Source organism: Mesorhizobium sp. WSM4308 (genome assembly GCF_002294905.1).
Taxonomy (GTDB): domain Bacteria; phylum Pseudomonadota; class Alphaproteobacteria; order Rhizobiales; family Rhizobiaceae; genus Mesorhizobium.
Map to the genome: position 1 here is coordinate 172,775 of NZ_NSFW01000004.1, position 57,671 is coordinate 230,445.

The following is a 57,671-nucleotide window of genomic DNA, read 5'->3' on the forward strand; positions in this document are numbered from 1 at the left end:
CCCTTGTGGTCGAGGTCGCCGCCATGGTGCAGCAGCCTTTCCATCAGGTCGTCTTCTTCCGGCACCGGCTCCAGTTCGACCATGGCCATGTTGCAACGCTCGGCGAAATCGCCTGCTTCGTCCAGCACATAGGCGACGCCGCCCGACATGCCGGCGGCGAAGTTGCGGCCGGTCTTGCCGATGACGACGACGACACCGCCGGTCATGTATTCGCAGCCATGGTCGCCGACGCCTTCAACGACGGCGGCGACGCCCGAATTGCGCACCGCGAAACGCTCGCCGGCGACACCGGCGAAATAGGCTTCACCCTCGGTCGCGCCATAAAGCACCGTGTTGCCGACGATGATGGAGTCCGCCGCCACGATCCTGGCCTCTTCCGGCGGCCGGATGACGATGCGCCCGCCCGACAGGCCCTTGCCGACATAGTCGTTGCCGGCGCCGACGAGTTCGAACGAGACGCCGCGCGCCAGGAAGGCGCCGAAGGACTGGCCGGCTGTGCCGGTCAGTCTCACCTGGATCGTGTCCTCGCGCAGCCCCTTGTGCTTGAAGCGCTTGGCGACTTCGCCCGACAGCATTGCGCCGGTGGAACGGTCGACATTGCGGATATCGACCTCGATCTTGACCGGTTGCTTGGCCTCCAGTGCCGGCTTGGCCAGCTCGATCAGCTTGCGGTCGAGGACGTCGTCGATCGGGTGCTTCTGCCGCTCGGTCCAGTGCACCGCTTCGTGCGGCGCATCGGGCTTGTAGAACATCTTCGAGAAATCGAGGCCGCGTGCCTTCCAGTGCTGGATCACGTCGCGCTTTTCCAGAAGATCGCTGTCGCCGATGATCTGGTCGATATGGGTGTAGCCCATCTCGGCCAGCAGCGCCCTCACCTCTTCCGCCACGTAGAAGAAGAAGTTGATGACATGCTCGGGCGTGCCCTTGAAGCGCTTGCGCAGCACCGGGTCCTGGGTGGCGACACCAACCGGACAAGTGTTCAGGTGGCACTTGCGCATCATGATGCAGCCGGCCGCGATCAGCGGCGCGGTCGAGAAGCCGAACTCGTCGGCGCCGAGCAGCGCGCCGATGATGACGTCGCGCCCGGTGCGCAAGCCGCCGTCGACCTGCAGCGCCACTCTGCTGCGCAAGCCGTTCAGCACCAGCGTCTGATGCGTCTCGGCCAGGCCCATCTCCCACGGGCTGCCGGCATGCTTGAGCGAGGTCAGCGGCGAGGCGCCGGTGCCGCCATCATAGCCCGAGATGGTGATGTGGTCGGCGCGCGCCTTGGCGACGCCGGCCGCGACCGTGCCGACACCGACTTCCGACACCAGCTTGACCGACACGTCGGCCGCCGGGTTGACGTTCTTCAGATCGTAGATCAGCTGCGCCAGATCCTCGATCGAATAGATGTCGTGATGCGGCGGCGGCGAGATCAGGCCGACGCCCGGCGTCGAATGCCGGACCTTGGCGATGGTCGCGTCGACCTTGTGGCCGGGCAGCTGGCCGCCCTCGCCGGGCTTGGCGCCCTGCGCCACCTTGATCTGCATGACATCGGAATTGACCAGATATTCGGCCGTCACGCCGAACCGTCCCGAGGCGACCTGCTTGATCGCCGAGCGTTCCGGGTTCTTGCCGCCGCCGGGCAGCGGCAAATAGCGGTCGGCCTCTTCGCCGCCCTCGCCGGTGTTCGACTTGCCGCCGATCTGGTTCATGGCGCGCGCCAAAGTGGTGTGCGCTTCCCTGGAGATCGAACCGAACGACATCGCCCCGGTCGAGAAGCGCTTGACGATCTCGGCCGCCGGCATGACGTCGTCGAGCGCGACCTTCTTGCGGCCGGTCTCTTCAGCCAGCCTGATCTTGAACAGGCCACGTATGGTCTGCGCGCGGGCGGTCTCGCTGTCGATCTGCGCGGAATATTCCTTGAAGGTCTCCCACGAGCCCTGGCGCACGGCGTGCTGCAGGGTGGCGACCGCGTCGGGCGACCACATATGCGCCTCGCCGCGCATGCGGAAGAGATATTCGCCGCCGACCTCGAGGCTGTTGCGCAGCACCGGATCGTTGCCGAAACCGTCCGTGTGGCGGCTGACGGTTTCGCCCGCGACCTCATCCAGCCCGACGCCTTCGATCAGCGTCGCCGTGCCGGTGAAATACTTCTCGACGAAATCGGACTTCAGCCCGATGGCGTCGAAGATCTGCGCGCCGCAATAGGACTGGTAGGTCGAGATGCCCATCTTGGACATCACCTTGAGGATGCCTTTGCCGATCGACTTGATGTAGCGCGACACGACCTCGTAGGCGTCGACCTCTTCCGGCAGCTCGCCGCGCTTGTGCATGTCGAGCAACGTATCGAAGGCGAGATAGGGGTTGATCGCCTCGGCGCCGTAGCCGGCAAGGCAGCAGAAATGGTGCACTTCGCGCGGCTCGCCGGATTCGACGACCAGGCCGACGGAAGTACGTAGCCCCTTGCGGATCAGGTGATGGTGCACCGCCGCCGTCGCCAGCAGCGCCGGGATGGCGATACGGTCCGGGCCGAGCTGACGGTCGGACAGGATGATGATGTTGTACCCGCCGGCGACCGCCGCCTCGGCGCGTTCGCACAGGCGGTCGATGGCGCCCTGCATGCCGGCAGCGCCCTCATTCGAGCCATAGGTGATGTCGATGGTCTTGGTGTCGAAACGGTCCTCGGTGTGGCCGATGGAACGGATCTTCTCCAGATCGCCATTGGTCAGGATGGGCTGGCGCACTTCGAGCCGCTTGCGGCGCGAATTGCCGACCAGGTCGAAGATGTTCGGCCGCGGCCCGATGAAGGACACCAGGCTCATCACCAGCTCCTCGCGGATCGGGTCGATCGGCGGGTTGGTGACCTGGGCGAAGTTCTGCTTGAAATAGGTGTAGAGCAACTTCGACTTGTCCGACATCGCCGAGATCGGCGTGTCGGTGCCCATCGAACCAACGGCCTCCTGGCCGGTGGTCGCCATTGGCGACATCAACAGCTTGGTGTCTTCCTGGGTGTAGCCGAACGCCTGCTGGCGATCGAGCAGGCTGACATCCTTGCGCAGCGCGCGCGGTTCGACCGGCTTCAGGTCTTCCAGGATGAGCTGCGTGTTGGCGAGCCAGGTCTTGTAGGGGTGCCTGGTGGCGATCTCCGACTTGATCTCCTCGTCGGGCACGATGCGTCCCTTGGCAAGGTCGATCAACAGCATGCGGCCGGGCTGCAGCCGCCACTTCTGGACGATCTTCTCCTCCGCTACCGGCAGCACGCCGGCTTCGGAAGCCATGATGACGCGGTCATCGTCGGTGACGATGTAGCGTGCAGGGCGCAGGCCGTTGCGGTCGAGGGTGGCGCCGATCTGGCGGCCATCGGTGAAGGCGACCGCCGCCGGCCCGTCCCACGGCTCCATCAGGGCGGCGTGGTATTCGTAGAAAGCCTTGCGATCGGCATCCATGAGCTTGTTGCCGGCCCAGGCTTCCGGGATCAGCATCATCATGGCGTGGCTGAGGCTGTAGCCGCCCTGGAACAGGAATTCGAGCGCATTGTCGAAGCACGCCGTGTCGGACTGGCCGTCATAGGAGATCGGCCACAGCTTCGAGATGTTGTTGCCGAACAGCTCGGAATCGACCGAGGCCTGGCGCGCCGCCATCCAGTTGTTGTTGCCGCGCACCGTGTTGATCTCGCCATTGTGCGCGACCATGCGGTAGGGATGCGCCAGCTTCCATGACGGGAAGGTGTTGGTCGAGAAACGCTGGTGGACGAGGATCAGCGCGGTCTCGAAGCGCGGGTCCTTGAGATCCTTGTAATAGGCGCCGACCTGATAGGCCAGGAACATGCCCTTGTAGACGATGGTGCGCGCCGACAGCGACACGCAATAGGCGCCGATGTCCTTGTTGTCGTTCTCGGCATAGATGCGGCCCGAAATGACCTTGCGCAGCAGATAAAGCCGGGCCTCGTATTCCTCGTCATCTGGAATATCGGCCGTGCGGCCGATGAAGACCTGGCGATGGAACGGCTCGGACGCGACGATATCGGGCGCCTTCGACAGCGACGAATTGTCGACGGGCACGTCGCGGAAGCCGATGAGCGGCAGTCCTTCGGACTGTGCCGATTCGGCGATGATGTCCTCGATATGGGCGCGCAGCGCCGCGTCCTGCGGCATGAACCAGTGTCCGACGCCATATTGGCCCGAAGGCGGCAGTTCGATGCCCTGGGCCGCCATCTCCTCACGGAAGAACTGGTCGGGAAGCTGCACCAGCACGCCGGCGCCGTCGCCGACCAGCGGGTCGGCGCCGACAGCGCCGCGATGCGTCAGGTTTTCGAGCACGGCAAGCCCGTCCTTGACGATCTGATGCGACTTCACGCCCTTCATGTTGACGATGAAACCGACGCCGCAGGCGTCATGCTCGTTGCGCGGATCGTAGAGGCCCCGAGGGGCAAAACCGGTTCGGCCGATATCGGTTCGGCCAATGTCGGTTCGAGAGGTATTTTTGACGGCAGCCGCTTTCGTCTGCGCGGCCTGGCCGTTCGTCGCAGAGAGCGTCATGTCCGTCATTGTCCTGTCCTCCGTTCCAGCCCTTCAGGCGCTGGTTTGCCTCGGCAAGCGCTTGGCTCACCCTGATCCTTGCGGCACGTCTTGCGAAATCCTTGCCGAACCAGGCGGCTTTCCACATGGTTCGCGTCTGGTATCGTACAGGCCAGAGTCTGGCCGTCCACCTGTCGCTCGCAGCAACAGCCGGAGAGGCCAATATGTTACGCCAATCCAGCCTGTTTTGTGCGACAAAATAAGACAGCACTACTGTCCTAAATTTTTATGGCAGAATTCCCCGACGCACACAAGACCGATTCACAAAAAACTTGAGCCTTCCGCGACATAAAATTACGTGAAGTTGAGAGAAAACGTAAGCTTCAGTCGCCGATCCCTGCCTTGTCGGCATGACTGGCTTTAACGGTTTTCCGGCACTTGGCCCTTGCGGTTGGCGCGTGGAACCGTTCAACTCCGCGCTGATTTTCCCCGATCTTCCCCAGACATAGGCAGATGCATGTTCTTCGCTTCCGACAATTGGGCAGGCGCCCATCCCAATATCGTAGCCGGCCTGTCGGCCGCGGCCGGCGGCTTTGCCACCGCCTATGGCGACGGCGCGCTCGACCGGGCGGTCTACCAGCGCTTCAATGAGATTTTCGAACGCGAGGTCGCGGTGTTCTTCGTGGCGACCGGCACCGCCGCCAACGCGCTGTCGCTGACCACCTTCAACAAGCCCGGCGGCATTTCCTTCGCGCACCGCGAATCGCATGCCATCGAGGACGAATGCGGCGCGCCGGAGCATTTTTCCGGCGGCGCGCGCTTGCACGCCGTCGGCGGCGCACTGGGCAAGATCGACGCGCACAATCTGGAGCGGACCATTGGCCGCTTCGCGCCCGAAATCGTCCACTGGGGCCGGCCGATGGCGGTTTCGATCACCCAGTCGACCGAGGTCGGCACCATCTACGGCCTGAATGAGATCGAGACGATTTCGGCCATCGCAAAACGGCATTCCGTGCCGCTGCACATGGATGGCGCCCGCTTTGCCAATGCGCTGGTCGCGCTCGACACGACGCCGGCCGAAATGACCTGGAAGCGCGGCGTCGACATCCTGTCCTTCGGCGGCACCAAGAATGGTTGCTGGTGCGCCGAGGCGATCGTGCTGTTCGACCTCGACCGCGCCAGGGAATTGGCCTTTCTGCGCAAGCGCGCCGCCCAGCTGTTTTCGAAGTCGCGCTTCGTCGCGGCGCAGTTCGAAGCCTATTTCAAGGACGGCCTGTGGCTCGACACAGCGCGCCACGCCAACGCCATGGCCGCCCGCCTCGCGGCGGCGATCGAGGATTCGGCCCACGCGAAGCTGGCCTGGCTGCCGCAAGCCAACGAGGTGTTCGCCGTGATCAAGACGACCGAGGCCGAGAGACTGCAGGCGGCGGGCGCCGCCTTCTATGATTGGCACAAGCCGCATGGCTTTGACGGCCATATCGGCGAGGAGGAACTGCTCTACCGCTTCGTCACCAGCTTCGCGACGTCAGCCGAGGAAGTCGACCGCTTTGGCCAATTGATCGCCGGATAATCGGCCCCCGAACAACAAAAAAGCGGCGCCTTTCGGCGCCGCTTTCGTCTCGGGAGGAGACGCTTCTATTCCTGGGCTACATTACGCAGCGGTCTTGGCCTCGATCTGCTTGGCCTTGGCCGAAGCCGAGGTGATCGCGATCTTGCGCGGCTTCAGTTCCTCGGGAATGTTGCGCTTGAGGTCGACGAAGAGCAGGCCGTTCTTCAGCGTGGCGCCGACGACTTCAACGTGGTCGGCAAGCTGGAAGCGGCGCTCGAAGGCCCTGGAGGCAATGCCGCGATAGAGCAATTCGGCGCCTTCACCGTCACCTTCGTCCTTGCGCTCACCCTTGACGGTCAGCACGTTGCGGTGAGCTTCGATCGAGATTTCCTCGTCCGAAAAGCCGGCAACCGCCATGGAGATCCGGTAGGAATCCTCACCGGTGCGCTCGATATTGTAGGGCGGATAGGTCTGCGCGCCATCGGGCTGCGCAAGCGAATCCAGCATGGTGAAGAGACGGTCGAAGCCGACGGTCGAACGGTAAAGCGGGGAAAAATCAACGTGACGCATGATGTGTTCTCCTGTTGAGCAACATGGTTTGCGTATGGCCGGTGCGAAACCCGTAAGCGGCGTTTCGGCAGGACCAGCGGCCCCGACATTGGCGACCGCACTCAACATTTGGGGAGCGCTCGAATGCATTTCAAGATTTCCTCCGGCTGCAAAAACTGAATGGCCTGCCCCTTGATGAACGGCAGATGAACCGGCGCTTCGGCGCCTGTTCAGACAGCCGCCGCTAGAGTGAGGTCAAGATCAAGGATTGGCGGCACCGGATATTACAGGGATGCCGCAACGAGGCCGAACCGGGTGTTAACGTCCCTTCCTCCCGGATCGACAGAGGCCGGAAGCACGCCCTCGGGCGGCTTCCGGCCTTCCCATTGCGATCCCGGCACGACCCGGATTTGCTTTGCTTTTAATGCATTGGCGTCTATCACCTTGACGAGGCCAGCCGCGACAGGCTGGCACCTGAAGACGCCGAGCACAAAGCGCCGCATGACGGACCTTCTCCACGACACGCCGCTTTTCCACGAAACCGAGGGCAATCCGCGACCGGAAAACGCCGCCGGTGGCTTTTTCATCACGCGCGACCGCAAGAAGATCCGCTATGGCCTGTTCCCGGCGGCCGCGCGCCCGGTACGGGGCACCGTGGTGCTGCTGTCCGGCCGCAATGAGTGCATCGAGAAATATTTCGAAACCATTCGCGACCTTGCCGCCCGCGGCTTTGGCGTCGCCACCCTCGATTGGCGCGGCCAGGGAGATTCCGACCGGCTGATCCGCGATCGCCAGCGTGGCTATGTCAGGTCCTTCCGCGACTACACGGCCGATCTGGAGCAGTTTTTCGAGGAGATCGTGCTGCCCGATTGCCGCGGGCCGTATTACATCCTTGCCCATTCAGCCGGGGCCGTGATCGCGCTGCTTGCCGCGCCGTCCATGGTGAACCGCGTGCGCCGCATGGTGCTGATCGCACCGTTCCTGACCCTGCCCGACCTGCCGGTCTCGATCCGAACAGTCCGCCGTATCTGTTCGGTTTTCTGCGCTTTGGGGCTGGGCCGGCTCTATGCCGCCTGGGGTCCACGGCCCAGACACACGCTACCTTTCCTAGCCAACAAGGTAACGTCGGATCCGCGACGCTACCGCCGCAACACGCGCATCTACGAAGAATATCCGCGAATGGCGCTTGGCGGTCCGACGATCCGCTGGCTGCAGGCGGCGGCGAAGGCGTCGGAAGCCATCAGCGACCCCGACTTCATGGCCCGGATTCAGGTGCCTCTGCTGATCATCGCCGCCGGCACCGACCAGGTCGTGTCGACCAGGGCGGTGGAAGCCTACGCCAGAAGCCTGAGGCTCGGCTCGCTGCTGATGATCGACGGCTCCAAGCACGAAATCCTGCAGGAGGTCGATCTCTACCGCGAACAATTCCTTGCCGCCTTCGACGCCTTCATCCCCGGCTCGGACGATCCGACGGCCTGACAGGCACCGCGATCCTCTCACAGGCCGGCATAGCTGACACACCGTTGTCAGGATGATCGGCCAGCCGCTTCCCGCGGCGCGCAAACCGCTAAAGATTCTGACAGCCGGCGCTCGCGCCGAAATGCTCATCTCAACGCGTCGAATTGAACGCCATGGAGATGAGATCATGACCGAGAAAACCTGCGCCGCCTGCGATTGCCAGTTGGACGCCGACCCGATCCGCGTCAAGGTCGGCGGCAAGACCGTCGAGGTCTGCTGCGAGGAATGCGCGACGGCGCTGAACGAAGCCGGCGTCTCGGCGGCCGGCGTGAGCGAGGATTGAGCCATGCGCACCGATCACGCGGCGGCACAACGCCTGGCTGGCCAGCCGCCAGCCCATACCGAAACCAGCCTGCAGGCCTTGCACGTCCAATGCATCGCGGCGGCGAGATGGATCAGCCGCCAGATGGAGAAGCGCCGAAGCCGGCTTGCCTTGCTGGAAATGACAGACGAACAGCTCAAGGACATCGGTCTGTCACGCGGCGAAGCCTATTCGGAATTCAGGCGTCGCTCGTGGGACTGAGAAGCGTCCGTCGAGAAGTCTCCTGACAGGATTGGGCAGGCCGTTTGGATAGAGTGCCCATCGCAATGCTGGAATCATTCCGGCGCGAGGGAAAACGCAACGGCCATGTCGCAATTCACGGTTCAGCTCTTTCTGGACACCGGCACCGTCAGGGTGCGGGATGTCGTCTGCAGCGGCGAATGCCGTCACAGGAGCGATGAGGAGTGCACGTCTGCCACGCATCTGGTGTTCCCCTATCGCGGCATCTTCGTGCGCCATGTCGGCCGCAATGATGCGGTCGCGGAAGCCAATCAGCTTCTGTTCTTCAATGAGGCGGAAGCTTACCAGGTCAGCCATCCCATCGAGGGCGGCGACGCCTGCCTCGACCTCGTCATCGAGGAAGGCCAATTGCGGGAACTGGCGCCGAAGGAGCAGTTGCGCGCCAGTGGCGTCCTGGCGTTTCGCCGCCAGCACCGGCGCATCGATCCGCGCGCGCAAGCCTTGGTGGCGCTGCTGCGCCACAGCCTGAGCTGCAATGTCGCCGAAACGCTGGAGGCCGAGACGCTGGCGCTAACGCTGGCGCGGCGCTCGCTCGGCGAGCGCACCTCGCATGTCGCGGGCGCCAGCCCCGGACGGCAAAAACTGGTCGACCGCGCCAAGCTGGTGCTGGCGTCGGATCTGTCGCGGCGCTGGAGGCTGGCCGAGATTGCCGCTGAGGTCGGAGTCTCGCCGGTCTATCTGACGCAAATATTCCAGCAGGTCGAGGCGATGCCGCTCTATCGCTATCATCTGCGCCTGCGGCTGGCGCGCGCGCTCGACCTGCTCGGCCGCTACGACAATCTGACCACGCTCGGCATGGACCTCGGCTTTTCAAGCCACAGCCATTTCAGCGCGTCGTTCAGACAGGTCTACGGACGCACGCCGGCGGAATTCCAGCGCTCGATCAGGTCGCGCTGAAGCGACTGCTTCGAAGAAAGCCCGGAGATATCAGCCGCGCAGGGCAGCCATGGCGGCCGCGTGAAGCTCCGGCGTCGCCGCCGCCAGCACATCGCCGCCCTTTTCCGCCGGTCCGCCATCGAAGGTGGTGACGACGCCGCCGGCCTTCTCGATGATTGGGATCAGCGCCACGATGTCGTAGGGTTTCAGGCCGGGATCGGCGACGATGTCGACGCTCCCCGAGGCGATCATCGCGAAGGCATAGCAATCGACGCCGTAGCGGGCGAGTTGGACCTGTTTCTCGAACGTGTCATAGCGCGTGCGCGCCTCGCCCTGGAACAGCGCCGGCGTGGTGGTGAACAGCGTCGCCTCATCGAGCCTTGTCGTCTTGCGGGTCGCAAGCTTGCGCGGACCGCCCGGCCCCTCATAGTGCGAGCCCGAGGCGTTGGCGTAGAATAGCTCGCCAGTGAAAGGCTGCGCCATCATGCCGGCGACCGCGTCGCCGTCGACCGTCAATCCGACCAGTGTCCCCCACACTGGCAGGCCGGAGATGAAGGCGCGCGTGCCGTCGATCGGGTCGATCACCCAGACATGCCGGCTGGAGGTGTTTTCGCTGCCATGCTCCTCGCCGAGAATGCCGTGGTCGGGATACTGCGCCGATATCAGTGCGCGGATGGCGCGTTCGGTCTCACGGTCGGCTTCCGTGACCGGGTCGAAACTTCCCTTTTCCTTGTTTGCGACGGCACCCTGGGCGCGAAAGCGCGGCAAGGTCTCGGCCGCTGCCGCCTGCGCGATGCGGCGCATGAAATCGATGCTGATGTCCAATTGATTCTCCCGCATTGCCCAGTGCCCAATCGGGCTCTGCCGACACTTTCCCGCCAAAACAAGCCTGTTTATCGATTTATTCGCGGCGACACTTGTTGCCCAAATGTCACATCCGCGTCATCGAAAGGCAATTTCCACATCACTCTGAATTAAAAAAGCCTGAACATCGCTTGACATTTGTGCACCGCACAATACCCTCAGCCTCGGACAGGGTTTCCTGTCCATGCCCTCCTTGGGCGTTTCCTCCCTAGACTTCGACCGTATCGTGCAAACGATGCGGTCTTTTTTTACACCTGCACCTCGGGCCGGCTATTTCACTCCGCGGCCAGCGGCAGGTCGATGAAGTGATGGTCGGGCATCGCCATCAGATCCGCTGAAAATCGCGTCAGATCGTCGGCCAGCGCGTCGAAGCCAGCGACTTTCTCGAACGTCCGCTCATTCATGTAGAGCCCGCGATTGACCTCGATCTGCAGGGCATGCAGATGGCGCGCCGGGCGGCCATAATGTTCCGTGATGAAGCCGCCGGCATACGGCTTGTTGTGGGCGACCGTATAGCCCATCGCGGTCAAGAGGCCGATCGCCGTCTCGGTCAGGGCGGCGGTGGCCGAGATGCCGAAACGATCGCCGATGATGAAGTCCGGCCGCAGGCCGCTGTCGCCGACGCGGATGCTTGCCGGCATCGAATGGCAGTCGATCAGCACTGCAAAGCCGAAGCGGGCATGGGTTCTGGTCAAAAGCCGCTTCAGCGTTTCATGATAGGGCTTGTAGACGGCCTCGATGCGGGCGACGGCTTCGGCGAGCGGCAGGCGACCGGAATAGATGTCGAGCCCTTCACCCACCAGCTTGGGCACGGTGCCAAGTCCACCGGCCACCCGCGGCGAACGGATGTTGCAGAAGGACGGCACCGGCTCGGCGAACATGCGTGGGTCGAGTTCCCACGGCTCGCGGTTGACGTCGAGATAGGCGCGCGGGAAATTCGCCGCCAGCATCGGCGCGCCAAGCGCCACGGCGCCGCCGAACAGTTCATCGACGTAGCAATCTTCCGAACGGCGTATGGCGTTGCGGTCGAGCCTCGCCATGGCGAGGAAGCGTTCCGGATAGTAGCGGCCGCTATGCGGTGAGTTGAACAGGAAGGGGACGCGCTGTTCGACGCCCGATCGGATTTCGAAGGGTTGAACGACCGAAAAATCCTCGGCTGCCGTCTTCAATTTGCACGAACCCGAAAACACCGATGCATCATCGTATGAAAGTGCCACCTTGCCGGCCGCATGTCCAGCATTTCGCCGTCCGCATCGCGCTGCCGAATGCGGATAACGCTTCGCCGTATTCACTTGATGTTTACCGTCACCGCCTCATATACAGGATGGTTAACGGGCTGCCTGGGCGGCAGTCTCGGGCGGGTGATTCGGACGGGATATCATGGCACGCATTCTTCTGGCGGAAGACGACGACGATATGCGCCGTTTCCTCGTCAAGGCGCTGGAACGCGCCGGCTACCAGGTCAGCGATTTCGACAATGGCGCCAGCGCCTATGAGCGGCTGCGCGAGGAGCCGTTCTCGCTGCTGTTGACCGACATCGTCATGCCGGAGATGGACGGTATCGAACTGGCGCGTCGCGCCACCGAGATCGATCCCGACCTCAAGGTCATGTTCATCACCGGTTTCGCCGCCGTTGCGCTGAACCCGGATTCCAAGGCGCCGAAAGACGCCAAGGTGCTGTCGAAGCCCTTCCACCTGCGCGATCTCGTCAACGAGGTCGAGAAGATGCTGCAGGCGGCCTGAGCCGCCTTCAGCTGAGGCATCGGCACCTGTTTGCCGGTGCGGCGAGACGACGCCTTCTTTCCTTTTTCTCGCTATTGACGCGCCGGACCAAAAATGGTGTATGCGCGACGTCGGATGGGCGTGTAGCTCAGCGGGAGAGCACTGCATTGACATTGCAGGGGTCACAGGTTCAATCCCTGTCACGCCCACCATCCTTTCAACTACTTGGCTGACACCCTCCTCCGTTTGGCGCAGAAACGGATGATGTTTGCTTTTTAGGGGAAAAGCAAAATCCGCCGCCCGGGTGGACGATGGATCTTGACCCATAGGCCGATTTGTCGAGCGTCTTGGCCGACATGCCGCGTGAGCTACCGTTTTTATTTGGGGTAGACCGAGGGGCCGCCTAGCCGCACAGCGTCAACTTTCTCTGTCGATAAGAAATTCCTGTTACGCAAGTACCAGAAAATGCGCGTCGCCTCTGAATGGATTCTGTCGGCCATTCGCTTGTTTACATGGGGTCTGGGAGCAAGTTGGATCAAGCTCAAAGGTCCCTCGATGCCAACGACGGCCGCTTGCGCGCAGAGAGCCGGCATCAATTGGTAGACCGTGTTGCGCGCGGCCGTCATCTGATTTGGGCTGAAAAGGGCGACGTCGACTGCTGCCCTAAAGCGTTCCGTATTTCTGAGCAGGCCATAGGCGGCACTTTTGGAAATCACGTAGCCGCACGAACCTAAGTGTTGCCCGAGAAGCCGCCTTGCTGAGTATCCGTTTTTGACGGGGATGTGCCGGCTCCCGAGTCTTACTCGGCTGAGGAATGTTTCCAGCTTGACGATATCGGCATCTGGCGGGACCCAGGAATCATCAGCCAAAACGCCGCCGGCGTCCTGGCTGAAAACTACATCGTCCTCGAATACCGCGCCATACTTGTCGGGACCTTCCGCGATGGTTTTCCAGCAGCGGCGGTGACTGAGAAAGCAACAGACTTCCGTTTCGGTCAGCGGCGGCGCGGTAAACGGAGCCCCGTTCATTGCGTCGATACCGGCGACGCGCTCGAAATCAATCCCAATACGAGAAAACTGAGCTGTAGCCGAGGCCAGCCGATCAACTGATCGGTCAAGATTAATCACCAAACATTTCATTGTCGCCCCCGCAACATACAAATAAACTATCAACTATATTGGTGCCGCTTCAACGTCAATATTGGACATCGAACCAACTCGTCCGCTGGCGAAATGCGTCATCCAGCGATGCCGAAGCCGCGAAAACCTTTGGATCGGTGAAGGATGGCCTGAACCTCGGCACGCCTGATGGCGGTCGCGTCCCGGAGAAATTGGCTCAAAAGAAAATTCGGATCTCTGCGCGAACCATCTTCAGATGCCTGCGACGGCACACAGGTTCTTCATCCGCGATACGGCAAGGTCAGGGTCGGCCAGCAGGCCTGCCTGGTCGGCAAGGCGAAAGATTTCGGCATAATGGCAGATACCGCGCGCCGACTGCATGCCGCCGACCATGGTGAAGTGATCCTGGTGGCCGTTCAGCCAGGCCATGAAGACGATGCCGGCCTTGTAATATTCGGTCGGCGCCTCGAAGATTTTTCGCGACAGCGGCACGGTCGGCGCCATCAGCGCGTCATAGCTGGCGCGGTCGCCCTCGGCGAGCCTTGCCAGCGCGGCATTGGCGACAGGCGCGATGGCGTCGAAAATGCCAAGCAGCGCGTGCGAATGCCTGTTGCCGTCGCCGGCGATCAGTTCGGGGTAGTTGAAGTCGTCGCCGGTGAACATCACGACGGCGTCCGGCAGCCGGTTGCGCAACGCGACCTCCTTGCCGGCATCGAGCAGCGATATCTTTATGCCTTCGACCTTGTCTGCGTGGCGTTCGATGATGGCGACCACCATATCGAGCGCGGTCTCGAAATCGCCGCTGCCCCAGTAGCCCTTCAAGGCCGGGTCGAACATATCCCCCAGCCAGTGCAGGATGACCTTGCCGGAGGCCTGGCTCAAGATGCGGTCATAGACGCGCGCATAATCGTCCGGACCCTTCGCGACGGCCGCCAAGGCACGGCTGGCCATCATGATCGCCTTGCCGCCCTGTCCTTCGATGAAAGCGAATTGCTCGTCATAGGCAGCGATCACCTCGTCGAGCGTCCTGGCAGCGGTCGGCGCCAGCTGGTCGGTTCCGGCACCCGAGGCAAGATCGGCGCCCTCGACAGTGCGCGCCTCGGCGATCGAGCGGCGGATCAATTCCTTCGCATTGGCCCAGTCGAAACCCATGCCGCGCTGCGACGTGTCCATTGCCTCGGCAATGCGGAAGCCGAGCCGCCACAAATGATGGCGGAATGCCATCGTCCTGTCCCAGTCGACCGCCGGCCGCGACCATGGATCGGTCATTTCGAGGGGGTCGGCAACGACATGCGCGGCGGCATAGGCGATGCGCGAGAACCGCGCGCCGACCGCCGGCTGCACCGGCTGTCCGACAAGCGCGTAACGGGCGCCGCAGCCACCTTCGCCAGGCAAGACAATATCCATCGACCTCTCCCTTCGCCGTGCCTATTAAATGGAACGTTCCAATAAATCAAGAACCTTTAAGATTCGGAGCGAATCTGGCGGCAAATGCTGCGTTGCAACACGGAAGGCCTTACCGGCCGTGCTATTTGAGTACGCACAATCAGTTTTTGCGGCTGAGAAAAATTCGCGATTGACTCAAGATTGAACCAGTGATTAGAACGTTCCAATAGATTTGAGTGAGAAAAGCTGGGAGGACGCATCGAGATGGCCAGCCGGGCCAAGGCCACGATATTCGACATTGCCCGCGAGGCGGGCGTGTCCAAATCGACGGTATCGCTCGTGCTCCAGGGCAGCGGGCTGATCCGGCCTGAAACCGCGGTCAAGGTGCGCAAGGCGATCGAGGATGTCGGCTACGTCTACAACCGCGGCGCCGCCAATCTGCGCAAGGCCCATTCCAATGTCATCGGCATGGTCATCAACGACCTCACCAACCCGTTCTTCGCCGAGCTGGCGGTCGGCATGGAACGCGTCTTCCAGTCGGCCGGCATCGTGCCCTTCATCGCCAACACGGCGGAGAATCCGGTGCGCCAGGAAGAGGTGCTGAAGTCGCTGATGGAACAGGGCGTCGCCGGTCTCATCGTGTCACCGGCGCGCGGCACCACGCCAGGCGCTTTCCGGCGGCTGGAATTGGCGGGCGTGCCGGTGGTCTTCGCCATGCGCCGCCTGCCTGAAAGCCGCATCCCTGTTATCGCGCCCGACAATCATCGCGGCGCCTATCTTGCCGCGGCCCATCTGATCGCCAAAGGACATCGCCGGCTCGCCTTCTTCGGCGGCACCTCGGATCTGGTGGTTTATCAGGAACGGCTGGGCGGCTTTCGCGAGGCCTGCGAGACGCTGGGCATCTCCGCCCGCGACGTATTGGTCGTCGAGGGCGAAACAAATCGCCGAGGCGGCCTCGCTTGCCTGGAGACCGCCCTTACAATGGCCGAGCCGCCGACCGCCGCCCTCTGCTTCAACGATGCCGTCGCGTTTGGCGTGATGCTGGCATTGCGCAAGCGCCGGCTTGAGCCGGGACCGGATTTCGCCGTCGTCGGCTTCGACGACGTGGTCGAGGCCGAACATTACATGCCGGCGCTGACCAGCGTCGCGGTGGACACAGCCGGCCTCGGCGAGCGCGCCGCCCACGTCATGCTCAAGCTGATCCAGTCCCGCACCACGCGGGCCGAAGACCATATCGGCGCGGTCAATCTCGTGGTCAGGGAAAGCTGCGGTCCGGATCTCCGCACGCGAAACAGGCCCACGGGAACGGGAGGCGCCGCGTGAGTGTCAAATGGGGGCTGATCGGCGCCAGCACGATCGCCAGGCAATTCATGATCAACGCCATTCGCGCGCAAGAGGGCGGCGAGATCGCGGCGGTGATGAGTTCCAATCCGGAACGCGCGGCGGCCTATGCCAGGGAAAACGGCATTCCAGCCGCGGTGTCTACGCTGGATGCCTTGCTGAAGTCCGACATCGACGCCGTCTACATCTCGACCACCAACGAACTGCATCTCGAACAGGCGCTTGCCGCCATCGCGGCGGGCAAGCATGTGCTGTGCGAGAAGCCACTGGCGCTGACCAGCGCCGACGCGCGCAAAATGGTCGCGGCGGCCAGGGCGGCCGGCATCGTGCTCGGCACCAACCATCATCTGCGCAACGCCGGCGCGCATCGCGCCATGCGTGACGCCATCGCATCGGGGCGCATCGGCAAGCCAATCGCCGCGCGCGTCTTCCATTCCGTCTATCTGCCGGAGAATCTGCAGGGCTGGCGCATCACCAAACCGGAAGCCGGCGGCGGCGTGGTGCTCGACATCACAGTCCACGATGCCGACACGCTGCGCTTCGTGCTCGGCGACGATCCGGTCGAGGTCTCGGCCTTCACGCAATCGGCCGGCATGGCCGCCGGCGGTCTGGAAGACGGTGCCATGTGCATCTGGCGCTTCAAGTCGGGCCTCATCGCCCAGTCGCATGAGGGTTTCACCACCAAATTCGCCGGCACCGGCTTCGAAGTGCATGGTTCGGAAGGCTCGCTGATCGCCAGCGATGTGATGACCCAGAAACCGGACGGCTCTGTGCTGTTGCGCACAGCCAAGGGTGAGGAGCAATTGAGCTTCGACCGCGAGGATCTCTACGTCAGATCGGTGCGTCGGTTCCATGCCGCGATCCTCGGCAAGGGCCAGCCTGCCGCCGCCGGCGAGGACGGCATCTGGTCGCTCGCATCAGCCGAGGCGGCGTTGCAGTCGGCCAGCTCCGGCAAGGCCGTCAAGATCGACCCGAAACTCGGGAGCATGAAGTGAGCAAGGTCGTTTCAGCGGCACAGGCAGCCAGCCTGATCAAGGATGGCATGACGGTATCCGTGTCGTCGTCGAGCGGCCTTGGCTGTCCGGACGCGGTGCTGGCCGCCATCGGCGAGCGCTTCGATGGCGAAGGTCACCCCAAGAACATCACCACGCTGCACCCGATCGCCGCCGGCGACATGTACGGCATCAAGGGAATCGATCATCTGGCCAAGCCGGGCCTCTTGAAGCGCACGCTATGCGGTTCCTATCCTTCCGGCCCCTCCTCGTCCGAGCCGCCGCAGATATGGAAGATGATCGGCGACAATTCGGTCGCCGCCTACAACGTGCCATCCGGCATCCTGTTCGACATGCACCGCGAGGCCGCCGCCAAACGGCCGGGCGTGCTGACAAAGGTCGGTCTCGACACCTTTGCCGACCCGCGCCATCAGGGCTGCGCCATGAACGCCGCGGCCAGCGAGCCGATCGTGTCGGTACAGCAGTTCGACGGCGAGGAATGGCTCTATTTCCGCTCGATCGTGCCCAACATCTCGATCATCCGCGCCACCACGGCGGACGAGCGCGGCAACCTCACCTATGAGCATGAAGGCGCCTATCTCGGCGGCCTCGAACAGGCGCTCGCCGCCCGCAACAATAGCGGCATCGTCATCGCGCAGGTCAAACGCGTCGTCGAGAACGGCACGCTGAAGCCGCATGATGTGCGTGTGCCGGGCGTGCTGGTCGACCATATCGTGGTGGCGCCCGACCAGCTGCAGACGACGCTGACGCCTTACGACCCGGCGATTTCGGGCGAGATCTTCCGGCCGCTGTCGACCTTCCGCAACGCCGAGATGAACGTGCAGAAGGTGATCGCGCGCCGCGTCGCCATGGAATTGCGCGACGGCATGGCCGTCAACATAGGCTTCGGCATCTCGGCCAATGTGCCGCGCATCCTTCTGGAAGAAGGCCAGCACGGCAAGGTCACCTGGGTGATCGAGCAGGGCGCGGTCGGCGGGGTGCCGCTGCTCGACTTCAAGTTCGGCTGCGCCTCCAACGCCGAGGCGATCATGCCCTCGCCGCACCAGTTCATCTATTTCCAGGCCGGCGGTTTCGACGCCTCGCTGCTGTCTTTCCTGCAAATCGACCGCCACGGCTCGGTCAACGTGTCGAAACTGTCGGCGCGGCCGCATGTCACCGCCGGCGCCGGCGGCTTTGTCGACATTATTGCGCGGGCGAAGAAGATCGTCTTCTCCGGCTTCTTCAATGCCGGTGCCAAGCTTTCGCTGGCCGATGGCGGCATCCGCATCGACCAGGAGGGCAAGGTCAAGAAGGTGGTCAACGAGGTCGAGCACATCTCGTTTTCCGGCAAGCGCGCCGTCGCCCAGGGCCAGGACATCACCTATGTCACGGAGCGCTGCGTGATGAAGCTGACGCCCGACGGCCTGATGGTCACCGAGCTGGCACCGGGCATCGACCTCGGGCGCGATGTCCTGGCGCAGGCCGAGATGCCGCTCGGTGTCGCCAACGACCTCAAGGTGACGCCGGCGGCGCTCTACCAGGACGGGCCGATCGGCCTGTCGCTCAATGGCGGCGCCTCGCTCGGAGGCGCGCATGGCTGAGCGCCTCGTTACATTCGAAAAGGACGGCGCCATCGGCATCGTCACGCTGCGCCGCCCTGAAAAGTTCAACGCGCTGGACATTCCGATGCTGCGCGCGCTCGAAGCCGCGCTCGACGAGGCAGAGCTGGCCGAAGGCGTCCGCGTCGTGCTCTTGCGCGGCGAAGGCAAGGGCTTTTGCGCCGGCGGCGATGTCGAGGCCTGGGGCGCGATGAGTGCTGCCGATTTCCAGGTGCAATGGGTGCGCTACGGCCACCGCGTCTTCGACCGGCTGGCGCGGCTGCGGCAACCGACCATCGCCGTGCTGTCCGGCCATGCGCTGGGCGGCGGGCTGGAACTGGCGGTCGCCTGCGATTTCCGGGTCGCCGAGGCGCATGTGAAATTGGGCTTCCCCGAAACCTCGATCGGCGTCGTGCCCGGCTGGTCCGGCACGCAGCGCGCCGTGCGCCGCTTCGGCGCACAGACGGTGCGGCGCATGGCCTTGGGTGGTGATATACTTCTCGCTCCCGAAGCGCAGGCCCTTGGCGTGGTGGACCGGGTGACCGAAACCGGCAAGGCGTTCGACGGTGCCAAGAGCTGGGGGGAAAAGATCGCCGAGCGCGGCCCGTTGGCAACGGAAGCGGCCAAGCTGATGATCGCGGTGGCCGAGGGCGAGGAAAGTGCGGCCGCTGCCGAAGCGCTGGCCAGCGGCTTTATCGCGCTTACCGGCGACCTCAAGGCTGGCGTTGACGCCTTCAAAACCAAGCAGAAGCCAGCATTTTCAAGAAGCTAGAGAAAACCCTCTGATGAACGCACCCCTCAACATCGCCATGCCCGCCGAGGCCTCAGCCGCGCCGAAATCTTACCGGCTGCTGATCGACGGCAAGCACGTCGATGCTCGCGACGGCCGCACGCTGGAACGCAAGAGCCCCGGCCACGGCTTCACCGTTTCGCGCTATGCACAAGCCGGCGAGGCGGAGGTGGAAGCGGCGGTGCAGGCCGCGCACAAGGCGTTCGAGACCGGCCCATGGCCACGCATGAAGGCCGGCGAGCGCGCCGCGATCCTGTTCAGGGCAGCCGACCTGATCGAGACACGGCTGGAAGACATCGCGCGGCTCGACGCGCTGGAATCCGGCAAGCCGATCGCCCAGGCGCGCGGCGAGATCGGCGGCGCCGTCGACATCTGGCGCTATGCCGCCTCGCTCGCCCGCACACTGCATGGCGAGAGCTACGCCAACCTCGGCGATGCCATGCTGGGCGTGGTCGTGCGCGAGCCGATCGGCGTCGTTTCGATCATCACGCCGTGGAATTTCCCGTTCCTCATCGTCAGCCAGAAACTGCCTTTCGCGCTCGCCGCCGGCTGCACGGCAGTGGTCAAGCCGAGCGAAATGACCTCGGCCTCGACCTTCGTGCTGGGCGACATCCTGCTCGAAGCCGGCCTGCCCGCCGGGGTCGTGAACATCCTGGCCGGTCTGGGCGCCGATGTCGGCGCGCCGATGGTCGGCCACCCCCTGGTCGAGATGGTGTCGTTCACCGGCTCGACCCGCGTCGGCAAGATGACCATGGCTTCCGCCGCGCAATCGCTGAAGAAGGTCTCGATGGAACTTGGCGGCAAGAACGGCCAGATCGTCTTTCCCGATGCCGACCTCGAGGCCGCCGCCGACGCGGCGGTGTTCGGTGGCTTCTTCAATGCCGGCGAATGCTGCAATGCCGGCAGCCGGCTGATCGTGCACGAGGCGATCGCCGGAGATTTTCTCAGCGCCGTCAAGGCACTCACCGCCAGGGTGAAGGTCGGCGACCCGCTTGACGAGCAAACCAAGGTCGGCGCGATGATCTCGTCCGACCATCTGGCCAAGGTGACGGATTACGTTGCGGCAGCGGCGGGCGAAGGCAGCAATGTCTTCAGCGGCGGCAAGCAGCTGGCCTCCAATGCCGGCCAATATCTCGACCCGACCATCCTGCGTGGCGTCACCGAGGACATGGCCATTGCGCGTGAGGAAGTGTTCGGACCGGTGCTCTCAGTGCTCACCTTTGAATCGATTGAGAAGGCGTTGCACATCGCCAACAACACGCCCTATGGTCTCTCTGCAGGCGTGTGGAGCGCCAGCATGGACACCTGCATGTCGGTGGCGCGTGGGGTGCGTTCGGGGACGGTTTGGGTGAACACATTCATGGAAGGTTATCCCGAGCTGCCTTTCGGGGGCTACAAGCAGTCCGGTCTCGGACGCGAACTCGGCAAACGCGCCGTCGAGGACTATACCGAGGAAAAGACAATCCAGTTTCATCGCGGCCAGCGCACCGGATGGTGGGTCGGCTGAGTTGGGAAGAACCCGGTGGGCTTCCACCGGTCGTGTAATGCAACAAGGGAGGAAGTACATGTTGCGCAAACTGCTTATCGGAACGGCTCTTGCGACGAGCTTTGCGTTCTCGGCGCACGCCGCGGACGTCAAGGAAGTGCAGATGCTGCATTGGTGGACGTCGGGCGGCGAAGCGGCTGCCCTCAACGTGCTGAAGGGCGACCTGGCCAAGGAAGGCTATGCCTGGAAGGACGTCCCTGTCGCCGGCGGCGGCGGTGATGCTGCCATGACCGCCCTGAAGGCGATGGTCGCGGCCGGCAACTATCCGACCGCCTCGCAGATGCTCGGCTACACCGTGCTCGATTATGCCGCGGCCGGCGTCATGGGCGACCTGACCGAGACGGCGAAGAAGGAAGGCTGGGACAAGTCGGTTCCGGCGGCCCTGCAGAAGTTCTCGGTCTATGAAGGCAAGTGGGTCGCGGCTCCGGTCAACGTCCACTCGGTCAACTGGCTGTGGATCAACAAGGCCGTCATGGACAAGATCGGCGGCACCGAGCCGAAGACCTTCGACGACTTTGTCGCCCTGCTCGACAAGGCCAAGGCCGCGGGTGTGATCCCGCTCGCTCTCGGCGGCCAGAACTGGCAGGAAGCCACCATGTTCGACTCCGTCGTGCTGTCGACCGGCGGACCCGAGTTCTACAAGAAGGCCTTCAACGACCTCGACGATGCTTCGCTCAAGTCCGACACGATGAAGAAGTCGTTCGACAACCTCGCCAAGCTCGTCACCTATGTCGACCCGAACTTCTCGGGCCGCGACTGGAACCTTGCCACCGCCATGGTCATCAAGGGCGATGCCCTGGTGCAGGTCATGGGCGACTGGGCCAAGGGTGAGTTCCACGCCGCCAAGAAGACCCCGGGCACCGACTTCCTGTGCTATCGCTTCCCGGGCACCGACGGCTCGGTGATCTACAACTCCGACATGTTCGGCATGTTCAACGTTCCGGACGACCGCAAGGCCGCCCAGGTCGCGCTGGCCACCGCCACCCTGTCGAAGAGCTTCCAGTCGGCCTTCAACGTCGTCAAGGGTTCGGTTCCGGCCCGCACCGACGTTCCGGACACCGACTTCGACGCTTGCGGCAAGAAGGGCATCGCCGACCTGAAGGCGGCCAACGAAGGCGGCACGCTGTTCGGCTCGCTGGCCCAGGGCTACGGCGCCCCGCCGGCTGTCGCCAATGCCTACAAGGACGTGGTCTCGAAGTTCGTCCATGGTCAGATCAAGACCTCGGACGAGGCCGTGACCGAACTGGTCAAGGCGATCGACGACGCCAAGTAAGCGCAACGCTCGAAATCACCTTCCCCGCTTCGGCGGGGAAGGTTTTATCTCAGGATTGGCCGGCTCGACACCATGCCGACCGAAGACCCGTATGCACGGGGCCGCCTTGCCGCCTGACGGCGGCGCACGGACGACCCGAAACGGGAGGAGCTCATGAGCACAGTAGCAACAAGCCAGATCAAGCTGACGCCGGAGCGGTCGCGCACCTCGGTGCGCTCGCGCCTGCAGGACGCCTTGCCGAAGATCGTTCTGGCGCCGAGCTTCGCCATCACCATCGTCTTCGTCTACGGCTTCATCCTGTGGACGATCTATCTGTCCTTCACCAATTCCAAAACCTTCCCGTCCTACGTCATCACAGGTTCGCGCGCCTATCAGCGGCTGTGGGGCTGGACCTTCGACACCGACCCGCCATCGAGCTGGTACACGTCGATAACCAATATGGGCATTTTCGGCTTTCTCTACATCCTGATCTGCCTGGCGCTTGGCCTGTTCCTGGCCATCCTGCTCGACCAGAAGATCCGCGGCGAAGGCGTGCTGCGGCCGATCTACCTCTATCCGATGGCGCTGTCCTTCATCGTCACCGGCGTCGCCTGGAAATGGTTCCTCGATCCCGGCCTCGGCCTCGAACAGACGCTGCATCAATGGGGCTGGACGAGCTTCCATTTCGACTGGATCAAGAACAAGGATTTCGTCATCTACACCGTGGTCATCGCCGGCGTCTGGCAGGCCTCCGGCTTCATCATGGCGATGTTCCTGGCCGGCCTGCGCGGCATTGACGGCGAGATCATGAAGGCAGCGCAGATCGATGGCGCCACAACCTTCCAGCTCTACCGCCGCATCGTCATCCCGCTGCTGCGGCCAATCTTCCTATCGGCCTTCATCGTGCTCGCCCACCTCGCCATCAAGTCATACGACCTTGTCGTGGCGCTGACGTCCGGCGGCCCCGGCGGCTCGGCCTGGCTGCCTTCGAATTTCATGTACGAATACACTTTCAAGCGCAACGAAATGGCTGTCGGATCGGCCAGTGCGGTGATCATGCTGATGACCATCGTCGCCATCATCGTGCCCTATCTCTATTCGGAACTCAGGGAGAAGCCGCGATGAGCGCCGTCGCCACCCCTGCCCGCCAGGCCTCCGGCGGCATCAACACCAAGCTCGTCAACCGCATCGTCATCTACGGGCTTCTGGCGCTGTTCGCGCTGTTCTACCTGATGCCGCTGTTCGTCATGCTGGTCACCTCGTTCAAGACCATGGACGAGATCCAGAACGGCAACATGCTGGCGCTGCCCAAGGCGCCGACCTTCGACCCGTGGCTGAAGGCCTGGGGCGAGACCTGCGTCGGCCTCACCTGCGCCGGCATCAAGGGCTATTTCTGGAACTCCATCAAGATGGTGGTTCCGGCCGTGCTGATCTCGACCATGCTCGGCGCCCTCAACGGCTACGTGCTGACCAAATGGCGCTTTCGCGGCGCGACGCTGGTGTTCGGGCTGATGCTGTTCGCCTGCTTCATTCCGTTCCAGTCGGTGCTGCTGCCGATGGCGACGATCCTTGGCAGCGTCGGCCGCTTCGGCGTGACCTTGCAGAACTCCGTCGGAACCAGCTTCGGCCTCGGCAATTCGACGGTCAATCTGGTCTTCGTCCACGTCGTCTACGGCATCGGCTTCACCACGCTGTTCTTCCGCAACTATTACGAGGCCTTCCCGACCGAATTGATCAAGGCCGCGCAGGTCGACGGCGCCTCCTTCTTCCAGATCTTCCGCCGCATCATGCTGCCGAACTCGATGCCGATCTTCGTCGTCACCGTCATCTACCAGTTCACCAACATCTGGAACGACTTCCTGTTCGCCTCGGCCTATGCCGGCACCGGCGATGCGATGCCGATGACGGTGGCGCTCAACAATGTCGTCAACACCTCGACCGGCGTCGTCGAATACAACGTCAACATGGCGGCCGCGATGATCGCCGCCCTGCCCACCCTGATCGTCTATGTCGTCGCCGGCCGCTATTTCGTGCGCGGGCTGATGGCCGGCGCGGTCAAAGGCTGACCAATTCAGAAGGAACGACCATGGCTTTTCTGGAAATTGATGGGCTGAAGAAGCGCTTCGGGAATGTCGAGATCCTGAAGGGCATCGATGTAGAGCTCGAAAAGGGCGGCTTCCTGGTGCTGGTCGGTCCATCCGGCTGCGGCAAGTCCACGTTGCTCAACACCATCGCCGGCCTGGAGCAGATCACCGAGGGCGAGATCCGCGTCGACGGCCGCGCCATCAACGATCTGCACCCTTCGAAGCGCGACATCGCCATGGTGTTCCAGAGCTACGCGCTGTACCCGAACATGACGGTGGCCGGGAACATCTCGTTCGGCATGGAGATGCGCGGCGTGCCGGCCGACGAGCGCCAGAAGGCGATCGACAAGGTGGCCAAGGTCCTGCAGATCGGTCATCTCCTGCAGCGCAAGCCGAGCCAGCTTTCGGGCGGCCAGCGCCAGCGCGTCGCCATGGGCCGGGCGCTGGTGCGCGACCCCAAACTCTTCCTGTTCGACGAGCCTTTGTCCAACCTCGACGCCAAGCTGCGCGTCGACATGCGCATCGAGATCAAGCGCCTGCACGCCACGACAGGCACCACCATCGTCTACGTCACCCACGACCAGATCGAGGCGATGACGCTGGCGACAAAGATCGCCGTCATGCGCGACGGCGAGGTGCAGCAGTTCGGCACCCCGGCCGAGATCTACAACAACCCCGCCAATCTCTTCGTCGCCGACTTCATGGGCTCGCCGGCCATGAACCTGATCCCGGCGACCATCACCACATCGGGCAATGCGCTCTCCGTCGTTCTGCAGCGTGAGGCCCGCGAGCCGATCACGCTGCCGATGGCCAATGCGCCAGCAGGTCTCTCGGCATTCCAGGGCAAGCCGATCATCTTCGGCGTACGGCCGGAAGCGCTGACCGATCCGGAGGGCGCCGAGCGCAACGCCTCGAACATCGCCACCGCCGACCTGCATATCGAGGTCGTCGAGCCGGCCGGTTCCGACACGTTCGCCGTCACCAATCTCGGCGGCAAGGGCGTGGTGGCACGGCTGCGCGCCGACGCCAACATCCAGCCTGGCACCAGCACGCCGCTCGCCTTCAACCTGACCAAGGCGGTGTTCTTCGATCCGGCGACCGAGAGCCGCATCCGCTGACGGCCATGGCAAATCCGGACATCGTCATCATCGGCTCCGGCATTGGCGGCGCCACGATCGCCTCCGGCCTGGCCGGCAGCGGCGCCTCGATCCTGATGCTGGAGCGTGGCGAGCCCTTGCCGGCAACCCCGCATGCCCGCGACACCCGCTCGATCTTCGTCGACGGCCACTATCGCCCAAAGGAGATGTGGCGCGAGGCCGGCGGTGCCGCCTTCAACCCCGGCAATTACTACTATGTCGGCGGCAATTCGAAATTCTACGGCGCGGTGCTGATCCGTTACCGCAAGGAAGATTTTTCGGCCATGGAGCATTACGGCGGCGTCTCGCCCGCCTGGCCGTTTTCCTACGACGAGTTCGAGCCCTGGTATTCCAGGGCGGAGCAGCTGTTTCGCGTGCGCGGCACGCTGGGTGAGGATCCGACCGAACCGTTCCACTCGATCCCCTACGCCTTCAAGCCGGTGCCCGACGAAGCACCGATCGCGCGCGCCCGTGCTGAACTGAAGGGCCTCGGCCTGCATCCGGCCTCGCTGCCGCTCGGCGTCGACATCGATACCTGGCTGAAGGAAGGCAGAACCGGCTGGGACGCTTTCCCCAACACCGGCCTGGGAAAGATGGACGCCCAGACAGCGCCACTGGCGGCGGCGCTTGGGGACAGCAACATCCGGCTCGAGACCGGCTGCTACGTCGAGTATCTCGAGGCGGCGCCCGACGGCAAAAGCATCGCCGCGATCCACTACCGGCAGAACGGCGAACTGAAGAAAGTGTCGCCGAAACTGGTCATCCTGTCCGCCGGCGCGGTCAATTCCGCCGTCATCCTGCTGCGCTCGCCCTCACCGGGCAACGGCAAAGGAGGCGGCAAGGGCCTCGCCAACCGCTCCGACCAGGTCGGCCGCAACTTCATGAACCACAATTCCAGTGCCATGCTGGCGATCGATCCGCGCCGCAGGAACGATGCCGTCTACCAGAAGACGCTGATGCTGAACGACTATTATCTGTCGGACGGCAGGGGCGGCAAGCCGCTCGGCAATGTCCAGCTGCTCGGCAAGATCGACGGCAACATGCTCAAGGCCAATGTGAGGACGATGCCGAAATTCGTGCTCGACTTCATGGCCGGCCATGCCGTCGACTGGTATTTGATGTGCGAGGACCTGCCCGATCCCGAAAGCCGCATCATGGTCGACGGCAAGGACATAGTCATGCAGTGGCGGCGCTCCAACATGCAGTCGCTCGACGGACTGACCAAGGTGATGCGCGAAAACTTCCGCGCCTGCGGCTACCCCATCGTGCTGTCGCGCCCCTTCGACAAGCGCACGCCCTCGCACCAGTGCGGCACGGTCAGGATGGGCGACGATCCGGCGACCGCGCCGCTCGACCCGTTCTGCCGGTCGTTCGACCACCGGAACCTGTTCGTCGTCGATGCCAGTTTTTTGCCGAACTCGGCTGCGGTCAACCCGGCGCTGTCGATCGCCGCCCAGGCGTTGCGGGTGGCTGACCATATCCGCAAGGTGGAGCTTGCCGCATGACCCGCCCCGCAGCCATCGTCACCGGCGGCGCGCGCGGGATCGGGCTGGCTTGCGCGGAAGCGCTGGCCGATACAGGCTTTGACATTCTGGTTGCCGACCTCGCCGAACAGGCGCCTGACGGGCTCGACGCAGATATCTCGGCGCGCGGTGCGAAACTCGCCTATGTCAGTTGTGACGTCGCCAATCTCGACGGCCACGCCGTGTTGGTCGATGCCGCGATGCGCGTCTTCGGCCGCATCGACTGTCTCGTCAACAATGCCGGCGTCGGCGCCGTGGTGCGCGGCGACCTGCTGGAGCTGAAGCCCGAAAATTTCGACCGCACGCTTGATATCAACCTGCGCGGCACGGTCTTCCTCAGCCAGGCCGTCGCCAAGGCAATGCTGGCCACACCCGGCGGCCATGCAAGATCGATCATCACCGTCACCTCGGTCAGCGCCGAGATGGCTTCGCCGGAGCGCTCCGAATACTGCATATCGAAGGCGGGGCTTTCCATGTGGGTGAAGAACCTGGCGCTCAGGCTCGCCCCTGAAAATATCGGCGTGTTCGAGTTGCGTCCGGGCATCATCCGCACCGACATGACGGCAGGCGTGACCGCCAAATACGATGCCTTGATCGACAGCGGGCTGGTGCCGGCCAAACGCTGGGGCGAAGCGTCAGACATCGGCGCGGTGGTGGCGACGCTTGCCGCCGGCAGGCTCGGCTTTTCGACCGGCTCGATCATCAATGTCGACGGCGCGCTCTCCGTGCCGCGGCTATAGGTGGAAACGACATGACAGACTACATCATCGTGGGCGCCGGCCCGGCCGGCTGTGTTCTGGCCAACCGGCTGAGCGAGGATCCCTTGAATTCCGTGCTGCTGCTGGAAGCCGGCGGCAAGGACTGGCAACCCTACATCCATATGCCGGCGGGCTTCGCCAAGATGACCAAGGGCATTGCGTCCTGGGGCTGGTCCACCGTGCCGCAGAAAAACATGAAGGACCGCGTCTTCTGGTACACGCAGGCCAAGGTGGTCGGCGGCGGCTCGTCCATCAACGCCCAGATCTACACGCGAGGCAATGCCCGCGACTACGACGCGTGGGAGAAGGAAGAGGGTCTCGCCGGCTGGGGCTATCGCGACGTGCTGCCCTACTTCAAGCGCGCCGAGAACAACCAGCGTTTCGCCAACGATTTTCACGGCGACCAGGGACCGCTCGGCGTGTCGAACCCGATCTCGCCGCTGCCGATCTGCGAAGCCTATTTCCGCGCCGGCCAGGAGATGGGCATTCCCTTCAACCCCGACTTCAACGGCGCTGCCCAGGAAGGCGTCGGCTATTACCAGCTCACCCAGAAGGATGCCCGGCGCTCCTCCGCCTCGGTCGCCTATCTCAAGCCGATCCGCGCCCGCAAGAACCTCACCGTCCGGACCGATGTGCTGGTGACACGCATCGTCGTCGAGAACGGCCGCGCTGTCGGCGTTGAAGTCGTCGACCGGCCAGGTGGCGAGAAGAAGATCCTGCGCGCCGGGCGCGAGGTGATCGTCTCGTCCGGCGCCATCGGCTCGCCGAAGCTTTTGATGCAGTCGGGCATCGGCCCGGCCGACCACCTGAAATCGGTCGGCGTGACGCCGGTGCATGACCTGCCCGGCGTCGGGTCCAACATGCAGGACCATCTCGATCTGTTCGTCATCGCCGAATGCACTGGCGACCACACCTACGACAACTACGCCAAGCTGCACCGCACGGCCTGGGCCGGCTTGCAATATCTGCTTTTGAAGAAGGGGCCGGTGGCCTCCAGCCTGTTCGAGACCGGCGGCTTCTGGTACGCCGACCCGACCGCCGCCTCGCCCGACATCCAGTTCCATCTCGGCCTGGGCTCCGGCATCGAGGCCGGCGTCGAGAAGTTGAACAATCCGGGCGTCACCTTGAACTCGGCCTTCCTGCGGCCGCGCTCGCGCGGCACGGTGCGACTGAAGAGCGCCGACCCGGCCGACCATCCGCTGATCGATCCCAACTACTGGTCCGATCCCTATGACCGCGCCATGTCGATCAAGGGCCTGCGGCTGGCGCGCGAGATCATGCGGCAGAAGGCGCTTCAGCCCTACGTGCTGCGCGAAGTGCTGCCCGGCCCGTCGCTGGCGACCGACGACGAACTGTTCGACTACGCCTGCCGCAGCGCAAAGACCGATCACCATCCTGTCGGCACCTGCCGCATGGGCCATGACGAGATGGCTGTCGTGACGCCGGATTTGCGGCTGCGCGGCATCGAAGGCTTGCGCGTCTGCGACGCCTCGGTGATGCCGCGCGTGCCCTCCTCAAATACCAATGCACCGACCATCATGGTTGGCGAGAAGGGTGCCGACCTGATCCTCGGCCGCGAACCCCTGCCGCCGGCTGTGTTTTCCGGCAACCGGGCTGCTTGAAGGGATGGAGAAATGATCAGGCACTGTGTCTTCGCCCGGTTTCGCGGCGATGTCCCCGAAAGCGAGCGCACGGCGATCCATGCCGACCTCGAGGCGCTTCGAAAGGTTATCGACGGCATGGACACGGTCCACTTCAGTGCCAATGTCAGCCCCGAGCCCTTTGCCCGCGGCTTTGGCCATGGCTTCACCATCGATTTCCGCGATGCCGCCGCCCGCGACGCCTATCTCGTCCATGAAGCCCATCAGCGCGCCGGCGCCCGGCTGGTCGCCGCACTCGAAGGCGGCACGGACGGATTGATGGTCTTCGACCTCGACCTTACGAAAAAGTGACCGCCGGTTCCGGCTGATCGCTGTTCTCTTTTGCGAGCGGGGCGACATATCGTTCCTTTGGGGGCACCAAAGGAGGACGCCTTGAATCTCACTGCCGAGCAGAAGAAAACCGTTCTGGCCTCATTCCTGGGCTGGACGCTCGACGCTTTTGATTTCTTCCTTCTGACATTCCTGCTCACCGATATTGCGAGTGAATTCCACACCGATGTCCCGGCAGTCTCGAAGGCACTGTTCCTGACCTTGGCGACGCGCTTCATCGGCGCGTTTTTCTTTGGCATGCTCGCCGACAAATATGGGCGCAAGCCCATCCTCATGCTCAACATCGTCAGCTATTCGGTGATCGGCGCGCTCGCGGCCTTCTCGCCCAATCTCGGCATTTTCCTCGCCCTGCGCGCTTTGTTCGGCATCGCCATGGGCGGCGAATGGGGGCTTGGCAGTTCGCTCGCCATGGAATCCATCCCTCCCAGCGCGCGCGGCTTCGTATCGGGCATCCTGCAATGCGGCTATCCCGCCGGCTACCTCCTGGCGGCGGTGGTCTACGGCCTGCTCTACCAGCAGACGATCGGCGGCTACACGATCGGCTGGCGTGCCATGTTCCTGCTCTCCTTCTTGCCGGCGCTGATCGTGCTCTTCATCCGCTCGCACGTGCCGGAATCGCCGGCCTTCGCCGAGGCGCGGAAATCGGTCAAGCCGGGGCTCCTGGAAACGCTGCAGAAGCACTGGGGCGTCGCGCTCTATGCCGTCGTGCTGATGATGTTCTTCAATTTCTTCAGCCATGGCACGCAGGACCTCTACCCGACCTTCCTGAAGAAGCAGCATGGCTTCGATCCGCACACGGTGAGCTGGATCACCATCGTCGCCAATATCGGCGCCATCGTCGGCGGCCTGGCCTTCGGCGCGCTGTCGGAGAGGATCGGCCGCGTCAACGCCATCACGCTCGCCTGCCTGATCGCCCTGCCGTCGATCCCGCTATGGGCCTACAGCACCACGCCCTTCATGTTGGCCATCGGCGCATTCGTCATGCAGGTCGCCGTCCAGGGCGCCTGGGGCGTCATCCCGGTTCATCTCAACGAACTGTCGCCGGGGGCGGTCCGCGCGACCTTGCCCGGCTTCATCTATCAGGCCGGCAACCTTGCCGCATCCTATGGCGGTCCGTATCAGGCGGGCATAGCGGAGTCGGCCGGAGGCAGCTACGGCTATGCGCTGGCGCTTTTCGCCGGCGTGGTCGCCGTCTGCATCATCGTCGTCATCCGCTTCAGCCCGGAGCGGCGCGGCCAGGTGATGACAGTCCTGGGTTGAGTGCGGCCTAACCCATCCGGAGCGCGATAACCCCGGCAACAATGCTGAGCGCGGCGGCGCCGCGCCAGCCCGTCATCTTCTCGCCGAGCGCGTAGACCGAGATCAGCATGGCGAACAGGATCGACGTTTCGCGCAGCGATGCCACCGAGGCGATCGGCGCCTTGGTCATCGCCCACATCACGATCCAGTAGGCCGCGCCGCTGAGCACGCCGGTGAACAGCCCGGCCTTCCAGTCGCGCGCCAGCAGGGGCAGTGACTGCGGCCCGCGGAAGATGAGGCACAGCACCAGCGCCCATGTCGCGTCGCAGACGAACAGCCAGGCCGCGTAGCTTTGCGCCGTCGCCGCCAGCCGCGCGCCGCTGCCGTCCGACAATGTATAGCTGGCAATGAAGATCGACGTGCCGAGCGCAAAGCCGACGGCGCGCAGGTTGAGCCTCTCCAGATGCGCGCCGCCGCGAAACGACATCACCAGCGTGCCGGCCGACAAAAGCAGGATGCCGAGAATGGCAAACGGCGCCGGCACCTCCTGCACCACCACGATGCCACCAAGTGCGGCCAGCAGCGGTGCCGTGCCGCGCGCCAGTGGATAGGTCTGGGCGAAATCGCCGGCCTTGTAGGCGCCGATCAGGAAGGTTCGGTAGCCCATGTGGAAGACCACCGAAGCGAGAATGAACGGCCAGACCGCGGCCTTCGGGAACTCGACGAAAGGCAGCACGAACAGCGCGGCAAACCCCATGCCCAATGTCATCAGCGTGATCGACAGGAAGCGGTCGAGATGCACCTTGACCAGCGCGTTCCAGATCGCGTGCATGGCGGCTGCGGCAAGCACCGCGAAGAAGACGAAAAGCGTCATTTCGGGTCTATCGACCTCCCAAGCCGAGTGGCGTTTCGAGATCGATGTCGACCCGGACCGGGAAGTGATCGGACGCCACCTCGCCTGTATCGGATGCGACCGAGCGGACCCGCCCCGCGAACATACCGCCGACGAAGCAGTGGTCGAGCCGGCGCTTTGCCAGCCTGCCGTCGATGATCTTCTCATGCGTGTGGAAGTCATCAGCGGGTTCGATCGCCACAACGGCGGCATCGACGAAGCCGTCGAGATAGGCAGCACCCCGATGATAGGGCGTGCTGCCGACGATGCGGCGGTATTCGGCGCTGCCCGGCTCCATGTTGAAATCGCCCATCCAGATCGCCGCCAGCGGATTTTCCGGCTCGGCTTCGCCGCTGGTCCAGTTGCGCGAAGGCTCGTCATCGATGCCGCTCCACGGCCCGCCTTCGGACGGCGCACGGCGGTGTTCGGCCAGCAGATAGTCGATCTGCTCCAGCCGCTCTTCCGCCGCGATATGGGCGAGATGCAAGGACAGCACACGCACCGGGCCGGCCGGTGTGCCGATCATGCATTCGAGCGCCGCGTTGCGCGTGTTGAGCGGCCTGAGCGTCCGGCGCATCGGCAGCGCATGCAGGCGCGACCAGACGATCGGCAGTTTCGACAGAACCATGGTGCCGAACTGCCGGCGCCGATTGACCAGGCGACCGTCCCGCCGCTCGCTGGCGTCCATGTCGAAGGCCGGGCCGTAGATCCAGTGATAGTCCGGCAGCAGGCGCGACAGCAGCTCCGGCTGGTCGTCGAAATGGCTGCGCTGCCAGTGCCGCTCGACCTCCTGCAGGGCAATGACATCGGCGCCGTCGACGATGCGCGCCGCGCGCGAAAGGTCATAGCGGCCGTCGCTGCCGAACCCGTACTGGATGTTGTAGCTGACCAGCTTCATTGCTTATCCGGCTCACCTTCGGCGATGGCAGTAGCGGCTCAGTGGATTGCTTGCAATGTGCAGGAGAATGCAAGCGGCTTGTGCCAGCAGCCTCCCCTGCCCCGCCGCGCGATCTTCTAATCCGTCGTCAACGGCTGGAACCGGCCCGCTGGCGACGCCGCCAGTTCCGCCCAGTCGATCTCTTCTTCCAGCCGGTGATAGGCCTCGTCGCCGATCGTGCCGTTGCTGCGCAATTCCTCCAGCGTGTCGCGCTGGCGGTTGATGGCGTAGAGGCGCAGCCGGTCGTATTCGGTTGCCGCCTGTGCGTCCTCCGGGTTTTCCGCGATCACGCGCTGAGCCTCGTACTGCTCGCGCACGACAGCCGCCGCGGCCGATGTCTTGCGGCTCAACACGTCAAGTGCGGCCTGCATGACGGCAACGCGCGCCTGCGCAACCTCATTGTCGACGGTTCTGTCGGGATCGAAGTTGAGTATCCGCAGCAGAGGCTTCAGCGTCATCCCCTGCAGCACCAGCGTACCCAGAACCACCGCGAAGGCGGCAAGCACGATCGGATCGCGGCCGGGAAAGCCGGCAGGCAGGGCAATGGCCACCACCAGCGTCACCAGCCCGCGCATACCGCACCAGCCGACCAGCACGGCGCCGCCAAATGTCGGCAAATCCCGCTTTCTGTCTTCGCCGCCGAGACGGGCAAGCCATCGGATGATCGCAACATAACTCGCCACCCAGACGAGGCGCGCAGCGATGACGACAACCAGCACCGTCGCGGCAAACAGAAAGGCCTCGCCCTGCCCTTCGCCGGAAAGCCGGCCGACGATCGACCGTGCCTGCAGGCCCATCAGCACGAAAGCCAGCACGTTGAGAACGAACACCGCCGACTCCCAGACCGAATAGGTGCTGACACGGCGTCTCGCCGACATGCGGCGCGGTGCACTGCGCGCAATCGTGATGGCGTAGACGACGATGGTGATGATGGCGGAAAGACCGAGCTTGTCGGCCAATATCCACACGCCGAATGTCCCGGCGAACTGCACCACGGTGCTGCTCGCCGCATCCTCGATGCGGGTCAGCGTCAAGAGCGAGAGGCGGCCAAGCAGATAACCTCCAATCAGGCTGCCGATCGTTGACAGCAGGATCACCGGAATGGCGTTGCTCAGCATGATCGAGCCGAGTGCTGCCGAAACCGCCAGCCGGTAGATCAAGAGTGCGGTGGCATCGTTGAGCAGGCTTTCGCCCTGCAGGATGGCGGTGATGCGGTGCGGCACCTTGAATTGCCCGAGAACGGCACTCGCCGCCACGGCATCCGGCGGCGCGACGATGGCGCCAAGCGCGATCGCCGCGGCGATCGGCAGGCCGGCCATCTTCCAGCCGACGAAGGCAACCACCACAGTGGTGAAGACGACGGCGCCAAGCGCCAGCAGCAGCAGCGACAGCCGGTAGCGCTTCAGGTCGCGCAGCGACGTGTCATAGGCGGCATCGAGAAGCACCGGCGCTATGAACAGCGCAAGCGCCAGTTCCGGATCGATCTCGATCATCGGTGCGCCAGGCACGAAGGCGATGCCGACCCCGGCCAGCGCCAGCAGCGACGGATAGGGGACCTCCAGCCGCCGCGACAGCGCCGTCAGCGCGACAGCCGTCAAAAGCAGGACAAGGGTGAGTTCAAAAAGGGCCATGGCTCATCGTAGCGGCGAAGAGCGACTGTTGGCAGTACCCCTAGGCAGGATACTGTTGATTGTCGAAGCCTTGGCCTGCCCTGGGATTTAAAAGTGACCTGAGGGGCGGCGCCGACGGTTCGTCACTACAGACATCGAACCCACGGCATCGAGGGTTGCGAGCATCGACGATCAAGACGCGTTGTTCGGCGCATTAGAGACCGCCGCGGAATGACGTTCGCTCCGCTAGTGCAAGACCAGCATGTCGCCCGATGAGAACGAAATCTCGGCCTTCTCACCGACCGCGGGTGGCGGCGTGGCCGAGTTGTTGAAGGTGTCGAGCGACACCGTGTTGCCGCCGATGCCGACGCGGACCCGGATCACCGAGCCGAGGAAGTGCACTTCGGATATCTCTCCGATCAGGCTGGAATCGCGGCCGGGCTGGCGGCCGAGCGAAATCGCCTCGGGCCGCAGCGCCAGCGACAGCGTGTCGCCGGACTTCGAGCCGTTGAGCTTGCCCTTGAGCGAGACTTCCTGCGTGTTGACCTGAACCGTGCCGGCCGCGGCATCGGTGACCTTGCCTTCGAGCACGTTGAGCGTGCCGACGAAATTGGCGACGAATTTGGTCGCCGGCCGGTTGTAGATCTCGAACGGCGTGCCGACCTGCTCGGCCTTGCCGCCATACATGACGGCGATGCGGTCGGAGATCGACAGCGCCTCTTCCTGGTCATGCGTGACGAAGATGGTGGTGATGCCGAGCTTCTTCTGGATCGAGCGGATTTCCTCGCGCAGCGACACGCGCACCTTGGCGTCGAGCGCCGACAGCGGCTCGTCGAGCAAAAGCAGCTTCGGCTTCGGCGCGATCGCGCGCGCCAGCGCGATGCGCTGCTGCTGGCCGCCCGAGAGCTGATAGGGATAACGGTCGGCCATCTGCGGCAGCTTGATGATGCCGAGCATCTCGGCAACGCGGGCGTCGATGTCCGCTTTGGGCATGCCGGCGACTTTCAGGCCGAAGCCGATGTTCTGCGCCACGGTCAGGTTAGGGAACAACGCATAGGCCTGGAACACCATGCCGACATTGCGCTGATTGGGCTTCAGCCGGGTGATGTCCTTGCCGGCGACGACGATCTTGCCGGCGCTCGGCTCTTCGAAGCCGGCGACCATACGCAGCACGGTGGTCTTGCCGCAGCCGGACGGCCCGAGGAAGGAGACGAATTCACCCGGCTCGACGTCGAGATTGAAATCCTCCACGACCGTGGTGGCGCCGAAGGATTTCCGGACGTGCTGGATGGAGAGGAATGGCTCGGCCATGGTGGTGTTCTTTCGATCAGTTCGGGCGGTTCGCCGATTTCGGCGCGAAGCGGGACAGGATCTGGATCAGCGACATGCAACCCCAGGTGATGGCGAAGGCAATGATTGCAAGCGCTGCCGGCTCATAGGCGCGGTTGGCGCCGATGTTCTGCAGATACGGGCCGAAGGCCGGCCGGTTGAGCAGGCTTGCCATGGTGAATTCGCCAATGACAATCGCGAAGGTCAGGAACGCACCCGACAACACCGCGATCAACACGTTGGGCAGGATAACACGGGTGACGATCGTCCCCCAGCCGGCGCCCAGAATCTGCGCCGCTTCCGTCAGAGTGCGCACGTCGATGGTGCGAAGTCCTGTATCCACCGCGCGGTACATATAGGGCAACGACAGTGTGGCATAGCCGATGACCAACAAGGCATTGGTGCCCGTGTCGGTCGCCAGGAACGGCAACGGCGAATTCGAGCCATACATTCTGATGTATCCGAAGACGATGACGATGGCCGGGATGACCAGCGGCAGCAAGGTGATGAACTCTACGATCGGGCGCAGTTGCGGCAGGCGCAGCCGGATCCAGTAGGCGGCGGGCACCACGATCAGTACGCCGAGAATGATGGTGAAAACTGCGGCAAGCACCGAATAGCCGAATGTCGCCTGGAAGCGTGCGTCGCCCAGCACGACCTTGTAGGCATCAAAGGAATAGGCACCGCGCCGCATGCGCATGGAAAACTCCACCGTCGCGATCAACGGGATGAAGAAATAGGCCGCGCCCAGCGCGAAGACGACCCAGGCCCAGAATCTGCCAGCCTTCATTTGAGCCACCTCTCGGAACGGGTGCGGAACCAGATGTAGAAGACATTGGCAAGACCGGTAATCAGGATCATGCCGAAGGCAATGGCATAGCCGAGATGGGCATTGTGCAGCACGTCGCCACGAATCTGGGCATAGAGCAGGATCGGCACGATGTTGAGTGACGAGCCGGTCAACGCATAGGCGGTGGCGATGGCGCCGAAGGCATTGGCGAACAACAGGATCACGGTGCCGAGGAAGCTCGGCCAGATCACCGGAATGACCACCATGCGCCAGTACTGGGACACGGTCGCGCCCAGCGTCGCGGCGGCCTCGCCCCATTCCTTCTTCAGCCCGTCAATGGCCGGCACGATGATGACCACCATCAACGGGATCTGGAAGTAGACATAGGTCAGCGTCAGGCCCCAGAACGACAGGATGTTGAAGCCGTGTGCGTAAATGTTGAGGCCGAACAGGGTGTTCAGTATGACCGTCGCGAGGCCGAGCCGGCCGAGTGTGGCGAGGAATGCGAAGGCCAGCGGCACGCCGGCGAAATTCGAGGCCACGCCGGAAAACGTCAGTGTCGCCGAGCGTATCCAGTCCGGCAGGCCACCGCGCACGATGGCGATCGCAATCGCCAAACCCGCAAAGGCGCCAATCAGCGATGAGGCAAGACTGACCTTGATCGAAATCCAGTAGGCGGCAACGATCGACGACTGCGCCAATGCGACTATGTTTTCGAGTGTGAATTCTCCGGCATCGTTCTGGAATGCGCCCAGCATAAGGTAGAGCGTGGGCAAGATCAGGAACATGATGGCGAAAATGAAGAACGGCGCGACGCCAAGCCATTGCGTCGGCAGCCTCACGCTGCGCGCCTCGGCGGGAGGCGCCGTCTTGCCGGTAACAGCGGGGTCGGACATTGAGATATCGGTCATGCGCCGGCTACCGTCTTCGAGAGAAAGAACCGGGCGACCGTGAAGCCGCCCGGTGGATCTCAACTGTTACTTGACGTTGGCGCCGACAACGGCGTCCCAGTTCTTGGTGATGGCTTCCTTGGCCTTGCCCTGCTCGTCGAGCGTCGGGAACACCGCGGCCGCATAGGACTCGGCCGGCGGCAGCTTGGCCAGCACGTCAGCCGGGATCTTGCCGTTCTTGGCGAGATCGTTGAAGCGGATCGGGTGGCAATAGCCCTTCAGCCAGGCGATCTGGCCTTCGTCGGAATACAGGTATTCCAGCCAGAGCTTTGCTGCGTTCGGGTGCGGTGCGTAGGCGCTGATCGCCTGCACGTAGACACCGGCGACGACACCTGTCTTCGGCACGACGACGTCGACGGGCGGGTTGCCCTTCAGCGTGTCGCGACCGGCGAGCGCGTTGTAGTCCCAGGTGACGAGGATCGGGGTCTGGCCCTGGGCCAGCGTCGCGGCCTTGCCGATGACCGGCACGAAATTGCCGGCGGCGTTGAGCTTCTTGAAGAAGTCGAGGCCAGCGGTGCCAGCAGCTTCACCAGCCGCCGCGCCCGACGAGAGACCAGCGGCATATACCGCCTGGATGGCCTGGTTCGAAGCGCGCGGATCACCGGCAAGAGCGACCGAGTTGGCGAATTCCGGCTTCAGCAGGTCGGCCCAGTCCGTCGGCGATACCTTCACCAGGTCCTTGTTCACCTGGAAGGAAAGCACACCGTAGTAATCGCCCGTCCAGAAGCCGTCGGCATCCTTGGCGCTGTCGGGGATCGAGTCCCAGGTCGACACCTTGTAAGCCTGGATCAGACCGTCCTTCTTGGCGGACGGGCCGAAAGACAGGCCGACGTCGATGACGTCGGGAGCCTGCGGACCCTTGTTGTCCTTGTTCGCCTTGATCGCCTCGACCTCGTCGCCGGAACCGGCATCGGGGTTGAGTTCGTTGATGGTGATTTCCGGATACTTAGCCTTGAAGCCGTCGATGACCGCGCCGTAACCGCACCAGTCATGCGGCAGTGCGATGGTGGTGAGCTGGCCTTCGGCCTTCGCGGCCTTGACGAGATCATCCAGCGAAGCCGCGGACGAAATCACCGACGACACCATCAGGGTCGCGGCCGAAAGGGAAAGCACCTTCCCCGTGAATTTGAACATGTGTTCTCTCCGTTGAACTGACGCCGTTGGACGCCTGCGATGCGGTATCGTTTTCATGTGACAGCCAGATGAAAGCTTTGTGAAACCGGCTGCTCGCAGTGCGAAAAAGTAAACTCTTTTTAACCGGTTGTAGCAATCGCCTCGCGATTCTTTTTCCGGCTAATTAGTTTGTGCCTTGCCCTTCATCTCCTCCCTTGTCTTTCTGCCCCTTTTTCAGATCAATTTTCCATGCGGAAAGCGTCTCAGATCGTGCCGGCGATGGCGTTTTCCAGCAGCGTCAGCGCCGCCTTCTTGGTCAGCTTGACGGGGTTGCCGCCGGCAGTCGGATCGACCACCGCCATGTCGGCGATAAGCGCCTTGCGCTTCTTGTCCATGTCGAGCCCCTTGATCAGGCCCGGCAGCGCGTGCGGCACCTTCAACTCCTTGCGCAGTTTGATGATCGCCCTGGCGAAGCCGTCGAAGCCGCCCTTGATGCCGCAATAGGCGGCGAGCCGGGCGATACGCTCCTCGATGGAGTTACGGTTGAAGGCGAGCACATAGGGCATGAACACCGCATTGGTCATGCCGTGATGGGTGTCGTAGAGCGCGCCGATCGGGTGCGACAGCGAGTGGATGGCACCCAGCCCCTTCTGGAAAGCGGCGGCGCCCATGGCGGCCGCGCTCATCATATGGGCGCGCGCGACAAGGTCCTTGCCGTTGGCATAGGCCTTCGGCAGGTTCTCGAACACCAGCCGGACACCCTCGACGGCAATACCGTCGGCCATCGGGTGATAGCCCGGCGCGCAATAGGCTTCCAGGCAGTGGGCAAGCGCATCCATGCCGGTGCCGGCGGTGATGAAAGCGGGCATGCCGACCGACAGTTCCGGATCGGCGATGACGATCGCCGGCAAGAGCTTCGGATGGAAGATGACCTTCTTGGTGTGCGTCTCCTCATTGGTGATGACGCCCGCGCGGCCGACTTCCGAGCCGGTGCCGGCCGTGGTCGGCACGGCGATGATCGGCGCGATCGCATCCGAATTGGCGCGCGTCCACCAGTCGCCGACGTCCTCGAAATCCCACACCGGCCGCGTCTGGCCGGCCTGGAAAGCGATCAGCTTGCCAAGATCGAGCGCCGAGCCGCCGCCGAAGGCAATGACGCCGTCATGCTTGCCCTTCTTGAACACGGCGATGCCGGCGGTGAGGTTGGAATCGACCGGGTTCGGCTTCACCTCGGAAAACACACCGTAAGGCACCTTGGCGTCGTCGAGGATTTTCAGCGTCGAAGCGACGACCGGCAGTTTCGCCAGGCCCGGATCGGTGACGAAGAGCGGCCGCTTGATACCGGTGGCTGCAAGCACCTCTGGGAGTTCCTTGATGCGCCCGGCGCCGAAACGGACGGTGGTGGGGTAGTTCCATTTGGAGATGAGCTGGGACATTTTTTGTCTTTCGAAAAATCAGATGGCTTCGCGCAGGTGGAAGGATTTCGGCCGGGTCAGATTGTCGTAGCCGATGGCCGACAGTCCCGCGCCCTTGCCGGTGTCCTTGACGCCGGTCCAGACCAGCGCCGGATCGAGGTAGTCGCAGCGGTTCATGAACACCGTGCCGGTCTCGACGCGGTTGCCGATCGCCACCGCGTGTTCGGTATCGCGCGTCCAGATCGAGGCGGTCAGCCCATAGGCGCTGTCGTTCATCAGCGCGATCGCCTCCTCGTCGTTGCGCACCTTCATGATGCCGACGATCGGGCCAAAGCTTTCCTCGCGCATGACGCTCATCTGGTGGTCGACTTCGGTCAGCACTTCCGGCGCCAGATAGGGCGAACCGGCCTTGTCGTCAGCCACCTTCATGTTGATGTGCGCCTTGGCGCCCTTGCGCAGCGCTTCGGCCTTCTGCTCGCGGATCAGGTCGGCGAAACGCGCCTGCGCCATCGGCCCCATCGTCGTCGCCTGCTCCAGCGGATTGCCGACGACATAGTTTTTCGTCTCGGCGATGAAGCCCTCGACGAACTCGTCATAGACCTTCTCGTGCACGTAGACGCGCTCGATGCCGCAGCAGCACTGGCCGGAATTGTAGAAGGCACCGTCGACCAGATTGGCAACCGCATGGTCCATCTTGGCGTCGGGCAGCACATAGGCCGGGTCCTTGCCGCCAAGCTCGAGGCCGAGCGTCATGAAAGTGCCGGCCGCCGCCTTTTCGATGGCGCGGCCGCCGCCGACCGAACCGGTAAAGTTCACATGGTCGATCTTGCCTGAGCCGAGCAGCTTTTCAGTCTGCGCGTGGTTGAGCACGACATTCTGGAACACGCCCTTTGGCAGGCCGGCTTTGTCGAAGGCCTGCTGAAAACGCTCGCCGACGAGCAGCGTCTGTGCGGCATGCTTGAGGATGACGGCATTGCCGGCCATCAGCGCCGGCACGACGGTGTTGACGGCGGTCAGGTAAGGATAGTTCCACGGCGCGATCACCATGACGACGCCGAGCGGATCCTTCTTCACATAGCGGCGAAACCCATCCTTCGGGTTTGAGGCCGGCACGGATTTCAGCGCCAGCTCGGCGATCTCGACCATGTAATTGGTGCGTTCCTTGACACCGCCGAACTCGCCGCCATAGCGCACCGGACGTCCCATCTGCCAGGCGATCTCCGGCACGATCTCGTCGGTCATCGCCACCAGCGCTTCGAGCATCGCGAGAATGTACTTGCCGCGCTCGACGATCGGTACCTGCGCCCACTTCTCCTGCGCCGCCTTGGCGCGCTCGACCGCGGCGTTGACCGCCTGGTCCGTTGCCACGGGCCGCTCGGCGTAGATCGAACCATCGATGGGGGATTTGAGTTTTACGGTTTCCAATTAAACGCTCCTGAACTTCATTCTTCCAACACAACCGACGTGCCGAACCAGACGTCTCCAACGTCTGGTTCGCGCATATTTTTCGACAGCCAAATTTTCACGACAGTCTCGATTATCTCTTCCGGTCTTGACCCATACTTGTGTTCCGCCACCCAGATCTTGTCCCGACCGGTAATCGGGATCGCTCCCTTTGCCAGGAGGCCCTTCAGGGCCGCCTTAGTGAACGTTTCCAAGTCCACACCGTCGAGACCGAATTCGTGCCGCCCGACCGGAATTATCTGCCACAAGCCGACGGCATCAACGTCAAGTTCATTTGGAACGCGCGCAACCCATTCCGCCGCCGACATGTCGTAGCCGCGATGGCGCTTGTTCCAATCCATCTTAGTACCGCTCGAACCCCCTGTGCAGTTCCCAATCCGTAATCCGGCGGTCGTATTCCAACTGCTCCCACTTGGCGGTGTGGACATAATGTTCGAGCACGTCCTCGCCGAGCGCCTGTTTCAGCATCTTCGACTTGGCCAGCGTCTCGGTGGCGTCGCGCAGCGTCTTCGGAATCTCCGGGAGGCGCGAAGCCTGATAGGCATCGCCGACGAAAGGTTTCTGCAGTTCGAGCTTCTCGTCGATGCCGGCAAGGCCGGCGGCGATCAGCGCCGCGAAGGCGAGATAGGGGTTCAGGTCGGCGCCGCCGATGCGGCATTCCATGCGGATGCCCTTGGTGCCCTCGCCGCACAGGCGGAAGCCGGCGGTGCGGTTGTCCTCGCTCCACATGATCTTGGTCGGCGCGAAGGTGCCCGCCTGGAAGCGCTTGTAGGAATTGATGTAGGGCGCCAGGAACCAGGTGAACTCCTTGGCGTATTTCAACTGCCCCGCCGCCCATTGCTGGCCGAGCGTCGACAGCGTCCAGTCAGCCTTCTTGTCGAAGAACAGCGGCGTCTTGCCGTCGGCGCTCCACAGCGAATTGTGGATGTGGCTGGAGTTGCCGGCGAGCCCGTAATTGTACTTGGACATGAAGGAGATCGCCTTGCCCTCGGACTCGGCGATCTCCTTGGCGCCGTTCTTCAGGATGACGTGGCGGTCGGCCATGTCGAGCGCCTCGGCATAGCGCACATTGATCTCTTCCTGGCCGGGACCCCATTCGCCCTTGGAGTTCTCGATCGGAATGCCGGCCGCTTCCATCTCGTTGCGAAGCCGGCGCATGACGCCTTCTTCCTTGGAGGTGATGCCGATCTGGTAGTCGCCTATATAGGGCGAGGCGGTGTCGAGGCCCTGCCAGTGCTTCTTGCGGGCCGAATCGTAGGTCTCGCTGAACAGGTAGAATTCGAGCTCGGAGGCAAAGTAGCCGATATAGCCGCGCTCGGAGAGCCGCTTGACCTGCTTCTTCAGGATGGCGCGGGGCGAATGTGCCAAATCCTCATGGTCGTGGTGATCGAGCACGTCGCAGATCACCAGCGCCGTCTTTTCCAACCATGGAATGCGCCGCAGCGTGGCGAGATCCGGCTTCATGACGAAATCGCCATAGCCCTTCGACCAGCTTGCCGCCTTGTAGCCCGGCACCGGCTCCATATCGATGTCGGCGGCCAGGAGATAGTTGCAGCCATGCGTCTCGTCATGCGCGGAATCGACGAAATACTGCGCCAGGAACCGCTTTCCCGCGAGCCGCCCCTGCATGTCGACGATGCAGGCCAGCACCGTGTCGATCTCACCGCCGGAGACCGCTTTCTTCAACTGATCGAACGAGAAATTTCCGGCCATTCCTGTGGCACTCCAGCGCTGGTCGATTGAGAGGGAGTAACGAAGCCATGGCCGGCACGATGCCGGCCATGGTCATGAAGAAAAGGATCAGTTTCCGGTCTCGCCGACCGCCTGTTCGGCGGCCTTGATCGCCGCCTGACGCGCTGCGATCTGGTCGCCAATCGGCGGCCCCTGGAAGCGGCGGTTCTCGAAGCCGTACCAGAGCACCGCGGTCAGCACGAGGAAGCCGACGGTAATGTAGAGTACCTTGTCGTTCGGCGGCTGGACGGCGATGTAGAAGATAATCGCCATGCCGATGACGGACAGGAGGCAGAATAGTTTGAACAGGCCGCTGCCGAGATTCCACGGTCCGGGATTCGGCCATTTGGCGGTTCCGAAAGTCATCATGCCGAGCACAATCGGAATGGTGAAGGACAGGAACAGGAAGACCAGCGTCGAGTTGACGACGATGGTGTAGATGTTTGTACCGCCGATCGAGATGAACTGGGCCAGGAAAACATAGACGATCTCGAGAATCGCGGCCGTCCAGATCGCGTTGACGGGAGTGCGATATTTCGGCGAGACCTTCGCCAGTCCGGCCGATCCGACGGGCATGCCGCCGTCACGCGAGAATGCAAACAGCATCCGCGAGGCGGAGGTGACGGTCGCAAGGCCGCACAGAAACTGCGAGATCAGGATCGCAAGGTAGAGCAGTTCCTTGAGCCAGACCGGCAGGATTGTGTCCATGGTCGAGAAGAACACGCTCCAGCCCTGCTTGGCACCTGCCGCCAGGTCCGGAATGGCCAGAGTGATCGCGCAAACCATCACCCAGCCGATCAGCGACGACCACAGCACCGACGAGATGATCGCCCGCGGCACGGAGTGCGCCGCCTTCAGGGTTTCTTCCGAAGTGTGCGCCGAAGCATCATAACCGGTGATCGTATAGACCGGCAGCAGCAGGCAGAGCAGGAACAGATAGGTCATGGAATCCGACTGCGGGAAAACGCCGCCGCCGGCATCGCCGGAATAGTTGGTGAAGGTCCACAGCCGCGTGACGTCGATCGCCGGAGCAAACACGAGGCAGGCCACGATCAGCACGGCCGTGGCGCCGAGGATCAGGAAGCCGGAGGCATCCGTCAGCATGGCAGTCAGTCTGATGCCGAAATGATTGCAGAGCGCCTGGATGACCGTGATGATGGCAACAAATCCGACGATCTCGCCCGGCGTGCCGGTGATGCCGAACCAGCTTCCGAACGTACCAACGAAGAAGAATGCGGTGCCGATATTGATGGCACCGAGCACGGTGATCAGCCCGAGCAGATTGAGCCAGGCGGTAAGCCAGCCGGTGAAGCGGTTTCCAAGAATCGACGACCAGTGGTAGAGGCCGCCCGCGGTCGGAAATGCGGATGCGATCTGCGCCATGGCAAGGGCGAAGAATCCGGACACGGCGCAGCCGACGATCCAGCCGATGCCGGCGCCGGCGCCTCCGATCGACGAGATGGCCTGGGCGAAGGAATTGATGCCGCCCGACAGAATGCAAATAATCGAGAACGATATCGCGAAATTCGAGAAGCGGCTCATGCTTCGCGACAATTCCTGGGCATAGCCCATCCCGTGGAGAACCTTTAGGTCCTCGTGCTTGTCGACTTCTGTGTAGTCTTGCGCTGACATTTTAGTCCCCTATTTGGTTTTTAGCTGGCCGATTGAACTGACTTTCCCATGGCGCGTTGTCGGGAGCCCCTGGCCTCCTCGGGCTCCAGATTCGAAAATATGCCGGTGAGCAGATCCGCCCATTTCCGCTGCCCGGTCTCACCGGAGATTTCATCGTTGCGGATTTCGATCATCGCGCAGGGCAACCCGCGCGAGCGTGCATGCCGTTCCAGCGTGAAATAGACGCGGTCGGCCGGCGAATAGGGCTCGTTGACACCGACGGTGATGCCGGCAAGCCGCTTGAGCGCCGATATCAGTGGCGACGCCAGCCGGCGATCCTCGTCATGGATGATGCCGATATGCCAGGGCCGGTCGCGGCCCTTGTAGACCGGTGTGAAGGAATGCACGGACACCAGCCGGGTCTCCTGGCCGCGCGCCAGCCGTTCCTCGACGATGCGTTCGATGGTGCCGTGAAATGGCTGCCATGACAGGGCGATCCGTGCCGCGCGCTGCTTTTCCGACAGGCCGGCATTGCCCGGTATGGATGTCGTCTCGCTGACCGGCGGCACGAGGTCCGGCGCGTCGAGCGGCCGGTTGCAGTCGATGACCAGGCGCGAAATGCGGGTTTCGACCAGCGTCGCATCGAGCGCTTGCGCCATGCGCGTTGCCACCGGCAGCGCGCCTGGATCCCAGGCGATGTGGCGGGACAGGTCTTCGGCGGCAAGGCCGAGCGTGCCGAATTCGGCGGGCAGGAAATTGGAGGCGTGGTCGCAAGTCAGCACGAAAGGGCTCGATCCGCCCGGGTTCGTGACCCTCACGGTATCGGGCGATGCAAGGCTGGCGGGCCGTGCTTTCTCCATAGTCTGTCGTCCCCGGGGAGCGCTGTATCGTATGTTACGTATTTTGCCTCATTGCGTCCCTATGGATGATTTCATACAGTTTACCAGGCTTTGTCAAATGCGATCTCATGGACCAGGCCAAGGGGTGGGGGAAAAGATGATTTCCAGCATTGCCGAACTGATAGCCGACCGCATCGGCACGATGCCGGCCGGCGAACGGCGCGCGGCGCAGACGCTGATCGCCAGCTATCCGATGATCGGCCTGAAGACGGTCGCCGAATTCTCGACTGCGGCCGGCGTCTCCTCGCCGACGATCCTGCGCTTCGTGGCCCGGCTCGGCTTCCAGAACTATCCGGAGTTCCAGTCGAGCCTGCAGGACGAATTGGCGGCGCAGCTGCAGTCGCCGGCAATACGAACGCTCAACCCGCCCTCGCCCGGCGGCGGCACGGTCTCGCCGATGCTGGAAGCGACGCTCGACAATATGCGCGAGACCTTTCGCCACCTCTCCGACAAGCAGCTGGCGGACATCGCGGCACGACTTGCCGACCGGCGTGGCAAGACATTCCTCATCGGCGGCCGCTTCACCGATCCGCTGGCGCGCTACATGGCCGCCCACCTTGCCGTCATCCAGCCCGACGTCTTTCACCTAGCCGGCCAGGAGAGCATGTGGCGCGACCGGCTGATCGACATGGGCAAGCGCGACGTTCTGGTGATCTTCGACATCCGGCGCTACCAGGACAGCCTCGTCCGCTTCGCCGAAAAGGCGCATCAGCGCGGCGTCCAGATCGTGCTGTTCACCGACCAGTGGTTGTCGCCGATCGCCCGGTTTGCCCGCCATGTCATCGCCGGACGAACCGCGGTGCCTTCCGCCTGGGATTCCTCGGCCGCGCTCTTCGTCGTCGCCGAAACGCTGATCGGCGCCGTCACCAGACAGCTCGAGGCCGACGGCGCCCGGCGCATCCGCGAGATGGAAGGTCTGCGTTAGCAAGGTCACCTGCCAATCGCATCCGTTCTAGGCGGGCATCTCGAATTCACGTTACCGAGATTTAATGTGCACGATTGCGTGATAATTGCCATAAACCGCTGATACCGGGATGTGGCGTGGCCGGTTTTCGCCGCCAGCCCGTATCGTCGCTGCATCCGCTTCCGTCTGGAACCGGCAGGCGATTCTTGCCGCTGGAGTGTCGATGCCGAACTGGAAACAGATTGTCCTTGCGTTTGTGGTCGTGGTCGCAGCAGCGGCTGTGTGGGCGCGCTTCTACCCCGGCGCTCCTCAAGTGCTGGCGCGTTGGGGCATCGACTGGGCTTATGGCGCGACACCTTCGGCGCAGGACACTGCGGCGGCTGGCTCCCGGCAGGCGGGGCGCAACGGCCTCCGGATTGCCACCATCGTTGCATCGCCGGCCGCCTCGGCTGTCATCAACGACCGCCTGCAGGCGATCGGCACCGGCCGCGCCAACGCTTCGGTGACCGTCAATCCCTACAGTTCCGGCCGCCTTGCAGAATTGCTGGTCGAATCCGGCGGCCATATCGACAAGGGACAGATGATCGCGACGCTCGATTCCGAGACCGAGATCATCGCACAGAACCGCGCCAAGCTCGCATTGCAGGATGCGCAGTCCAAGCTCGACCGCGTCAAATCGCTGCGCGCTTCCAATGCCGCGACGCCGGTCGCCGTCGCTGATGCAGAGGTGATTCTGGCGGGCGCCAAGCTGGCGCTGCAGGACGCCGAGCTTGCGCTGCAGCGTCGCTCCATTTTGGCGCCAATATCAGGCACCGTCGGCATCCCGCCGATCTCGGCCGGCAACTACGTGACAAACCAGTCGGCCATCGCCACGCTCGACGACCGCTCCTCGATCCTGGTTGATTTCCAGGTGCCCGAGCGCTTCGCCGCCGCCGTCAAGGTCGGCGCGCAACTGACGGCGACGCCGATCGCCAATCCGAGCAGCGCCTATACCGGCACGGTCTCGGCCATCGACAACCACATCGACGAGAAGAGCCGCACGTTGCTGGTCAAGGCCAAGATCGCCAATCCCGCCGATTCGCTGCGCGCCGGAATGTCATTCTCCATCACCATGAAATTCCCTGGCGAGACCTACCCGGCCGTTAGCCCGCTGGCGATCCTGTGGGGCTCGGACGGCGCCTATGTCTGGCAGATCGAGGACGGCAAGGCCAAGCGCGTGCCGGTGCGCATCATCCAGCGCAACACCGAGACCGTGCTGATCGATGCCGAGATCGACAGCGGCGACATGGTGGTCACCGAAGGCACGCAGAGCGTCAGCGAGGGCGGCGAGGTCCGCATCGCCGGCCAGGAGCAGCGCGCCGCCGACACCGCCGAAGGCTCATGACCGGACCCGTCAACGCCGCCGGCGATAACGGCTTCACCGCGCTGTTCATCCGCAGGCCGGTCATGGCCTTCGTGCTCAACGTCCTCATCGCGGTTGCCGGCCTCGCCGCCTTCTACGGCGTCGAGATCCGCGAACTTCCGGACGTCGACCGCGCCGTGGTCACCGTTTCCACCACCTTCCAGGGCGCCGCGGCCGAAACCGTCGACCGCGAGCTCACCGACACGATCGAAGGTGCCGTCGCCCGCGTCTCCGGCGTCAAGTCGATCTCGTCTTCCTCCTCGTTCGGCCAGAGCCGCGTCACCATCGAATTCAACGACGGCGTCGACCTCAACGTCGCGGCCTCCGACGTGCGCGATGCCGTCGGCCGCGTCGCCAACCAGATACCGGACACCGCCGATCCGCCGCGCATCGTCAAGGCCGATGCCAATTCCGATGCGGTGATGCGGCTTGCTGTGACGTCCGACAACATGTCGGTCCAGGACATGACCGTGGTGGTGCAGGATCAGATCGAGGACGAACTGGCAGCCGTGCCCGGCGTCGCCGACGTCCAGGTCTATGGCGACCGCGACAAGATCTTCCGCATCGACGTCGACCAGAACAAGCTCGCCAGCCTCGGCTTCACCGTCGCCGACCTCCGGACAGCCCTGGCGTCGGTCGCCTTCGATTCCCCTGCCGGATCGATCACCACGACCAACCAGGACCTCATCGTCCGCACCACGGCGGACGTGACCGCGCCCGGGGAATTCGAAAACATCATCATCGGCGGCACGACGCGCATCCGCGATATCGCCACCGTCACGCTCGGCCCCGATGTCGGCCAGACCACGCTGCGTTCCGATGGCAAGACCGGCATCGGCATCGGCATCATCCGCCAGGCGGAATCGAACACTTTGGACATCTCGACCGGCGTTCAGGCCGCTGTCGCCAAGCTGCAGGAAAACCTGCCCAAGGGCATGGCGATCAAGATCACCAGCGACGACGCCGTCTTCGTCAAGGGCGCGGTCCACGAGGTCGAGATCGCGCTCGGCCTGTCGGTGACCATGGTGCTGATCGTCATCTACATCTTCCTGCTCGACTGGCGCGCCACGCTCATCCCCGGCCTGTCGATGCCGGTCGCCATGATCGGCACCATCGCCGCCATCTATCTGGCCGGCTTCTCGGTCAACATCCTGACGCTGCTCGCCATGGTGCTGGCGACGGGCCTTGTCGTCGACGACGCCATAGTTGTGCTTGAAAACATCGTGCGACGGCGCAACGAAGGCATGGGGCCGCGTGCGGCCGCCGTGCTCGGCGCGCAGGAAGTGTTTTTCGCCGTCGTTGCCACGACGCTGACACTGGTCGCCGTCTTCGTGCCGATCTCCTTCCTGCCCGGCCAGACCGGCGGCCTGTTCCGCGAATTCGGCTTCGTGCTTGCCATGTCGGTGCTGCTGTCCTGCGTGGTGGCGCTGACGCTTTGCCCGATGCTCGCCTCGCGCATGCTGACCGGCGCCTCACTTCACCACGAGGGCGGCCACGGCTTCGGCGCCCGTATCGGCGGCGTGTTGAATACCGCCTACAGGCGCACCCTGCACGCTTGCCTCGATGCGCCCTGGATCGTGGTCCTGGTCGCGGTGCTGTTTGCCGGCACTGCCTTCACCCTGTTCGGCACCATCCGCCAGGAACTGACGCCGACCGAGGACCGCGCGGCCGTGCTGTTGCGCATCAATGCGCCGCAAGGCGTCAGCCTCGATTACACGACGCAGCAGATGCAGAAGATCGAGAAGCTGATCCAGCCGATGCGCGATTCCGGCGAGATCCGCTCGACCTTCGAGAATGCCGGCCAGAACGGCTCCTACAATTCCGGCTTCATGGTGATGACGCTGGCGCCCTGGAACGAGCGCAGCCGCAGCCAGCAGGAGATCATGGCCGAGATCAGCCAGCTGACCAGGCAGGTGCCGAGCGTGCGCATCTTCCCGGTGCAGCCCAACAGCCTCGGCATCCGCGGCGCCGGCAACGGCCTGCAATTTGCGCTGGTCGGCAACGACCGCAAGGCGCTCGGCGACGCGGCGGTGAAGATCATCGCCGAGATGCAGAAGGATCCGGGCTTCCAGACGCCGCGCTTGTCGATCGACCCGACGCAGCCGCAGCTGGCCGTCGCCATCGACCGCGAGCGCGCCTCAGACCTCGGCATCGACATCACGGGGCTGGCCAACACCATGCAGGCCATGCTCGACGGCAACGATGTCGTCGACGTCTACATCGCCGACCGCAGCTATGGCGTGAAACTGGTCTCGACCACCAATCCGATCAACGATCCGACCGATCTGGAAAACGTCTTCCTGAAGACGGGAGACGGCCGCTTCGTGCCGATGTCGACCATAGCCACGCTGACCGAACGCGCCGTGCCGCCATCGCTGTCGCGCGAACAGCAGCAGCCATCGGTGGCCATCACCTCCAACCTCTCGGGCAATTCCGCGCTTGGCGACGCGCTGGGCCGCGCCGAGGCGATCGCCACGCCGCTCTTGCCGCCGGGCAGCCGCATCCTGCCGCTGGCCGAAGCCGCCACGCTGGGCGAAACCAACAGCGCCATGGTCACCATCTTCGGCTTTGCGCTGGTCATCATCCTCCTGGTGCTGGCCGCCCAGTTCGAAAGCTTCGTCAGCGCCGTCATCATCATGGCGACCGTGCCGCTCGGCCTGGCCTGCGCCATCTTCGCCTTGCTGCTGTCGGGCACCAGCCTCAACGCCTACAGCCAGATCGGCCTGGTGCTGCTGGTCGGCGTGATGGCGAAGAACGGCATCCTGATCGTCGAGTTCGCCAACCAGCTGCGCGATCGCGGGCTCGGCGTGCGCGAGGCGATCGAGCAGGCTTCGACCATCCGCCTGCGGCCAGTGATGATGACGATGATCTGCACCATACTTGGCGGCGTGCCGCTGGTGCTGGCGGCGGGCGCGGGTGCCGAGGCACGCGTGGCGCTCGGCTGGGTCATCGTCGGCGGACTGGGGCTGGCCACCGTCTCGACACTGTTCCTTACGCCGGTCGCCTATCTCCTGCTTGGCCGCTTCGTCACACCGAAGACCCATGAGGAAACACGCCTGAAGCGCGAGCTCGAGGAAGCCGCCTATGTCGGTGTGGAGCCGGCGCAGTAGCCGTTATTTCAGCAACCGGCCTTCGATCGACCAGCGCGCGGCAAGGAAATTCAGCACCGCCGCCACGATGACACCGCCGATCTTCGCCGGCCACACGCCGGCAATACCGGCGAAAAGTGCGATCGACAGGCTGGAGACGCCGAGCGAAATCAACGCACCAAGCGAGACGAAACGCAGGAAGGCGTCATGCAGCCGGATGGCCTGGTTGCGCTCGAACGACCAGAAGCCGTTGGCCAAGAAAGAGAAGATGACGGCGATCGACCATGAGACGACATTGGCCGGCAGCGGCGGGACATGCAGCTTGAGCAGCAGAAAAAAGCCGGCAAGGTCGATGGCCGTGTTCGCCAGTCCGACAATGGCAAAGCGCACGATCTTGCTGCCGGTCGAACGCCGGGGCTGGTCGGCGCCGCTCATCCCTTGCCGTCCATGATCTCGACGCCGGCGCGTGCGAGGCTCGCACCGAACGCGTCGGAGGCCAGCACCGCGTATTCCACCTCGCGCACGCCTTGCATCGGGTCGCGCGCCCGCAGCGTCTCGTCAACATGGCCGGGATGGCACATGAACAGGCCTCGTTCCGGCAGCGCCTCGAGGGCGGCCTGCAGAACCGGCGCGAACCGTTCGGGCTGCCGCCAGTCATAGATGCCGGCGAGCGGCTCGAAAAGGGTAAAGCCGGCGCGTGCCATCGACCGGTTGAAGCCGGCGGCCACGGCGGCGATTGCCGCGACCTTCGGCGCGACGACGGCATCGCCCAGCGCCGGAGCGCCACGCAGCGCCGGCCGGCCGCCGGCTTCGGGAAAACACCCCCGCAGCCATGTGCGCACGACGGGCAGGAAATGCACGTGCTGATGCCCGTCGATGAAGTCCGGCTGGCGGCCAAGCGCCTCGACGAAGCGGCTGTGCTGCGCGTCGAGCTCGGCGTGGACATCGCGCTCGTCAATGCTTGCGCGCAGCACCGGCAGCGCCAGCGAACGCAGCGGCGGCAGCCGGCCTTCCGGCGCCAGGCTCGACCGGCCGGTGACGGCTGGCTGGTCGGTGAGGGTCAAGTGCAGCCCCACCGCCGCGCGGCCGCACAGCGGCTTTATGCGCGCCGCCGCATCACGCCATTCCGGAAAGCCGGTCATGCAACTGGTGCCGGTCAGGCGGCCGAGATCGAGCAGGTCGAGAATTCCGGCGGAAACGCCGGGCGCCAGGCCGTAGTCGTCGGCGATCAGGCGAATGCGCCGCGTCATGCGCCGGACGCGCCTGGCGGCCTGTCGGAGACGCCACGCACGACATCGCGCACGATATAGACCGGGCGGTCCTTGCTTTCCGAAAGCGTGACCCAGACATATTCACCGATCAGGCCGAGCAAGGTGAGGTTGAGGCCGCCGAGCAGGACGACGGCGACCATGAGGCTGGGATAGCCGGGGACGGCGATGCCGTAGAACAGCACCTCGAAGAACACCTTGGCTCCGTAGAGGATCCCCGCCAGCGCCGCCAGCATCCCGCTCAGGCTGATGATGCGCAGCGGGATGACAGAAAAGGACGTAAACCCTTCCAGCGAGAAGGCGATCAGGTTGAGCCGGCTCCACTTCGACTTGCCGGTGACACGGTTTTCCGGCGAATAGCTTATGGCCTTCTGGCGGAAGCCGGCCCAGGCGAACAGGCCCTTGTTGAAGCGCCTTTTGTCACGCAGGCTGGTCAGTGCGCGCACCACGGCGCCACGCATGACGCGGAAGTCGCCGGCATTTTCTGGAATGTCGAAACGCTGGCTGCTGTTGATCAGGCTGTAGAACAGCTTCGCCAGCTGGCTGCGCCGCCAACTGGCCTCGCGGCGGTCGTTCTGTGCGTAGACGACGTCGATATCCGGATTTTCCACCAGTTCGGCGATCATCTTCAGGCTGATGTCCATCGAATGCTGGAGGTCGGCGTCCATGACCAGCGCCATGTCGCCGCGCGACTGGTCGAGGCCGGCGAGCACCGCGACCTCCTTGCCGAAATTGCGGCTGAGCCGGACGATCTCCCAGGAACCCGACAGCGCCTGAGAAAACCGCTCGGCGCCATCGTCTCGGCTGCCGTCGTCCACCAGAATCTTGTGGACTTCCATGCCGAAACGCTGCGACACTTCCGCTTCGAGCTTGTCGAGCAATGCGGCAAAGGCCGATGCCGACTGCGCCTCGTTCAAGAACGGCGCGACGATATCGAGAATGGGCCGCGCCTCAGCCATTTGCGACAGGCCTTTCATTCATCACCTTGACTCCCCTCACCTTGCCTCGCGCCCTGGCCCAGAACCACCAGATCAGGGGACCGGCAATGAGGGTCACCGCGATCGGCCGGAACCAGGGGTACAGGAAATCATGGATGTGACGTTCGACGCCCGTCAATCCGGTCAGGAACAGCATCACGGACAGCACCGAAGCCAGGACGCCGCCCCGTTCCTCGCGCCACAACAAGGCGATAGCGAGACCGGCCGGCACGGCGATCATGGCATAGGTGTTGGGCTCGACGCGCGGGTTGAAGACGCACATGTAGAACGTCGCCGCCAGGAAGATGACAAGACCAGCCGTCCCGCGTTCGAGCTTGCGATCGAACCAGATGACGAATGAAAGCGTGAACAAGGCCATGACGATGCGCACGATCGTGGCGCCGAATTCCGGGAGGGGCAAGCCGATTGTCGTGAAGGGCGCCGTGAAGTCGGTGGGAACAAAGTGGCTGGTATTGTCGACAGCCATCGAGGTCAGCATCCCGCCAAAGACACGATACTGGTCGTTGAGATAGCTCGCGGGAGCGAACGCATAGGGCAAGGCGAGCACGAACAGCACCGCCAGCACCAGCACCGGTATCAGCCGCAGGCGCAGGGCGCCGACCAGCAAAAGCATGATGATCGCGGTCGGCTTGGCGATGATGGCGACCGAAGCCCAGAAGAAGGTTTCTGCACGCCGCCCTTCGAGCGCCGACAAGGTGAGAAGCCAACAGGCGCCGGTCAGCAGGATCGTCGCCTGGCCGTTGCGGATCGCCCCCAGCGCCATCGGCAAGGCAAGGAACAGGCCGTAGGAAAGCAGCCATGGCAATTCCCCGCCACCGAGCCTGCGCACCTGCCGCATCGCGGCGTAGGTCAGCACCGCGAAACCGATGATATGCCACGCCAGTCCACCCAGATGCGGTCCGAGCTCGAGTATGGGAACATAGAGCGCGGCAAAGGCCGGGGCGTAGAGATATCCCATCTCGGACTGGATATCGTAGAGCGGCCGGCCGGCCAGGAATTCCTGACTGCCGTATCTGTAGGCCTGCAACACCGAACGCGTGTCGGGCGACCACAGGATCATGGCAAGGACGACCAGGAACGCTCCCATCCACAGGCCAAGTCCCAGACGGTCGAAAACCGGCTTGGAAATCGTCATCAAAGGCACCCCACACATTCCGGAACAAGCCCTTGCCCGCACCGTCCGGCATTTCGATGGCGGCATATCACGGACAAAGCGAAGTGGCATAGGGGCTGAAAGACGCGGCCATCATCTCGGCGGGCCGCCGCGGATGGTTGGACGCCGCGGCTTCTGACCGGGAAGAACCTCTGAACGGCCTCGTATTCGCGCCTCTGGCGTTGCTTCGAACAACATCAAGGCCGAATGAAAACCTTGCCGTTGGGCTTGGCCAGTTCCGCCGGCACCCGCGCGATCGCCTCGGCGAGCGGCACGACAGCCGTGACATCGGTCGACCAGCGTCCGTCGGAAAAGCGCTTCTGCGCTTCCAGGATCGCTGGACCGCGCCGCTCCTTGAATTGCCGCATCCATTCGCTCAGCCAGAAGCCCTCGATATGCTTGTGTTGGAAGATCAGTTGGCCGGGTTCGCGGATGATGGTGGCGTCGGCATCGAGCCGTCCATAGATGATCCAGCGCGAGCGCTTCGGCATGGCGTTGAAGATGGCCGAAGCCAGCGGCCCGGTCACCGCATCGAGGAAGATGCGCGGTTGCTCCGCCTTCATCACCTCGCGCAGCGTGGCCTCGAAATCCGGCGCCTTCTCGTTGAGCACATGGGCAGCGCCGATCTCCTTCAGCAGCGCAATCTGCTCATCGCGGCGCACGGTGACGATAGGCCGGAACCCTTCCTCCTTGGCCAGGCCGATGATCAGCTTGCAAAGCTGGCTGGCGCCGGCGGTCATGACGAAGGCCTTTTCGCCCTCCTGCTTGACGATGTCGAACATGGCGATGGCGGTAATCGGATTGACGATCATCGCCGCGCCGTCCTCGTCGCGCACCGTGTCGAGCAGCGGAATGCAGGCCGCCGCTTCGGCGACGGCATATTCAGCCCACGAGCCCCAGTTGCTAAGGCCGGTGGCGAAGGCGACGCGCTTGCCGACGAGGCTTTTGGCATAGGGGTCGTCGCCGCCGGCAACGACCGTGCCGACGCCCTCGAAGCCGGCTGGCCGGCCCTTGACGCGCGGCTGGCCGTACTGACCCTTGATGAAGGCGACGTCGGATGGGTTGATCGAAGCCAGGCTGACCCTGATCAGCACCTGGCTCGGGCCCGGCGTAGGCACCGCGATGCGGCCCGGCTCGAGATAGGGCTCCATCGACGCGAGCGCGCTGCCGCTCGGCGTCTTGGTGTAGCCGTCGCCGACCAGGAGCAACGCCTTCATTTCGGAGGGAATGGTCATCGGTGACACTCCTTGTTGTTGGCAGAAGGCCCATAGCGCAGTTGACCGAGCGCCTGCTCAGAGCTTCTCCTGCGTGTACTTCTTCAGCTCCGTCCGCGCCACTTGCCGGCGATGCACGGCGTCGGGCCCGTCGGCCAGGCGCAATGTCCTCAGGTGCGTCCACGAGCGCGCCAGAGGCGTGTCCTGGCTGATGCCTTGCGCGCCGAACATCTGCACCGCCTCGTCGGTGATCCTCAGCGCGACGCGCGGCGCGATGACCTTGATCTGGCTGATCCAGGGGGCAGCGGCGCGCGCATCGCCCTGGTCGATCATCCAAGCCGCCTTGAGGCAGAGCAGCCGGGCCATCTCGATCTCCATGCGGCATTCGGCGATGATGTCGAAATTGGCGCCGAGTTTCGCCAGCTTCTGGCCGAAGGCCTCGCGGCGCACGGAGCGCTGGCACAGCATCTCCAGCGCCATCTCGGCCTGGCCGATGGCGCGCATGCAGTGATGGATGCGCCCGGGACCGAGCCGCCCTTGCGCGATCTCGAACCCCCTGCCCTCGCCGAGGATCAGGTTCGAGGCGGGCACACGCACATTGTCGAAGCGCAGGTGCATGTGGCCATGCGGCGCGTCGTCGTCGCCATAGACCTGCATGGCCCGAACCTTGGTCACGCCCTTTGTGTCCGAGGGCACCAGGATCATCGAATGGCGGCGGTGCTGCGGCTCGCCGTCGCCGCCGGTCCGCACCATGACGATGTAGATGGCGCAGCGTGGATCGCCGGCGCCCGAGGCCCACCATTTCTCGCCGTTGAGCACATAGTCGTCGCCCTGCCGCTCGCAGCGCATCGCAATGTTGGTGGCGTCGGACGAGGCGACATCCGGCTCGGTCATCAGATAGGCCGAGCGGATTTTTCCGTCCAAAAGCGGCTCAAGCCACTCCTTCTTGTGGTCGGCCGAGCCGTAGCGCTCCAGCACCTCCATATTGCCGGTGTCCGGCGCCGAGCAATTGAAGGTTTCGGCGCCGAGATGCGCCTTGCCCATTTCCTCGGCGAGATAGGCATATTCGACGGTGGACAGGCCATAGCCGCGTTCCGAGCCGGTCAGCCAGAAATTCCACAGGCCGCGCTCCCTTGCGGTCTTCTTCAGCCCTTCGAGGATTTCGCCCTGGCGTGGGCTGTAGACCCAGCGGTCGCCTGCCTTGCCCACTTCGCCCAAGAATTCCTTGTCGAGCGGCATGATCTCGTCACGCACCATGGCCGCGACGCGCGCGTGGATCGGCTTCAGCCGCTCGGTCATGCCGAGATTCATCTCCGTCATCGGTCGCTAACCCTTCATAGAGGCCCGGCAATTTACCCGTGGCAAGGATGACCGTACTTCGGATAGCCTTGTCAACGCGAACTCTTTGCCCAGGGCAGAGCGCGGAGGATTGGAATGGCCTATCTCGACGAGCTGTTTTCGGTGGCCGGCAAGACCGCGCTGGTGACGGGCGCGGCGACCGGCATCGGCCGCATGGCGGCGACAGCGCTGGTCAAGGCCGGCGCCAGCGTGATGATCGCTTCGCGCAAGGGCCAGGATTGCATCAGGGTCGCCGATGCGTTGAACCGACTTGGCGCCCCTGGCCGGGCCGAGGGCTTTGCCGGCGACGTCTCGAGCGAAGCCGGCATCGCCGCACTCGTCGCCGAGGTCAAGGCGCGGACCGCCAAGCTCGATATCCTGATCAACAATGCCGGCGTTTCCTGGGGGGCGCCGCTGGAGAGTTTTCCTTATTCGGCATGGGCCAAGGTGCTCGGCGTCAATGTCACCGCCGTCTTCCACCTGACCCGCGAATTGCTGCCGCTGCTCGAGGCCGCGGCAAGCGACGCCGATCCGGCACGGGTGATCAATCTGGGTTCGGTGATGGGGACGCAGCCGCTGGCCGACGACGCCTATTCCTACACGGCGTCCAAGGCCGCGGTGCATCACCTGACGCGTACGCTCGCACTCGAATTCGCCCCCCGCCGCATCAC

The 57,671-nt window shown here is 63.7% G+C and carries 49 protein-coding genes and 1 tRNA gene (2 of these 50 running past the window's edge); 25 read left to right on the forward strand and 25 right to left on the reverse strand.

Going from position 1 to position 57,671, the window contains the following annotated elements; all coding sequences use genetic code 11:
* Window positions 1-4,529, reverse strand: the 5' portion of a protein-coding gene (gene gltB / locus CK227_RS08875; protein ID WP_095772598.1) for a glutamate synthase large subunit. 217 nt of this gene lie to the left of the window's left edge; the window shows 4,529 of its 4,746 coding nt (coding positions 1-4,529); the start codon lies at window positions 4,527-4,529; its stop codon lies off the left edge, out of view.
* Window positions 4,530-5,016: 487 nt separating this feature from the next.
* Here gltB and CK227_RS08880 point away from each other — a divergent pair, with 487 nt between their 5' ends.
* Window positions 5,017-6,069 carry a low specificity L-threonine aldolase gene (locus CK227_RS08880; RefSeq protein WP_095772597.1) on the forward strand — a complete coding sequence of 351 codons (1,053 nt, stop codon included), beginning with the start codon at window positions 5,017-5,019 and terminating at the stop codon, window positions 6,067-6,069.
* Window positions 6,070-6,150: 81 nt separating this feature from the next.
* On the opposite strand, the gene CK227_RS08885 is transcribed toward CK227_RS08880, so the two are convergent.
* Window positions 6,151-6,618, reverse strand: a complete 468-nt coding sequence (locus CK227_RS08885) for an Hsp20 family protein (protein WP_095772596.1) — start codon at window positions 6,616-6,618, stop codon at window positions 6,151-6,153.
* 480 nt (window positions 6,619-7,098) lie between these two features.
* Here CK227_RS08885 and CK227_RS08890 point away from each other — a divergent pair, with 480 nt between their 5' ends.
* The 4 genes from CK227_RS08890 (at window position 7,099) to CK227_RS08905 (ending at window position 9,574) form a co-directional block, all read left to right on the forward strand.
* Window positions 7,099-8,076, forward strand: a complete 978-nt coding sequence (locus CK227_RS08890) for an alpha/beta hydrolase (protein WP_095772594.1) — start codon at window positions 7,099-7,101, stop codon at window positions 8,074-8,076.
* 166 nt (window positions 8,077-8,242) lie between these two features.
* Window positions 8,243-8,398: a hypothetical protein gene (locus CK227_RS36665; RefSeq protein ID WP_179295806.1), complete on the forward strand. Its 156-nt coding sequence runs from the start codon at window positions 8,243-8,245 to the stop codon at window positions 8,396-8,398.
* A gap of 3 nt (window positions 8,399-8,401) precedes the next feature.
* Entirely contained in the window at window positions 8,402-8,638 is a 237-nt protein-coding gene (locus CK227_RS08900) for a DUF1127 domain-containing protein (RefSeq protein ID WP_095772592.1), read from the forward strand.
* 105 nt (window positions 8,639-8,743) lie between these two features.
* Window positions 8,744-9,574: a helix-turn-helix domain-containing protein gene (locus CK227_RS08905; RefSeq protein ID WP_095772591.1), complete on the forward strand. Its 831-nt coding sequence runs from the start codon at window positions 8,744-8,746 to the stop codon at window positions 9,572-9,574.
* Window positions 9,575-9,604: 30 nt separating this feature from the next.
* Here CK227_RS08905 and hisN read toward each other — a convergent pair whose 3' ends face one another.
* Both hisN and CK227_RS08915 read right to left on the reverse strand, forming a co-directional pair.
* Window positions 9,605-10,378 carry a histidinol-phosphatase gene (gene hisN / locus CK227_RS08910; protein ID WP_095772731.1) on the reverse strand — a complete coding sequence of 258 codons (774 nt, stop codon included), beginning with the start codon at window positions 10,376-10,378 and terminating at the stop codon, window positions 9,605-9,607.
* A gap of 314 nt (window positions 10,379-10,692) precedes the next feature.
* Window positions 10,693-11,634 (reverse strand): N-formylglutamate amidohydrolase, encoded by a 942-nt coding sequence (locus tag CK227_RS08915; protein WP_095772730.1) that lies wholly within the window; start codon window positions 11,632-11,634, stop codon window positions 10,693-10,695.
* Window positions 11,635-11,797: 163 nt separating this feature from the next.
* Between CK227_RS08915 and CK227_RS08920 the strand changes: the two genes are divergently transcribed.
* Window positions 11,798-12,160 carry a response regulator gene (locus tag CK227_RS08920; RefSeq protein WP_006199474.1) on the forward strand — a complete coding sequence of 121 codons (363 nt, stop codon included), beginning with the start codon at window positions 11,798-11,800 and terminating at the stop codon, window positions 12,158-12,160.
* Window positions 12,161-12,276: 116 nt separating this feature from the next.
* Window positions 12,277-12,351, forward strand: a tRNA-Val gene (locus CK227_RS08925).
* Between the two features lie 165 nt (window positions 12,352-12,516).
* Here CK227_RS08925 and CK227_RS08930 read toward each other — a convergent pair.
* Window positions 12,517-13,266, reverse strand: coding sequence for a glycosyltransferase family 25 protein (locus CK227_RS08930; RefSeq protein WP_179296409.1), 750 nt, complete (start codon window positions 13,264-13,266; stop codon window positions 12,517-12,519).
* Window positions 13,267-13,509: 243 nt separating this feature from the next.
* Window positions 13,510-14,664, reverse strand: coding sequence for a dihydrodipicolinate synthase family protein (locus CK227_RS08935; RefSeq protein WP_095772589.1), 1,155 nt, complete (start codon window positions 14,662-14,664; stop codon window positions 13,510-13,512).
* Window positions 14,665-14,907: 243 nt separating this feature from the next.
* On the opposite strand from CK227_RS08935, the gene CK227_RS08940 reads away from it, so the two are divergent.
* From CK227_RS08940 to CK227_RS09005, 14 genes are all read left to right on the forward strand, one after another.
* Window positions 14,908-15,966, forward strand: a complete 1,059-nt coding sequence (locus tag CK227_RS08940; RefSeq protein ID WP_095772588.1) for a LacI family DNA-binding transcriptional regulator — start codon at window positions 14,908-14,910, stop codon at window positions 15,964-15,966.
* Window positions 15,963-16,979, forward strand: coding sequence for a Gfo/Idh/MocA family oxidoreductase (locus CK227_RS08945; RefSeq protein ID WP_095772587.1), 1,017 nt, complete (start codon window positions 15,963-15,965; stop codon window positions 16,977-16,979). The genes CK227_RS08940 and CK227_RS08945 overlap by 4 nt, the downstream gene beginning before the upstream one ends.
* On the forward strand, window positions 16,976-18,577 hold the full coding sequence (locus CK227_RS08950) for an acyl CoA:acetate/3-ketoacid CoA transferase (protein WP_095772586.1): 1,602 nt from the start codon (window positions 16,976-16,978) through the stop codon (window positions 18,575-18,577). The genes CK227_RS08945 and CK227_RS08950 overlap by 4 nt, the downstream gene beginning before the upstream one ends.
* Complete coding sequence (locus tag CK227_RS08955; RefSeq protein ID WP_095772729.1) at window positions 18,570-19,346, forward strand: enoyl-CoA hydratase/isomerase family protein; 777 nt, start codon at window positions 18,570-18,572, stop codon at window positions 19,344-19,346. The genes CK227_RS08950 and CK227_RS08955 overlap by 8 nt, the downstream gene beginning before the upstream one ends.
* A 13-nt stretch (window positions 19,347-19,359) precedes the next feature.
* Window positions 19,360-20,871, forward strand: a complete 1,512-nt coding sequence (locus tag CK227_RS08960) for an aldehyde dehydrogenase family protein (RefSeq protein ID WP_095772585.1) — start codon at window positions 19,360-19,362, stop codon at window positions 20,869-20,871.
* Between the two features lie 58 nt (window positions 20,872-20,929).
* Window positions 20,930-22,183 carry an ABC transporter substrate-binding protein gene (locus CK227_RS08965; protein ID WP_095772584.1) on the forward strand — a complete coding sequence of 418 codons (1,254 nt, stop codon included), beginning with the start codon at window positions 20,930-20,932 and terminating at the stop codon, window positions 22,181-22,183.
* A 153-nt stretch (window positions 22,184-22,336) separates the two neighbouring features.
* Complete coding sequence (locus CK227_RS08970; RefSeq protein ID WP_027047381.1) at window positions 22,337-23,287, forward strand: sugar ABC transporter permease; 951 nt, start codon at window positions 22,337-22,339, stop codon at window positions 23,285-23,287.
* The gene (locus tag CK227_RS08975; protein WP_064980812.1) at window positions 23,284-24,228 is read left to right on the forward strand and encodes a carbohydrate ABC transporter permease; all 945 of its coding nucleotides are present in this window, start codon (window positions 23,284-23,286) and stop codon (window positions 24,226-24,228) included. The genes CK227_RS08970 and CK227_RS08975 overlap by 4 nt, the downstream gene beginning before the upstream one ends.
* A 20-nt stretch (window positions 24,229-24,248) precedes the next feature.
* Complete coding sequence (locus CK227_RS08980) at window positions 24,249-25,364, forward strand: ABC transporter ATP-binding protein (protein WP_095772583.1); 1,116 nt, start codon at window positions 24,249-24,251, stop codon at window positions 25,362-25,364.
* A gap of 5 nt (window positions 25,365-25,369) precedes the next feature.
* Window positions 25,370-26,887 (forward strand): GMC family oxidoreductase, encoded by a 1,518-nt coding sequence (locus CK227_RS08985; RefSeq protein WP_095772582.1) that lies wholly within the window; start codon window positions 25,370-25,372, stop codon window positions 26,885-26,887.
* Entirely contained in the window at window positions 26,884-27,645 is a 762-nt protein-coding gene (locus CK227_RS08990) for a 3-ketoacyl-ACP reductase (RefSeq protein ID WP_095772581.1), read from the forward strand. Before CK227_RS08985 ends, CK227_RS08990 begins: the two co-directional genes overlap by 4 nt.
* Before the next feature lie 11 nt (window positions 27,646-27,656).
* Window positions 27,657-29,285, forward strand: coding sequence for a choline dehydrogenase (locus CK227_RS08995; RefSeq protein WP_095772580.1), 1,629 nt, complete (start codon window positions 27,657-27,659; stop codon window positions 29,283-29,285).
* A gap of 12 nt (window positions 29,286-29,297) precedes the next feature.
* A complete protein-coding gene (locus tag CK227_RS09000) occupies window positions 29,298-29,615 on the forward strand; it encodes a Dabb family protein (RefSeq protein WP_095772579.1) in 318 nt (105 codons plus the stop codon).
* An 81-nt stretch (window positions 29,616-29,696) separates the two neighbouring features.
* Window positions 29,697-30,914 carry an MFS transporter gene (locus CK227_RS09005; RefSeq protein WP_179295808.1) on the forward strand — a complete coding sequence of 406 codons (1,218 nt, stop codon included), beginning with the start codon at window positions 29,697-29,699 and terminating at the stop codon, window positions 30,912-30,914.
* A 7-nt stretch (window positions 30,915-30,921) separates the two neighbouring features.
* On the opposite strand, the gene CK227_RS09010 is transcribed toward CK227_RS09005, so the two are convergent.
* The 13 genes from CK227_RS09010 to CK227_RS09070 form a co-directional block, all read right to left on the reverse strand.
* Window positions 30,922-31,767 (reverse strand): EamA family transporter, encoded by an 846-nt coding sequence (locus CK227_RS09010; protein ID WP_095772577.1) that lies wholly within the window; start codon window positions 31,765-31,767, stop codon window positions 30,922-30,924.
* Window positions 31,768-31,774: 7 nt separating this feature from the next.
* Window positions 31,775-32,683: an endonuclease/exonuclease/phosphatase family protein gene (locus CK227_RS09015; RefSeq protein WP_095772576.1), complete on the reverse strand. Its 909-nt coding sequence runs from the start codon at window positions 32,681-32,683 to the stop codon at window positions 31,775-31,777.
* 116 nt (window positions 32,684-32,799) lie between these two features.
* On the reverse strand, window positions 32,800-34,353 hold the full coding sequence (locus CK227_RS09020; protein WP_095772575.1) for a sodium:proton antiporter: 1,554 nt from the start codon (window positions 34,351-34,353) through the stop codon (window positions 32,800-32,802).
* 225 nt (window positions 34,354-34,578) lie between these two features.
* Window positions 34,579-35,643: an ABC transporter ATP-binding protein gene (locus CK227_RS09025; RefSeq protein ID WP_095772574.1), complete on the reverse strand. Its 1,065-nt coding sequence runs from the start codon at window positions 35,641-35,643 to the stop codon at window positions 34,579-34,581.
* Window positions 35,644-35,659: 16 nt separating this feature from the next.
* The gene (locus CK227_RS09030; RefSeq protein ID WP_095772573.1) at window positions 35,660-36,451 is read right to left on the reverse strand and encodes an ABC transporter permease; all 792 of its coding nucleotides are present in this window, start codon (window positions 36,449-36,451) and stop codon (window positions 35,660-35,662) included.
* Entirely contained in the window at window positions 36,448-37,347 is a 900-nt protein-coding gene (locus tag CK227_RS09035; RefSeq protein ID WP_179296421.1) for an ABC transporter permease subunit, read from the reverse strand. The genes CK227_RS09030 and CK227_RS09035 overlap by 4 nt, the downstream gene beginning before the upstream one ends.
* Window positions 37,348-37,428: 81 nt before the next feature.
* Entirely contained in the window at window positions 37,429-38,535 is a 1,107-nt protein-coding gene (locus tag CK227_RS09040; protein ID WP_095772571.1) for an ABC transporter substrate-binding protein, read from the reverse strand.
* A gap of 242 nt (window positions 38,536-38,777) precedes the next feature.
* Window positions 38,778-39,950, reverse strand: coding sequence for an iron-containing alcohol dehydrogenase (locus tag CK227_RS09045; protein WP_095772570.1), 1,173 nt, complete (start codon window positions 39,948-39,950; stop codon window positions 38,778-38,780).
* An 18-nt stretch (window positions 39,951-39,968) separates the two neighbouring features.
* On the reverse strand, window positions 39,969-41,354 hold the full coding sequence (locus CK227_RS09050; RefSeq protein ID WP_095772569.1) for an aldehyde dehydrogenase family protein: 1,386 nt from the start codon (window positions 41,352-41,354) through the stop codon (window positions 39,969-39,971).
* A 17-nt stretch (window positions 41,355-41,371) separates the two neighbouring features.
* Window positions 41,372-41,734, reverse strand: a complete 363-nt coding sequence (locus tag CK227_RS09055) for a hypothetical protein (protein ID WP_095772568.1) — start codon at window positions 41,732-41,734, stop codon at window positions 41,372-41,374.
* Between the two features lies 1 nt (window position 41,735).
* Window positions 41,736-43,106 carry a glutamine synthetase family protein gene (locus tag CK227_RS09060; RefSeq protein WP_095772567.1) on the reverse strand — a complete coding sequence of 457 codons (1,371 nt, stop codon included), beginning with the start codon at window positions 43,104-43,106 and terminating at the stop codon, window positions 41,736-41,738.
* Window positions 43,107-43,193: 87 nt separating this feature from the next.
* Window positions 43,194-44,756: an amino acid permease gene (locus tag CK227_RS09065; protein WP_095772566.1), complete on the reverse strand. Its 1,563-nt coding sequence runs from the start codon at window positions 44,754-44,756 to the stop codon at window positions 43,194-43,196.
* A 20-nt stretch (window positions 44,757-44,776) separates the two neighbouring features.
* Complete coding sequence (locus tag CK227_RS09070; protein WP_095772565.1) at window positions 44,777-45,595, reverse strand: N-formylglutamate amidohydrolase; 819 nt, start codon at window positions 45,593-45,595, stop codon at window positions 44,777-44,779.
* A gap of 136 nt (window positions 45,596-45,731) precedes the next feature.
* Between CK227_RS09070 and CK227_RS09075 the strand changes: the two genes are divergently transcribed.
* The 3 genes from CK227_RS09075 to CK227_RS09085 all read left to right on the forward strand — a co-directional run bounded on the left by CK227_RS09075 (window position 45,732) and on the right by CK227_RS09085 (window position 51,050).
* A complete protein-coding gene (locus tag CK227_RS09075) occupies window positions 45,732-46,559 on the forward strand; it encodes a MurR/RpiR family transcriptional regulator (RefSeq protein WP_095772564.1) in 828 nt (275 codons plus the stop codon).
* A 202-nt stretch (window positions 46,560-46,761) separates the two neighbouring features.
* Window positions 46,762-47,922, forward strand: a complete 1,161-nt coding sequence (locus tag CK227_RS09080) for an efflux RND transporter periplasmic adaptor subunit (protein ID WP_095772728.1) — start codon at window positions 46,762-46,764, stop codon at window positions 47,920-47,922.
* Window positions 47,919-51,050 carry an efflux RND transporter permease subunit gene (locus CK227_RS09085; protein WP_095772563.1) on the forward strand — a complete coding sequence of 1,044 codons (3,132 nt, stop codon included), beginning with the start codon at window positions 47,919-47,921 and terminating at the stop codon, window positions 51,048-51,050. Before CK227_RS09080 ends, CK227_RS09085 begins: the two co-directional genes overlap by 4 nt.
* Before the next feature lie 3 nt (window positions 51,051-51,053).
* Here the strand turns inward: CK227_RS09085 and CK227_RS09090 are convergent, their stop codons facing one another.
* The 6 genes from CK227_RS09090 to CK227_RS09115 all read right to left on the reverse strand — a co-directional run bounded on the left by CK227_RS09090 (window position 51,054) and on the right by CK227_RS09115 (window position 56,982).
* On the reverse strand, window positions 51,054-51,464 hold the full coding sequence (locus CK227_RS09090) for a GtrA family protein (RefSeq protein WP_095772562.1): 411 nt from the start codon (window positions 51,462-51,464) through the stop codon (window positions 51,054-51,056).
* Complete coding sequence (locus CK227_RS09095; RefSeq protein WP_095772561.1) at window positions 51,461-52,279, reverse strand: ChbG/HpnK family deacetylase; 819 nt, start codon at window positions 52,277-52,279, stop codon at window positions 51,461-51,463. Before CK227_RS09095 ends, CK227_RS09090 begins: the two co-directional genes overlap by 4 nt.
* Window positions 52,276-53,256, reverse strand: a complete 981-nt coding sequence (locus tag CK227_RS09100) for a glycosyltransferase family 2 protein (RefSeq protein WP_095772560.1) — start codon at window positions 53,254-53,256, stop codon at window positions 52,276-52,278. Before CK227_RS09100 ends, CK227_RS09095 begins: the two co-directional genes overlap by 4 nt.
* Window positions 53,249-54,430: a glycosyltransferase family 87 protein gene (locus CK227_RS09105; RefSeq protein ID WP_095772559.1), complete on the reverse strand. Its 1,182-nt coding sequence runs from the start codon at window positions 54,428-54,430 to the stop codon at window positions 53,249-53,251. The genes CK227_RS09100 and CK227_RS09105 overlap by 8 nt, the downstream gene beginning before the upstream one ends.
* A 215-nt stretch (window positions 54,431-54,645) precedes the next feature.
* Window positions 54,646-55,683 carry a zinc-binding dehydrogenase gene (locus tag CK227_RS09110; protein ID WP_095772558.1) on the reverse strand — a complete coding sequence of 346 codons (1,038 nt, stop codon included), beginning with the start codon at window positions 55,681-55,683 and terminating at the stop codon, window positions 54,646-54,648.
* 57 nt (window positions 55,684-55,740) lie between these two features.
* The gene (locus tag CK227_RS09115) at window positions 55,741-56,982 is read right to left on the reverse strand and encodes an acyl-CoA dehydrogenase (RefSeq protein WP_095772557.1); all 1,242 of its coding nucleotides are present in this window, start codon (window positions 56,980-56,982) and stop codon (window positions 55,741-55,743) included.
* Window positions 56,983-57,096: 114 nt separating this feature from the next.
* Here CK227_RS09115 and CK227_RS09120 point away from each other — a divergent pair, with 114 nt between their 5' ends.
* Window positions 57,097-57,671: the 5' portion of an SDR family oxidoreductase gene (locus tag CK227_RS09120; protein ID WP_095772556.1), read on the forward strand. 241 nt of this gene lie beyond the right edge of the window; only the first 575 of its 816 coding nucleotides appear in the window; its start codon is at window positions 57,097-57,099; the stop codon falls past the right edge of the window.

Excerpts from the sequence above, each read along its gene's own strand:
- CK227_RS09045 (WP_095772570.1), bottom strand. The coding sequence starts at position 39,950 with ATGTCCCAGCTCATCTCCAAATGGAACTACCCCACCACCGTCCGTTTC.
- CK227_RS08980 (WP_095772583.1), top strand. The coding sequence starts at position 24,249 with ATGGCTTTTCTGGAAATTGATGGGCTGAAGAAGCGCTTCGGGAATGTC.
- CK227_RS09080 (WP_095772728.1), top strand. The coding sequence starts at position 46,762 with ATGCCGAACTGGAAACAGATTGTCCTTGCGTTTGTGGTCGTGGTCGCA.
- CK227_RS09015 (WP_095772576.1), bottom strand. The coding sequence starts at position 32,683 with ATGAAGCTGGTCAGCTACAACATCCAGTACGGGTTCGGCAGCGACGGC.
- CK227_RS09085 (WP_095772563.1), top strand. The coding sequence starts at position 47,919 with ATGACCGGACCCGTCAACGCCGCCGGCGATAACGGCTTCACCGCGCTG.
- CK227_RS09070 (WP_095772565.1), bottom strand. The coding sequence starts at position 45,595 with ATGGAGAAAGCACGGCCCGCCAGCCTTGCATCGCCCGATACCGTGAGG.
- CK227_RS09030 (WP_095772573.1), bottom strand. The coding sequence starts at position 36,451 with ATGAAGGCTGGCAGATTCTGGGCCTGGGTCGTCTTCGCGCTGGGCGCG.
- CK227_RS08960 (WP_095772585.1), top strand. The coding sequence starts at position 19,360 with ATGAACGCACCCCTCAACATCGCCATGCCCGCCGAGGCCTCAGCCGCG.
- CK227_RS09035 (WP_179296421.1), bottom strand. The coding sequence starts at position 37,347 with ATGTCCGACCCCGCTGTTACCGGCAAGACGGCGCCTCCCGCCGAGGCG.
- CK227_RS09110 (WP_095772558.1), bottom strand. The coding sequence starts at position 55,683 with ATGACCATTCCCTCCGAAATGAAGGCGTTGCTCCTGGTCGGCGACGGC.
- CK227_RS08900 (WP_095772592.1), top strand. The coding sequence starts at position 8,402 with ATGCGCACCGATCACGCGGCGGCACAACGCCTGGCTGGCCAGCCGCCA.
- CK227_RS08935 (WP_095772589.1), bottom strand. The coding sequence starts at position 14,664 with ATGGATATTGTCTTGCCTGGCGAAGGTGGCTGCGGCGCCCGTTACGCG.
- CK227_RS08885 (WP_095772596.1), bottom strand. The coding sequence starts at position 6,618 with ATGCGTCACGTTGATTTTTCCCCGCTTTACCGTTCGACCGTCGGCTTC.
- CK227_RS36665 (WP_179295806.1), top strand. The coding sequence starts at position 8,243 with ATGACCGAGAAAACCTGCGCCGCCTGCGATTGCCAGTTGGACGCCGAC.
- CK227_RS09000 (WP_095772579.1), top strand. The coding sequence starts at position 29,298 with ATGATCAGGCACTGTGTCTTCGCCCGGTTTCGCGGCGATGTCCCCGAA.
- CK227_RS08890 (WP_095772594.1), top strand. The coding sequence starts at position 7,099 with ATGACGGACCTTCTCCACGACACGCCGCTTTTCCACGAAACCGAGGGC.
- CK227_RS08905 (WP_095772591.1), top strand. The coding sequence starts at position 8,744 with ATGTCGCAATTCACGGTTCAGCTCTTTCTGGACACCGGCACCGTCAGG.
- CK227_RS09095 (WP_095772561.1), bottom strand. The coding sequence starts at position 52,279 with ATGACGCGGCGCATTCGCCTGATCGCCGACGACTACGGCCTGGCGCCC.
- CK227_RS09040 (WP_095772571.1), bottom strand. The coding sequence starts at position 38,535 with ATGTTCAAATTCACGGGGAAGGTGCTTTCCCTTTCGGCCGCGACCCTG.
- CK227_RS08990 (WP_095772581.1), top strand. The coding sequence starts at position 26,884 with ATGACCCGCCCCGCAGCCATCGTCACCGGCGGCGCGCGCGGGATCGGG.
- CK227_RS09025 (WP_095772574.1), bottom strand. The coding sequence starts at position 35,643 with ATGGCCGAGCCATTCCTCTCCATCCAGCACGTCCGGAAATCCTTCGGC.
- CK227_RS09115 (WP_095772557.1), bottom strand. The coding sequence starts at position 56,982 with ATGACGGAGATGAATCTCGGCATGACCGAGCGGCTGAAGCCGATCCAC.
- CK227_RS08995 (WP_095772580.1), top strand. The coding sequence starts at position 27,657 with ATGACAGACTACATCATCGTGGGCGCCGGCCCGGCCGGCTGTGTTCTG.
- CK227_RS09065 (WP_095772566.1), bottom strand. The coding sequence starts at position 44,756 with ATGTCAGCGCAAGACTACACAGAAGTCGACAAGCACGAGGACCTAAAG.
- CK227_RS08920 (WP_006199474.1), top strand. The coding sequence starts at position 11,798 with ATGGCACGCATTCTTCTGGCGGAAGACGACGACGATATGCGCCGTTTC.
- CK227_RS09020 (WP_095772575.1), bottom strand. The coding sequence starts at position 34,353 with ATGGCCCTTTTTGAACTCACCCTTGTCCTGCTTTTGACGGCTGTCGCG.
- CK227_RS09055 (WP_095772568.1), bottom strand. The coding sequence starts at position 41,734 with ATGGATTGGAACAAGCGCCATCGCGGCTACGACATGTCGGCGGCGGAA.
- CK227_RS08970 (WP_027047381.1), top strand. The coding sequence starts at position 22,337 with ATGAGCACAGTAGCAACAAGCCAGATCAAGCTGACGCCGGAGCGGTCG.
- CK227_RS09010 (WP_095772577.1), bottom strand. The coding sequence starts at position 31,767 with ATGACGCTTTTCGTCTTCTTCGCGGTGCTTGCCGCAGCCGCCATGCAC.
- CK227_RS08975 (WP_064980812.1), top strand. The coding sequence starts at position 23,284 with ATGAGCGCCGTCGCCACCCCTGCCCGCCAGGCCTCCGGCGGCATCAAC.
- CK227_RS09105 (WP_095772559.1), bottom strand. The coding sequence starts at position 54,430 with ATGACGATTTCCAAGCCGGTTTTCGACCGTCTGGGACTTGGCCTGTGG.
- CK227_RS08965 (WP_095772584.1), top strand. The coding sequence starts at position 20,930 with ATGTTGCGCAAACTGCTTATCGGAACGGCTCTTGCGACGAGCTTTGCG.
- CK227_RS09075 (WP_095772564.1), top strand. The coding sequence starts at position 45,732 with ATGATTTCCAGCATTGCCGAACTGATAGCCGACCGCATCGGCACGATG.
- CK227_RS09060 (WP_095772567.1), bottom strand. The coding sequence starts at position 43,106 with ATGGCCGGAAATTTCTCGTTCGATCAGTTGAAGAAAGCGGTCTCCGGC.
- CK227_RS09100 (WP_095772560.1), bottom strand. The coding sequence starts at position 53,256 with ATGGCTGAGGCGCGGCCCATTCTCGATATCGTCGCGCCGTTCTTGAAC.
- CK227_RS08955 (WP_095772729.1), top strand. The coding sequence starts at position 18,570 with ATGGCTGAGCGCCTCGTTACATTCGAAAAGGACGGCGCCATCGGCATC.
- CK227_RS09090 (WP_095772562.1), bottom strand. The coding sequence starts at position 51,464 with ATGAGCGGCGCCGACCAGCCCCGGCGTTCGACCGGCAGCAAGATCGTG.
- CK227_RS08880 (WP_095772597.1), top strand. The coding sequence starts at position 5,017 with ATGTTCTTCGCTTCCGACAATTGGGCAGGCGCCCATCCCAATATCGTA.
- CK227_RS08940 (WP_095772588.1), top strand. The coding sequence starts at position 14,908 with ATGGCCAGCCGGGCCAAGGCCACGATATTCGACATTGCCCGCGAGGCG.
- CK227_RS08985 (WP_095772582.1), top strand. The coding sequence starts at position 25,370 with ATGGCAAATCCGGACATCGTCATCATCGGCTCCGGCATTGGCGGCGCC.